The following is a 57,292-nucleotide window of genomic DNA, read 5'->3' as shown; positions in this document are numbered from 1 at the left end:
AGTAGATTATAACATATTTGTAACAAAAATAACATGCTTTGTTACGTTTTTGTAATATTACTAGATTTTTATGGAATGAAAAATTGAGCTTGTTAGTATATAATCAGGTTTGTTTTATGGTAGGATAGGATTGTTGACAATATTAGATAAGGAAAGAGGGAATTCCGTTGTCTGAAGAACTTTATGATATAACGATTATCGGCGCTGGACCGGCAGGTTTATTTACTGCTTTCTATGGAGGTATGCGCCAGGCTAAAGTAAAGATTATTGAAAGTTTACCCCAAACTGGTGGGCAACTCGCTGCCCTTTATCCAGAGAAGTACATATATGATGTTGCTGGCTTTCCAAAAATTAAAGCTGTAGACCTTGTTAAAAACTTAGAAAAGCAAGTAGAGTTTTTTAATCCTACCATTATTTTAGATGAAGCGATTGAAAAGGTTGAAAAACAAGAAGACGGCAGCTTCAAACTTATCGGAGAGAATGGTCAAGTTCATCTTTCTAAGACAATCATCATTACAGCTGGTAATGGAGCTTTCACTCCAAGGCGATTAAACATCGATAATAGTGAAGATTTCGAAGGTATTAATTTACATTACCATGTAACAGATTTAAAACAATTTACAGATAAAAATGTTGTACTTCTTGGAGGTGGAGATTCTGCAGTAGATTGGGCTTTAATGCTTAAGGATATTGCTAAAAGCGTAACCTTAGTGCATAGAAGAGATCAATTCCGTGCTCATGAATCAAGTGTAGAGCAATTGAAGAATTCTACTGTTGAATTGATTACCCCATACGCTGCTGAATCAATTACGACTTCAGACAAAATTGACAGTATTACACTGCAAGAAGTAAGAGGAGAAAATAAAATCACATTAGAAGTCGACGACATCATCTGTAATTATGGTTTCATCTCTTCACTAGGACCAATTAAAGACTGGGGTATTAAAATAGAGAAAAACAGTATTGTCGTCAACTCAAAAATGGAGACAAACATCCCTGGCATCTATGCAGCAGGAGATGTGACCACCTATGATGGCAAGGTGAAATTAATTGTCACCGGCTTCGGGGAAGGGCCTACAGCGGTTAATAATGCTATGCGTTATATGAATCCGAAAGCTCGCGTCCAACCGAGACACTCTACGGACATGGAGATGTTTTAATCAGGATGTAGCTCCGTTATTACTCTTGTGTTGGAAATGGCGATTCCTGTCCAGGCCCAACACAATATAAAAAAAGACAATCCCTACACTTAGTGGATTGTCTTTTTGTTATTCACCCTACAGCACTAGGCTTATCCAATAATTCGATATCAATTAATACTATCTAACGATGACTTTCTTGTTTGAGCCACCCGTTCGTTCCAATAGGAGGACTAACATTTTTCAATTGGACCCTCATATTCCTTTGGACGGAAAGAAGAACCGCAACCACAGGATACAATAGCATTAGGATTATCTATGGAGAAGCCGCCACCCATCAAGTTCTCTTTGAAGTCAATTTTTGTTCCTTCAATGATTGGGACATCTTGACTAAAAAGAACAACTGGTATTTCATTGATTTCTTCCACTATATCCAATTCCTCATTCACGTGCTCATCGAAACTTAAGGAGTACGAAAGGCCACTGCAGCCCCCACCTTGAATACCAAAACGAAGACGTGCTCCCTCTGGTTCATCCTTCATCATTTCCTTGATCTGATCTCTTGCAGAATCTGTCAACGTAATGACCATATCATTACCTCCCTAACTAATCTTGAATATCTTTTATTATACAAAGCCTTCGCAACCAATTCAATCCATCTGCTTCATTATCTGGCCGATGCTTTTCACTAAGATTTCTGATACAATAGTTTCTTTCATTTTACAAAATCAATGAGCAAAGGTACAATATAATTAACTCATATAAAGAATAAAATTACCATAGATTTTTTAATCCAATCGTTTTATACTAGGGATACGAAAGGGGAAATGGTTTATGCACGAGCAAGTTCAAGAAGTATTAAACAAATTGCGCCCATTTTTATTACGTGACGGTGGCGATGTTGAATTAATAGATGTGGATGAGGATGGCATTGTTATGCTCCGATTGATGGGTGCTTGCGGTAACTGTCCAAGTTCAACCATTACATTAAAAGCAGGAATAGAACGAGCATTAATGGCAGAAGTTCCTGGCGTCAAAGAAATAGAACAAGTATTTTAAAGGCAGTTGACATACTGCCTTTTTTCTTTTTGCCTTTAAAGCCATTCCACCTCAGTGAGACCAGCTTCACCTTTGTCAATGCCAACCTTCATGAAGAAATCACGCAGCCTTTCTTCATACTTACCTTGTCGATCAATCATATGAAGATATTCTTCTTCCTTTCCAGATGGATGCTCCGATATCAACAGAGGTTCCATTGCATCAAATAAATGTATTGGAAATAGCAAACGGGCATAAACTAAACGCCAACTGAATAAAGTTAATGGCCTAATTATTTGGTAATCTCTTATAAATTCAAGCAGTGCTTCTTCTGATTGTCCAGTAAGCAATAACAATCGAATGTATTCGGCCAAGTCTCGAGCTGGATGATCATATCCAAGCTGATCTGGCCAAAGCACTTCCCGATTAAACTGATCTTGAAAGCGCAGGAAAGTCACAGTACCTTGATCCATTTCAGAAAATCTGCTTTCGGTTTCTTCTGTTTCACGAAGGTATTGAATCGCATTTTCACTCATACCAATAATATATGGGAGAGTATCTAATAAAATTTTGCTGATGGCATTTCGGTCCTCCACTTGTTGGTGGATCCCCTCTTCAAATAATGTAAGTTTATCGATCCAGAGCCTTTTCCACTCACCGTAGCTCGATATTGTCTGAGGCTCAAATCCATAGGTGGAACCAATCTGATGAAATAAGGCTAAACTTCTGCCTGGGCTTTCTCTTTTCATATTGCGTTCAGTAACTTGGTATATTAAAAACTTACTATTACGATACTCAGTGAACCACTCCTCCTTCATATTTTTGATTGGCAAGGCCATTTGTCGAATACCATTTTCTCGTAAATAATAAGCAAGTACCGTCTGTTCCATTTGGATAGTTTCAAGGTTCCTGGATTCCATGTTAAAATAAAAATATCCATCCGATAGAAAGCCCGCCCTATCATCAATCATCACTTTTTCTTCCGGATGTATTTGGTAATAATCAGATAATAGTTCCCTAAAAGACAAAATTAGTTCCTCCTCACCATATAGGGGTATACTAGAACTATATGATGTTAATCCAATCTTCATTCAGCAACACTAAAGTTACGTCGTTCAAGGTTACAAAATGCATGAATCATTAAAAAAGTATTTCTACCGTCTGTTCCCCTATGGCTGAACAGTTGTGCCGAATAAACAGAACCCTGACGGTGATTTAACTACATTTGAAAAGGTGATGAGAATGGAAAAGCGTGTAAAATTAAGTGACTTGGAAAAAAAAGCCCGTCAACTTCTTGAAGAACGCGGTGTAAAAATTGATGATATAGCTGAACTCGTTTATTACTTACAGTCCAGCTACCATAATGAATTGACGATGGATGAATGCAGGTATAATGTCAACAGAGTATTATCAAAGCGTGAAGTACAGAATGCTGTCATTACAGGGATTCAACTCGATGTCCTTGCCGAAAAAAAACTTCTCGAAGAACCATTGCTTGAAACCATTGTTACAGATGAGAGTTTATATGGAGTAGATGAAATTATCGCTTTATCAATTGTAAACGTTTATGGCTCAATCGGATTTACCAATTACGGTTATATCGACAAACAGAAGCCGGGAATTTTGAAAAGATTGAATGATAAATCCAGCGGTAGTGTAAATACATTTCTTGATGATATAGTCGGTGCCATTGCCGCCGCAGCATCAAGCCGTCTAGCGCATTCATCTGTCGATCAAGAAAACATTGTCGATTGAACAATAAAACACGAAAAAAAGCCGCGTATGCGGCTTTTTAACTATGCTGTCCACTATCCACTGCAGGATTTTTTATTAACCATCTACAAACATGGGCACCACCCGTAATCAATGCTTCCGGCTTTACCTGACTATGTTCAAAGATATGATTATACATTATTTTTTCATTCTTACAAACTTGACGGTAATGTCTGGCAATATTGGCTATCGGACAGTTATAATTTATTAAAAAGTAGTCACCTTCAGGAGTCCTTTCCACTTCCAACATATAACCCGCTTGATTTTGCACTTCGACCAATGTATTTACTTTTTCATCAAAGTCCTTGCCATCCAACTCTGCCAGCAGTTTGGCTTCCTCACGTTCCATTCGTTTAAATAATAGCTGCTTTACAGTTTCCGGTCCGTGAAGCTCTTCAAGATCCTCCAGTAATTCAACCGGTAATTGTTCATATTGATTTGGGAATATTCCATGTCCCTTATCCGTTAACTCATATGTATAGTACGGCCGGCCAATTTCCTGCTTATGGGCTTTCCTCTTAATTAACTTTTGCTTTTCAAGTTCGTGTAAATGCTTGCGAATCGCCGGCTCTGATATAGTGAAGAAATCCATCAAGCCATCGATGGTGATTGCTTTATTTTTTTTCAAAATCATTAAGAGCTTCTCTTTCGTGGTTTTCTTTTTCATGATTATCACCTTTTTACTCTTTTAAGAAAGCATTTGCCACTCCAAGCTCATTCTTTAAGTATGTTCTAATATATGTACTAAATTCCTTTAACGCCGGGGTACTCTTCAGTAATGTATTTGCGATTTTCTGTTGGTCCACATTTACATAATCCGTTACGATATCTTTCCTTAATTCTATGAATGATTTATAAATTGCTTCCTCTTCTTCCGGTATCACTTTCTCATCAATAAGGATATCGATAATGTCTTCATAACTTCCCGGATCACGCATAATAAATCCATCAATCATCATATTTCCTACATCGAGGGTTGATTCAATTAAGATGTGAACGATTCTTTCCCGAGCAAGATACTCAACCGGTGTAGAAAAATTGTTTTCATCCAACAATACAAGTAATTCATCCATATATGTTAAAATCTCTTCAATTTTATTACGATCAACAAAATACATGACATGCCCCTCCCATAGTTGTGCTCCCTCTTATCATATCACATAAAGTATGAATTTACAGGAAAAAATGCTATAGTTAAAGTAGATAGAGACACTTGTTAAAGGGGGGCTCAAAAATAAATACATCGATATTAGATATGGATGCTACTGCTCTTGCTGAAAAGTTAAGAAATGGGAAGTTGACTAGTATAGAAGCCGTGACCACCTACATCGAACACATCCAAAAAACAAACCCTCAGATTAATGCACTAGTAGAAGATCGGTTTGAAGAAGCAACTGCCGAAGCTTTACAATTTGACGAAAATCAAAGGAATGGAAAAAAGCAAAACGGTAAACTTGCAGGAGTACCGATCAGTGTAAAAGAAGCCTTTAACGTTGCAAATATGAAAACAACCGGTGGATTGGAACATCGACAAGATTTAATTGCTAGGGACCATGCGGAAGTCATTCAAAAGCTTCGTGATGAAGGCGCTATTATTTTAGGTAAGACGAACACCCCTGCTCTCTCCTATTGTCAGGAAACAGATAATAAGCTATATGGGCGAACGAACAATCCATGGAATCTCAACAAGTCTGCAGGAGGATCAAGCGGAGGTGAAGGTGCCTTACTAGCCGTTGGAGGAGCATCGGTTGGTATCGCTTCTGATATCGGTGGTTCCATTCGTATCCCTTCCCACTTTAATGGCGTTGTAGGCTTTAAACCAGGAATGTACAAAGTTTCTTCCGTTGGACATTATCCGGAAATTACACAACCACTTCAAGAAAGAATGTTAGGAATCGGACCAATGGGGAAATCAGTACGAGATATGGAGTTGGTTTATCGGATCATTTCAGATTCCAGTCCGAAGACAGTCTTCTTAAAAGAATATAAAATCGAACTAATATCAGAACAAGTAAACTATCCATTAGCTGATAGCACAAAAAATATGATGCGGGCAATTGAAGACTTTTTAGATCAACTCATTTATACGAAACGTGGAGTTCCACCATTATTTGACGAGACTGCTCTACTTTGGCAGGAGATCATGTCCATTGACGGAAGTGCAAAAATTGAACAAGAAGCATTCAGTCATGACCGGTCCCCTGTGTTCCGTTCGTATATGCGAGAACGAATTACAAAAAATAGTAAAGTTCATCCATATCTTTCTTGGGCAATATTAGGTTCCAAAATGTTTAAGCCGTCAAGACGACGAATAAATGAAATTAAAGAAACCATTAATCGTGGCGATGAATGGTTGGATGACTATTTAAGTAACCGTTTGCTTATTTTACCTGTATACCATACGACCGCTCCTGCTCACGGTCAGGTTTTCAAAGAGATATTCTCAATCCGCAAGACGTTTTTACAATTTATGCCTTATGTCGCCTATGCAAATGTTTGGGGGTTGCCGGCATTGACTTTACCAGTCGGCAGAGATGAAAATGGGATGCCGATCAGTATCCAAATCATCAGCTCAACAGGAAATGAAAATGCCATTTTCCGCCTCGGCTCGATTATCGAGAGGAAATTCCACGGCTACAATCGCTGTAAAAGATTAGATTAACCTTAAACTTCCAAATTAATTTTGACATGAGAAACTCCTTTCTGACAAAAGCTACAGTCAGAAAGGAGCTTTTTCTATGAGAGAAGAAAAGAGAAAATATTACGATATGATAAGCAGCAGAAGAATGAAAAATCAACTCATTCCAGAGGAATTTCCTGAAGGGGCATATGGCTCAGCCATTAATGAAGCAGTACCAGTGGAGGGGAAATCCACCCCTTGGGAAGAAGGTCAATATCGGGAAAGCGCATATGTTTTTCCTCATAAGTCGCAGCATGACGATCTCCCTAGACAGGCCGACGGTGCCCATCCTATTCATGATGAAAAAAATAAAACGTAGCCGTTTAATTTTATGAACGGCTATGTTTTATTTTGTGATTTTCTTCAAGACAAAATAAGCGCACCCAAAGTTACAATGCTCTAAAATATAATCTTGAACTGTGCTTATTTTAGAATCGATAGGTGCCTTGGAGTTTCTGTCATGATAAAAACCTTTCATCCGTAGTTGGTCATAACCCCAATCACCAACAATATAATCGTACTTCGCAAGAATATCCGCATATCTTTCTTTAATTGCTTCTTCTTGAAAACCGTCCTTGACGTTTTCAATCAGTTCATAATGTTTTCCGTTCAATTCGAACAAGTCGCCACCCCCATTGCCTTCCATTAGTTTACCATATGAATGAAAGAAGTGAAATATTTCTATGTATGATTTCTTTCCATTAACCCACACTAAAGCACAAAAGGGGTTGAAGGAGGAAAAATATGAAGAAGTTCATATATTCAGTTGTATCGGTATGTTTATTAATGTTAAGTATTGGTTGCCAACAATTACAAAGTACAGACGATGAGCAACTGGAAATACTGAATCCAAATGATCATAATGGGTCGCAAGATGAAGGACGAAGCACGAAGCTTGGCTATGTAAGGTATACAAAGGAAGAATACAGTGTAGATCAAAATAATGAAGAATATACCATCGACCGTGAAGAAACAGCCAATATGATAACAAAGACAATACTTCAAACAGGTGATTTTAATGAAGTAGCCACACTTGTCACCGATGAGGAAGTTATCATCGCCTTTGATAAAAACCCTGACTTGAATGAAAATGAAGCAGCAGATATCGCGAAAAAAACCGCTCGTTCCATTTTGCCAAGTTTCTATGAAGTATATACAACATCAAATCCTTACCATATGGATGAAATCCATAGTTTACATTTAGAAACTACAAATGATAAGGAGAACCACAAAGTTATCGAGCGATTAATAAACGGAATTGCAGAGGAAAACCATGATCCAAAACGGAGGTGATCTTCTTGCTCCCCAAGCAAATATCCTTGTTTAGTTTCGCATTCCTTTTATTTTGGTTAAGTTCCTCTTATGTCTTCGCTGAGAATGAAGATTCTGTTTATAAGGAGCGAAAAGCATTATTTCAAAAGATGGAAGCACTCTCGCAGATTCCTTGGTACTATTTTGCAGCAATTGATAACTATGAACGTAACAAAAAACCTTCGAGCGAGGAAGAACAAGTAATCTCCGTTGAATTTGATGAAGACAGTTGGTATGGTATCGGTAACTATACACAGAATGCCGATATTCATATCATCAAACTTTTCGATGGAATAGGACAAGATGGAAATGGAGACGGAATTGCAAGCCTTGACGAAGATGAAGATATTATGTACACACTAGCCATGCTACTGCTCGATGAAGGACCTACAAGTGATGATATTAAAGTGGCACTCTGGAAGCATTATAAACGGGACTTAACAGTAAAATCAATTATGAATACTGCACGAGTATTTGAGAAGTTCAATGAGATAAATTTGACTAATCGAGATTTCCCTGTGGATATCAACTACAACTACAGTTACCGGAATACTTGGGGAGATAGAAGAGGCTACGGCGGACTGAGAATCCATGAAGGTACGGATATTTTTGCGGACTATGGGACACCAATCAAATCAACCACCTATGGTGTTGTGGAAATGATGGGTTGGAATCGGTTTGGAGGCTGGCGTATCGGGATCCGTGATATCTACAATATTTATCATTATTACGCCCATATGAGTGGTTTTAATGAAGACATCAAGGTCGGAACCATCGTACAACCAGGCGATATACTCGGTAGTGTCGGTTCAAGCGGTTACGGTCCTCCAGGTACGTCCGGCAAATTCCCTCCACATCTCCATTATGGAATGTACAAAGATGATGGATATAAGGAATGGTCTTTTGATCCTTACCCATATCTAAGGAAATGGGAAAGGATGGCAAGAAATAATCGTTAAAGAACCAGCGGGAGTGATCCCACTGGTTTTTTATTAATTTGTATCCTTTTGTTTTCTGAACGCATTCCAAATACTTGCTGCTAAACCACCCCAAAGAATGACCATTCCAATAATCATGACTACAATCGATGAAGCACTCATTATTTAGCCTCCCTCTCGTCTAGGTAATCTACGTTTTCATCTACATTTGCTTTCCATTTTGTCATGGACATGAGAATACCTATAAGTAAAGCTAATCCAGCCACGGTCCAACCACCAAATAGAATAAACGTGTCAGAGTATCCTTCATAGTTTTCTGTAAGATTTTGTTTAAATAAACCAATCATCATATATCCCATTACAATAGGTGTAATCAAACCTAAACTAATGGTCCACCATGATCCAAGTCGTATGTCGGAGATTGGATTTGCATGATCTTTAAGCCCTTTAAGTTCGCGTAAAATCCAAGCAATTAATATAACTTCAACCAATCCAATGAAAGCGACTCCAAATTGATTAATGAAATAATCCACTACATCAAGGAAAAATAGTCCTCCCTGTGTCGCAAACAATAAGGAGATAATTGCGGCAACTCCTCCTCCAAATAGTACCGATTTTCCTCGTGACAAATTAAACTTATCAACCATTCCTGCCACATATGTCTCGGTAATGGATATTAATGAAGTTAGACCTGCTAAAGTTAGGGACAAGAAGAATAACAATCCAAATAGCTCCTTCATGGCCGGGAACTCGTTGATGATTGCAGGGAATGCTACAAATGCAAGACCAACTCCCCCACTAACCACTTCATCAATCGGCACATTAGCTTGTGTGGCCATGAAACCTAAAATTCCAAATACTCCAATACCAGCCAGTAGTTCAAATCCTGAGTTTCCAAAGCCGACGATAAAGGCGTTATTCGTAATATCTGATTTTCGTGACAAATAACTGGAATACGTAATCATAATGGCAAATGCTATGGAAAGACTGAAGAAAATTTGACCGTAAGCTGCAATCCAAACTTCAGGTGACAATATTTGACTAAAATCTGGCTTGAAGAATGCATCCAAACCACTTAACGCTCCTGGTAGAGTAACTGCACGTACTACAATTATGAGAAAGATGATCACTAATGCAGGGATGAAAATACGGTTTGCCAATTCAATTCCTTTACTAACCCCACGATATAGAATAAATAATACAATTGCCCAAACTAGAATTAGCGGGAATAAAACTCCTGGAACCATACTTCCTACTTGGCCCGGAACTTCAGCCAATTTCAAATAATCGCCAAACAAAAATCCTTCTGTGTCTGAACCCCATGCAAGCGATAAAGAGAAATAAGCATAAGAAATTGCCCAGGCGATAATGACGGAATAGTAGGTGGAAATGACGAAAGCTACTAGAACTCCCCACCAACCGATGAATTCAGTTTTCTTATTCATCCTTCTAAAAGTTAATGGTGCAGACCCGCGATACTTATGTCCCATCGTAAACTCCATGATAAGTATTGGTATTCCGGCGGTCAATAGTGCAAATAAATACGGGATAAAAAATGCTCCTCCACCATTCTCATAAGCCACTGCAGGGAATCGCCATATATTCCCCAGACCTATTGCTGAACCGACAGCTGCTAAAATAAACCCCGCCCTTGTTCCCCATTGAGAACGTGTTTCCATAGTAATACCTCCCTTTTCGGCCCCTTCATACAAAATACACGAAGGAATCTTTTAATTATTATATCTTTTCAGATATTTATGCTTGTATTATATAATTTATCATCGATATAGTCAAAGAATATTTAATATCTATAAATTATTCTGAAATATTATGTAAGTTTCTAACAAAGTTAAACAGTATTATGACTGCTAAAAATGCAAAAAAACGTACTTTTCTTAGTTAAAGAAAAGTACGTTTTGTATTAAGCATTTTTTGTATTTCTGCTATGAATCACAAACCCAATTACTAAAACGATAACGAGTGTAATTATCAATGGTAAGATTGTCATTTCAAGTAATCCCATGAGTAAGTACCCAACAATGGACACAACAGCTGCAATTATTGCATAAGGAAGCTGTGTCAATACGTGATCGATGTGATTTGCACCTGCTCCGGTCGCTGAAAGAATGGTGGTATCTGAAATTGGTGAACAATGATCCCCAAACACAGCTCCAGCCAATACAGCAGCCAAAGTAGGTAATAGTAAGTTAATATCAATCACTGCAGAAACTTCAGCCCCGATTGCAAGCATAATTGTAAATGTACCCCACGATGTTCCAGTTGCAAGAGCCATAATTCCCGAAATAACAAAGAATAATACTGGTAGAAATACACCGCTGATATTTGCATTATTAAGTAACTGGGCTAAATAAGTCCCCGTTTCCAATGATGAGATAATTGATCCAATCATCCATGCCAAGATGAGTATATAAATTGCCGGAAGCATGGATTTCATACCTTGGATAAAAATATTCATTACACTTGCTTTAGGAGCACTATGAATCATATGGAGAATGAGTGCAAACAGAACAGATATTGCTCCACCTATGAATAAGGACAAGTTGACATCCGTGTTTGCAAACATAGAAAGGATTGTCACTTCACCCTCCGAAGCTCGAGCTCCTGTAACTAGCATAGCAGTTACAGTTGCTAAGACAAGAACAAGGATCGGCAAAATTAAATGGTATACTTTTCCTTTAGGATGAGCTTCAATAGTGTCACCTAAATCACCAGGAACTTTACTGTTTTCCGGATCAATCAATTCCCCAGTTTTCTGAGCACGCTCTTCATGAATTCGCATCGGTCCGATATCAACTTTTAAATATGCTACAAGAAACACAAGCAGGATTGCAGATATTGCATATAGATTCATTGGAATCATCCGAATAAATCCTTCAATTGGTTGGATGTCTGTAATTCCATTCGCTACAAAAATCGAACCCAATAAACCAATAATAAATGCTCCCCAGCTTGAGATTGGTGAAAGGACTGTGATAGGTGCTGCCGTCGAGTCGATTATATATGCCAGTTTAGCGCGAGAGATTTTTTGACGATCAGTAACAGGTCTAGCTATTTGACCTACCGCCAAACTCGCAAAGTAATCATCGATAAAAATAATAATACCTAGTATGGCTGTCATGATTTTTGCACCAGCACGGGTTTTCACCCTTTTAAGCATCCAGTTTCCAAAAGCTCTGCTTCCACCAGATCCTTGGAGAAACGCTGTCATAACCCCTAACAATAGCAGGAAGGAAATTAACAAAATGTTTCCTAGATTGAGCTCTCCTTCAGATACAAATATTTCGTAAAAAACTCCCCAAACTTCTTGTATAGATCCTAGAATGTTAAAGTTATGAATAAATAATGCACCAAGTACAATTCCGACTCCAAGTGAAAGTAAAACCCTTTTTGTAACTATTACTAATACAAGCATTACCAGTGCAGGTATTATAGAAAAAAATGTACCTACCATTTCGATTTCCCCCATTTATTTTTTTTAGAAGCATAGAGTACTTTTGAACGAACGGAAGGTACATAGTCAAATAAAAAACAATGACAGAAAATAACCATCATTGTTTATATGTAACAATATACGTTATCTCCATTTCGATCAGTAGTTCTCCATGCCAAGTTTCAGCATGACAGTAAGCCTCTTATTCAAAGACATACCAGCAAATAATAAGATGACGCTTATTACGCTTCGGCAAATAATCCTTTTACTAACCATCATCGTTGTCATTCTCCTGTTAGTTACTCATATTACCTGCACCTCTACCTCACCGATCGGATAAGGCTGCTATTAAGTTCTGAAACCACTATACTAGATTATTGCTCATTCTGCAAGTCCGTCTGAATATCCTCTTTCGGAACAGCAATGGATGGAGGTGTTCCACCACCATAAAAATCAGGTACTTCGCCCATCAATGCAGCCCCATCTATATAGATTTGGGAAGTCACCGTCGTTAAATCGGAAGAAAATGGAACAATCACTTGCACATCAGCTTCAACATTTAAATAAAAAGAAATCCAAAGACCGTTAATACCAAATTCCATTTGCTCCCAAGTAATATTTGTCCGAACGGTACCAATTATTTCTAAATTGATTGGAATTCTAGGACCGAGGTTTGCCAGCACCGTGTTCCCTGTCACTTGACCAAGTGGAATTTCGACTAAAGTAGGGTCTTCATAAAGTCGTTCCTCTATCCCATTCGTGTAATCATACCTGTCTTCTTCGTCATGTAAAATCGGATCACCATGATTTAATCGATTAAAATACTCCTCAATTCGTTGGGTTGCATGCCGATTAATTTCACTAAGTGCATCTGACTTTGGTGAATAGGTGGCAACTTTCCCATTATTATCATATTCAATCGTTGCTATGTCCGTAAAATCATAGTCTTCAGTAAAGCTGACCGCACGATTGATGGCTCGAGTGGCAAATTCGTTCGTTTTTTCTTTGGCAATGTCCATTAACGTGGGCTTTATTCCCCTATCGATCAATGCGATACTGCCAAGAACCGCGATTGTAAATATAACGATTGTCAACAATAGAATCAATTGCGTTGGAGGTGAACTAAATTTCTTTGGGTATCTTCTTTTACGCATGCTACAACCCCCTTATGTCATATTTATGCACATATTTAGGGAGATAGACTAGCACAAAAATAGATGTGTTCCGCCAGCTCAGGTTTACGACTTCAGCTCTCTTCATCCAGTACGTAATCTCACACGGACTATGTCTTTTGGTATTGGGTGTTCTTCATCGATAGAAACTAAAAAAGTCTATTCCCTGAAGTGAAATCCTTCAGGGAATAGACTTAAGAAATGAGTAGAAGTGCTTCCCTTCCTGTTATTCCTTCTTTCCAACCATACTCTCTTGAAGCATCTGTAACTTTCTCTAATGGAGCATCAAGTAACTGTTCAATCGTCCGTACACCTACAGCTCTTCCTGCAACCACTTTTCTTTCTTGCAATTTAGGGATTTCGTTGAAAATATCTACGTCCAAAGCTGCACACATAATGTAACCAACTTCATTTGATACCGTCAGAAGAGTAGTTTTTGGCAGTTCTACACTTACTGCAGTGAACTGCATCCCTTCAATCTCGATTGGATTAACAGTAATCATCTAAGAAGGCCTCCTTTATATACATAATTAAGTTATGCAATAATGGACCTTCTTGTCACTGATACATCTTTCTTAAACGATTACTATTACCAGAAGCAATAAGACACAAATTCAATGAGTTATTACCGCTGCAACGCTTTTCTTTTCAATGTTTCCAACAATAGATCTCTCAAGAACTCTGGCAGGAAATAATCTTTCTTCTCTGATTTCGCTATCTCTGGTAGCAGGCGTCCGAATGTAAAAGTATCTGCTGTCGCGATTCGATATGTTTTTTGTTTATCCACAGGGGTCCCATCTGAAAAAGTCACTTCCGTTACCGCCTCTGTGCCGTCAGGATTAGTCCTTATATTAATGGAAAGTCCGGAGAATAGCATTCTCCCTATCACTTCTCCTCTGAATCCAAATCCCTTCAGCTCAAACTCCATAAAATCTCTTTTTAGCGAGGCACGAATAACTTCAATCAATTCGTCACCTTTTAGTTGGACAACGACAGGATTAATTGGGTGAGGACATATCCGGTGAACATCCCCATACGTAATGGGACCCTTTGGCAATGCACCAAGCAGTAAGCCAGCATTTAATAAAGCAGCGTCAGCATCTGTCCACATTCTGATTGTATCTGTCAATTCTTGCATAATCGGGGTATCTTTATACCATTCCACATCTAGTGGCTCCTCGAGTACGACTACTTCTTTCTCTAATAATAAGTCCGCTTTCTCTTGAAGCTCCTCCAGCAAAACTGCCGTTCCCTGATCAACTGGATGATCAGATACATTCGTAGCGTACGCCTCTTTCGTCGATATTTGTTCAGATTCATGATCATAGGTTAAAATTACTTCTCCTACATATACACAGTGCTTTCCCGCTGCAGTAATCAGGCAATTATTTACATATTCTCCTGTTCGTAGCAGATGATGTGTATGTCCTCCGATAATAACATCTATTTCCGAAAACCTCCTGGCAATCTCTTGATCTTCACTAAGTCCTAAATGAGATAGCAGGATAATAATATCGGTTTTCTCGCTTAATTCAAGCAAATTCGTTTCCAGTTCATCATAAGGTGAGGTTACAGTCCAACCCAACGGGTCATAAAAAGCTGTAAACGGCGCTGTCAATCCAATGAAACCGAGACGAACTCCCGAATCTGTCTCAAATATGTTCGTATCAACCAACCATTTTGGAGGTTGGCCTGATTTTGGCTGTAGATTAGCACAAACCACTGGATAATCAGCTTCATCATAAAGATGGTATAAATCATCATGAGCAAGAGTGATACCTTCATTATTGCCGATTGTCACGACATCATAGCCGACTTCGTTCATTAATTCCACATTCGCTTTTCCCATTGTAGCCTCTGAAATGGGATCGACCCGGTCCATATGATCACCAGCATCAACTATATAATGGACCTCCCCTTTAGAGCTGCGGATTCTTTTCTTTTCCTTCAAATAACCAGCTGTACGGGGCCATTGTGTAAAATTACTGTGTAAATCATTCGTATAGTATATATAAATATTTTCTTTCATGAATCTTGCTCCTTAGCCTAATCCTTGAATGATCATACGAATTCCAATAAATATCAATAACAGTCGAAGTATCCATTCCAATGTTTTGCTGGACAGCATTTGATTCACTTTAGCACCAAGCTTTCCACCTACCCAAGCTCCAGGAATGAAGAACAATACGTATTCCCAAACGATATGTCCAAGAGCGATATGTGTCACTGAGCTAAAAATACTAACGAAGAAAATCATAAACATGGATGTTGCTGTAGCGATATGAACTGGAAAACCAAATAAGAGGATCATTGCTGGTACCATAATGGAACCACCACCAATACCAAATAAACCAGATAGAACCCCAACGATCAGGGCCAGAAATATTGCTCCTACTGCATGGACCTTATATTGATATCTTTCACCATTAACCTCAAAAGTCCGAACACCTTTCCCAGTCAGATCCACTGTTCTAGGCTCTTTCTTTTTAAAAAATAATATCATTGCAATCAATATCATTAATATACCGAAGTAAAGCTGAAATGTCTCTGCTTCGACATATTGGTTCAGCCACGCCCCAATGATTCCTCCTGGTATGCTCCCTATCATGAAAAGAAAACCGGTGCGATAATCCACCCGCTTCACCTTTAGATAAGATAAGGTGGAAGCTAATCCCGTAAATATCATGACAATTAGAGAGATACCGACGATTGCTTGAGGAGTTGCCCAAGCAAAAGCATCGGATATAGAGGCAAACAATATAAGAGTCGGAACGAGTATAACTCCTCCACCTAGACCCATTATTGAACCTACAAACGCTGTAACGAGTCCAATGATCAAACAAATAATAAATACCACTTCCATCACTTCCATCCAACGATAAATAATACGTACAGATACACTTATAATGAAACTATATCAGCGATTCTAAGGAATGAAAACCATTTCGCATATTTTTAGTGGAATTTTTATCTTCCATCGAAAATATGTACATCACTCAAAAATATAAAAACACCCTAGGAAGTTTATTCCTAGGGTGGTGGTAACCATATTATTAAAAGTCCATATTTAGTGCTTTTGTTGCAATGTTGATATCATTTCTTAATAATTTATGGAGGTCGTATGACGGATAAAGCCCTCTTTCGTACATATAAGCATATACCATTTCATGTGTTTCGATTGCACGTTGCAATTGTTTATTTAACGTTTCCCTTAATATCGGCGTTGCAGTTTCCGTTATTGCAATTGAATAATTCCTTACAGCAGTTTTTGCAAAAGCCAACAAATCTCCAGAGAAAAAACCACTATCCAAGTTTCTTTCCAATTCCTCTTCTTCTCTAGGAGCCAATTGATAAAATGCAAGTAGTTCCCTAAGGTTTGTTTCTAATCCTCTTATTGTTTCGGCATAAAGTCTACGCAATGCAGGATCTTTCACTTCACCGATAAACTTTTTTAGCTTCATTAATCCAATTGCCTGAAAAACTACTAATTCATGCAATTCCATTGTTTCATGCCAAGCTAAATGATTTGGTCTTCTTACTTCCTTCTCTTCCATTGTACTCCCCCTTCACACTAACAATCTTATCCTATTCAATATATGGGCAATTGGAAGCTTGCCATTAGCATATTAACCAGATATTTCGTGAGAGATAAAAATAAACCCTCATCACAAAGAGGGTTCTGTCCTTTATTGGACGAGTCCTGCATATATTTTATTAAAATACATATTGCAGGGGGAAATACCATGTTTGCTCTTTTTGAAACAGCCATACTTTTTATGGCTCTTTTCCGAATTCTTTCCGGTTCCATCGAAATATTTGCAGCACTCCTCATGTTGAAATTTAATGAAGTTGAAAAAGCATTAATCATTAATAGCTCATTAGCATTTGTCGGACCATTAATACTTCTTACCACTACAGCTATCGGTATCGCTGGCATGTCTTCTAAAATATCGATAAGTAAGTTTTTTTGGATTTTTCTTGGAGCGACCCTAATTATTTACGGAATCAAGAAGGGATAAAGACAATTCAGGAAGCAATACCGGATATTCCTTATCTTCATTCCGATTCATGATTTGTGACAAGATATCGTCCACATACAAAGCAAATGCCGGGTTTGTTCGTTTTCGGGGTCGCGGTAGAGAGATCGTTTGATCTAAGCTGATTTTCCCTTGATCTATCAATAAAACCCGGTCAGAAATGGCAACTGCCTCCTCCGCATCATGGGTAACGAGCACAGCGGTAAACTTCTTTTGTCTCCACAATGATTCGATTAGTTCCTGCATTTCCAATCGGGTTAGTGCATCCAATGCACCTAAAGGTTCATCCAGTAATAGCAGATCCGGATTATGCACCAATGCCCGTGCCAAAGCAACTCGCTGTTTTTGGCCTCCAGATAGCTTAGATGGATAATCATCCTTTCTTTCTTCCAGCCCTACTTGGGCTAATGCTTCCAATGCCTTGTTCCTTTTTTCTGTAGAAAGTCCTATACAGACATTATCAATAATCCGTTTCCATGGTAATAGTCTTCCATCTTGAAACATGATCCGTGCCTTTTTATTAAGCCCTTCCAATTTCTCACCATCCAGTATAATGGAGCCTCCTTCTGCATCTTCAAGACCAGCAACAAGGCGTAAAAGGGTACTTTTACCACACCCGCTTTTTCCGACAACGGAAACAAATTCACCTTTCTTAATCTCAACATCCAATCCATTTAATACATTACGATTATCATATACTTTTTCCAATTTATTGATTTGTATATTTATCCCGTTCCTATTTTCCAACCCTAACACTCCTCAGTATTCATGCATTCCATTTCAATAATCTACCCTCAAAATATCTGGCAATGACATCAGACAACTTTCCAAACAATGCATAAATTAAAATACTTAATACGATAATGTCCATCTGCATAAATTCTCTAGCGTTCATTGCCATATACCCAATGCCTGATTGAGCGGAGATGGTTTCAGCCACAATTAAAGTTAGCCACATTACACCAAGTGAAAATCTTATTCCTACCAGTATGGATGATAATGCACCTGGTAATATGACATGGAAAAACAACTTATAACCTTTTAACCCATACGATTTCCCCATTTCAATCAATCCCTTATCGACTGATTTAATTCCATGATAGGTGTTAATATAGACTGGAAATAAAACTCCTAATGCAACCAGGAAAATTTTTGACGTTTCTCCAATTCCAAACCATAGGATCACCAAAGGAATCAATGCCAAATGAGGAATATTTCGCAGCATTTGAACGGATGTATCAAACAGTAATTCAGAAAAACGAAATACGCCATTTAACAAACCTAATACAAAGCCAATAACTCCTCCAATAACAAAACCAATGAAAGCCCGCACTAAGCTGATAGACATATGTTCATACAATTCCCCATTAGATATGAGTTGGATTGCTGCCTGAATGATTTCTGTTGGAGCTGGTAAGATTCTTTCTGAAATGATACCAAGAGAAGATACAATCTGCCAGCAGATAAGGAATATGCACGGAATGAACCACGGTAAAAATCTCTGAAATGACTTTTTGATGATGCTTTTGTTCATGTTCATTCTCCTATCTTAAATTAACATTCGATAAGATGAGGCAAAACTGGCGTTAATCAATGATAACTTCTTTTATTTCAAGTTCCTTTGGAATGATATCCAAATCGTAAAAAATATCAGCAATTTCCTGCTGTTCCTTAATGATTTCCTCACTTATCGCCTCGACTCCATACGTGCGGCGTTCCACTGACATTCGGATTGAATCTTCATCAATCCCTAATAGTGGTGCCAACTTTTCAACAAGTTCATCATGATTACTATTCGCCCATTTCGATGATGCATCGATTTCTTCAATGATTACATCGACGATTTCCGGGTGAGCGTCATAAAAATTTTCAGTTGCAACAAAAAAATCACGGTCTGTTGTTAATCCTTCCCCATCGACAAGTAACCTACCGTTTGAATGAAGCTCTGTCGATGCAACAAACGGATCCCAGACAACCATCGCATCAATTGTTCCTTGTTCAAATGCGACGCGGGCATCTCCAGGAGTAAGATATGCTGGTGTTATATCATCTAGTGTTAAACCAGCCTTTTCCAGTGCCTTAATTAATAAATAATGGGAACTTGAGCCTTTCGCAAATCCAATAGTTTTTCCTTCTAATTGCTCCAATTCTGTGATTTCGGATTCATCTGGAACAAGAATCCCGCTTCCTTTAAATTTGGAAAAACCTGCAGCGACATATACAAAAGGCGTATCTGCAGCTTGCGCAAAAATGACAGGTGTATTACCCGTTCTCCCAAAATCTATACTATCCGCATTTAACGCTTCGACAAGAAGAGGACCTGCCTGAAATTCCTTCCACTCTACGGTAAACCCATATTGTTCTAACCGTTCATCTAGTGTTCCCAGTGATTGCAACAAAACAAGCGGGCCATTTTTCTGATATCCGATACGAACAATTTTTTCACTATTATCTTCAGAAGTAGAACCCTCTATTTGATTACATCCGGCAAATAAAACGAGGAGATACATGAAACTAAACATCAGTATTTTTCTCACAACTTTGACCATCCTTCATAAATAATATCCTGATGTTAGCCTATGAATAAAACATATCTAGGTTCCTGTCTCATGCATTTTCCAAATTTTGTTTTGGGATAATACCAATCGTTATGAGAGAAACTAAGCAAGATAAAAAGGAGGATTATCATGGTTAAAAACAAACAAGAGGATCCTTTTCATACAGGTGAAGTCTACCACCTTTGGAATTACCTTTATAGGACAAAAAACTTACTCGTAACCATGCAAGTACTTATTAATCATGCGGGAGACAATGATTTAAAGACATATGCAGAAGAACTCGTGGAAAGTTGTCTCATCCAAGAGGAACAAGCTGTGGAGGGAATCCTTAAGGAAGCTGGAATACGACTGCCTCCAGCACCTCCGGATCGTCCGAATGTAGAAGTAGAGGATATTCCTGCTGGGGCAAGATTCCATGACCCTGAAATCGCCACCATCATCCAAAAGGAGTTAATGAGTACAAGGGCTGAAAGCAGTTATGTTACTGGGATTGCACTAAGAGAAGACCTTCGTACGATGTTCGGCGAATTCCACGATCAGCAGGAAGAATACGAGCAAAAATTGGTAAATATCGCTAAAGAAAAAGGTTGGTTGGTACTTCCACCAATTAATATTAAATAACTTCCCGCAATGGTCCATTGCATCATATGGACACCTACAAACAGATTGTAATTGAATTGAAGGAGTGCACGACGTTGAAAAAAAATAAAGGAATGATAATACTAGCTGTTGGTTCCGTTCCTTTTATGATGACTTTAGGTAATTCCATGCTTATACCTGTTCTTCCTAAAATGAAGTCATCGATGGATCTATCTCAGCTACAGGTCAGTTTAACCATCACAGTATTTTCAATAGCGGCTGCAGTAATGATACCGATTGTAGGCTATTTGTCTGACCGTTATTCCCGGAAGATCATTATGCTTCCCTCACTTATTCTTTTTGCTCTCGGTGCATTTCTTGCCGGTCTTGGTGCAGCCTTCTTTGATTCATATTTATGGATTATTATTGGTCGAACGATACAAGGAATCGGGGCTGCAGGAAGCGCACCGATTGCGATGGCACTAATCGGGGATCTATTCAAGGGTGGGGAACGGAGTAGAGTGCTTGGAATTTTTGAAGCGTCGAATGGTTTAGGGAAGGTGTTATCACCTATTATCGGATCACTTCTGGCACTGATTGTCTGGCATTCCGTCTTTTTTGCCTTCCCCATTTTCAGTCTTGTCGCAGCAATAATGGTATGGATATTTGTTAAGGAAAAAAGCAATCGACAAGCACCACCTCCCTTCCGCAAATATGCTCGGGGGCTTTTAAGTGTCTTTAAACATGAAGGCAGATGGTTGTTTACAGCATATTTAGCTGGAGGAACTTGCTTGTTTACATTGTTCGGAATTCTTTTTTATTTATCTGATGTATTAGAATCGACATATAAAATTGACGGGGTATTGAAAGGTTTAATTTTAGCAATCCCATTACTCGTAATGGTGACTACCTCTTATATTACTGGAAGTAAAATAGGCAGCAATTTAGTTCGCATGAAACGCTTCTCAATTATTGGATTACTATTTATGACCATTTCATATGGCTTACTCGTTTGGGTGGAGAGTCTATTTCCTTTCTTACTTGTTCTAGCCCTAAGTAGTATTGGTGTAGGTTTGACACTGCCGTGTATTAACAGTTTAATAACAGGGGCTGTTGGAAAAGAGCGTCGAGGGTTTGTTTCTTCTTTGTACGGTTCAGTGCGGTTTATAGGTGTAGCCTTAGGACCTCCAATTTTCACAAGACTGATGGACTGGTCGAGAACAGGAATGTTCACAAGTATCGCTGCCTTTACTCTGCTTGTAGGTTTACTCGTTCTTTTTCTCATTCACGTAAAAGGGAAAGACGGAAAGCATCGAAAGAAAATCATCCGCTATAAATACGTGTAGGAGGACTTTTCATTTCTTCCGCCAACCTAGTGTATATGACTTATCGAATGATAATTGGAATATCATATTTACAACTTGGGTCGCAATCCATTGACTTAATAATGCAAGAATAATGATTTTCCAATCAATGATAATTGCAGCGAATATAAAAATAAAGCTGTTGATCCAAAATAACGAGCGACCTGGCAACACATTATATTTTTTAGATATAATCAATGCTAGTACGCCAGTTCCTCCATTTGAAACATTTTGTCGCATGAGGATACCAATTCCAATACCGAGAAATATTGAACCGAATACAAGATCTATCATTAAATTTCTGTTATGAACCGGAATCTGTTCAAAAAAAGTTACTGACAGAGAAGTCATCGTAATAGCTATAACAGTCCAAACCGCAAATCGTTTTCCTAAAACATATAGTCCTGCTAAGAGTAAGGTAAAGTTTACTATCCAAAGGGCAGTACCCATGCTTAAGCCAAACCAATAATTCAACAGTACGGTTATCCCGCCTGCACCACCTGAAGGAATGTATTGAGGAAATAAAAAAAGTCCCATTCCAAAGCCTTGGATTATTCCTCCCGCGATAACTAGTCCATATTTTATAATAACTGGTTTCATTATGCTCCTCCTTTAGCAAGCTTTAGATGGACATGTATCCTATTTTATTCATTCCTTCCTCTTATCATGAAAAAGATGGAGTAAAATAACGGATTTCCAGCTGTTATTTTACTCCACTTTTTTAATCGGCCAGAATAAAACCCGCTTCGTACTAGCGTAATGAAAGAGAGGATTTCCTATTATTGTGTCATCTGGGAAGTAAGAAAGTATTTGTTGTTGTGAAATATACACTTCAACATTGCTGACTTTCCATTGCTTATGATGTATATCGCCTTGATACAAAGAATCATTTCGATAAGACCATAAATGATACCTTTCTAAAAGCCAATAATCTAAACTGGATTCATCCGTATAAAATGCTTCATCAGAAGTTCGATAAGACACGTCTAAGCACGCACTCGTTTTCCCTTTCCTTCTAGATTTGAATTCAATTTTTCGCTTCTTTTTCATCCTCATCTGTGCAAAATAATAGGGCAACGACAATATTCGAGCACCAATTACCGCTAGTAAGTTATTTGCATCCAGGCTAAAGAAGTAAACACCAGTTTTTCCGCGGCGTTTTACATAAGTCCTCACATTCAATTCCAAATAGGAGTTTATAAAAGGTAACGGAGGCAAGTTTCTAATTCGCATACTTGTAACTCTAAATGGAATAATCGTTATCCAGGCTTTCCCATCAAATGTGTCCAGTTCTAAACCTTTAGGAAGAAGTTCGCTAATAATATTTGAGGGAACAGGAAGATGGATAAAAAGCAAGTCGTTCCATTTTTGAGTCATTATCCACGAACCTTCTGGCAATAGAGATTTCCGATGAGCGGTCGATTGAAGGATATCCCTGTACATAAGTTATCCCCTTACATATTTTATTCAACAGTATAAAGCAATCTTCTATACGGTTATGTTTTCCTTGATGGACCTAGAATAAACACCGTAGCTTCTCGATATCTAATCCAATGTTACTATTAAAATGTAGCCTGTATCATATGATTGGATCGAGACAAGTAAGTCAACTCCTAAAAGTAACCAAAAAACCCTTATCACATTGTGATAAGGGTTTTTCTGATAATTAACCAATGGATCCTTCCATTTCGAAGTTGATTAATCTGTTCATTTCAACAGCATATTCCATTGGAAGTTCCTTCGTAAATGGCTCGATGAAGCCCATTACGATCATTTCAGTTGCTTCAATTTCATTTAATCCACGACTCATGAGGTAGAATAATTGCTCCTCAGATACTTTAGATACTTTTGCTTCGTGCTCAAGTGAGATGTTATCATTTAAGATTTCATTGTATGGAATCGTGTCTGATGTAGACTGGTTATCCATAATCAACGTATCACACTCAATATTTGCACGTGCTCCATCAGCTTTACGTCCGAAGTGCACTAGGCCAAGGTAAGAAACTTTACCACCATTACGTGAGATAGATTTAGACACGATGGTAGATGAAGTGTTTGGTGCCAAGTGATACATTTTCGCACCAGCATGCTGTAATTGTCCTTTACCAGCTAACGCGATAGACATAGTGTTACCTCTTGCGCCTTCACCTTTCAATAGAATAGCTGGATATTTCATTGTAAGTAATGAACCAAGGTTACCGTCAATCCATTCCATCGTTCCATTCGCATCTACTGTAGCACGTTTAGTAACTAAGTTATATACGTTGCTCGACCAGTTTTGGATCGTTGTATAACGGCAATATGCATCTTTTTTAACAATAATCTCAACAACTGCACTGTGAAGTGAAGCTGAAGAATAAGTTGGTGCGGTACAACCTTCTACATAATGCACAGATGCATCTTCGTCAACAATGATCAACGTACGCTCGAATTGCCCCATGTTTTCCGTATTGATACGGAAGTATGCTTGTAATGGAGTGGAGCTCTTAACACCTTTAGGTACATAGATGAAAGAACCACCTGACCATACAGCTGAATTTAACGCTGCGAATTTATTGTCAGAGTAAGGAACAACTGTACCGAAGTATTCCTTGAATAACTCTTCATGTTCTTGTAATGCAGTATCTGTATCTGTAAAGATGATTCCTAATTCCTTAAGATCTTCTTTCAAACTTTGGTATACAACTTCTGACTCATACTGAGCAGAAACACCAGCAAGATATTTCTGTTCTGCTTCAGGAATTCCAAGACGGTCAAATGTATCTTTAATCTCTTCTGGAACTTCATCCCATGTTCTACCTTGCTTTTCAGAAGGTTTAACATAATAAACAATTTCATCAAAATCTAAACCGGATAAGTCCCCACCCCATTGTGGCATTGGACGGGAATAGAAATGTTCCAATGCTTTCAGGCGGTAGTCCAACATCCACTCTGGTTCATTTTTCATTTTGGAGATTTCCTCAACGACAGTTCGAGTCAATCCTCTTTCAGTACGGAAAACCGAAACATCCTTGTCACGGAAACCATATTGATAATCTCCTACTTCAGGCATATTCTTAGCCATAAATCGTAACCTCCTTTAGGTATTTCAAAACCTTAATCCTCTTCTTGGACACCTTTTTCCAATGCTTTCCATGCTAAGGTCGCGCATTTGATCCGGGCAGGAAACTTGGAAACACCTTGAAGTGCAATAATATCTCCCAAATCAAAGCCTTCTGTATCCACTTCCTTACCAAGCATCATATCAGAGAATAGCTCCGACATAGCCAAGGCATCATCAATCGGTTTACCTTTTATCGCTTGGGTCATCATGGAAGCCGATGACATACTGATGGAACAACCTTCCCCATCAAATCGTGCAGATTTCACTACACCATCTTCAATCTGCAGCTGTAGCTGAATCCGGTCTCCACAAGTAGGATTATTCATATCGACAGTTAGGGATCCACCATCTGCTAGTCCTTTATTTTTAGGATTTTTATAATGATCCATAATTACTTGTCTATAAAGCGAATCTAAATTATTAAAAGACATCACCAAAATACTCCTTCGCTCGCAACAGCCCTTGAACGAGACGATCAACATCTTCCTCTGTATTATACAGATAGAAACTTGCCCTCGCCGTTGCAGTAACATCCAACCACTTCATCAGTGGTTGTGCACAGTGGTGCCCAGCGCGTACTGCAATTCCTTCCGCATCCAAAACAGTTGCAGTATCATGTGGATGAACTTCTTCGAGGTTGAAGGTGACAAGAGCAGCGCGTTCTTCAGGACCATATATGGTAATTCCATCTATTTCACGCATTTTCTCCATTGCGTAGGCTGCAAGTTTTTTCTCATGTTCCAAGATATTATCTTGACCAACTTCTTTAAGAAAATCAATCGCCGCACCAAGGCCGATTGCACCAGCAATGATTGGAGTCCCACCTTCAAATTTCCAAGGAAGCTCTTTCCAAGTAGAATCATAGAGGTTCACAAAATCAATCATTTCTCCCCCGAATTCCACAGGTTCCATATTTTCCAATAGTTCACGTTTACCATATAATACGCCAATCCCAGTTGGAGCGCACATTTTGTGTCCTGAAAAAGCATAGAAGTCCACATTTAAATCTTGTACATCAACTTCCATATGAGGGGCACCTTGTGCGCCATCTACTACAATAACTGCACCATTTTCATGGGCAATTGCAGCAATCTCCTTAATTGGGTTGACCGTACCGAGTACATTAGATACATGAGTAATAGCGACAACCTTAGTCTGTGGAGTGACAATTTCCTTGACGTCGTCCAATGATATGGTGCCATCCTCTTGTAACGGAATATATTTTAACGTTGCACCAGTAGCCTTTGCAGCCTGTTGCCAAGGAATGATGTTACTGTGATGCTCCATCGGCGTGATGACGATCTCATCGCCTTCTTTCAAGTTGGCTCTTGCATAACTCCAGGCTACTGTATTGATTGATGTCGTAGTTCCACGGGTAAAAATAATTTCAGCAGTGCTTTTTGCATGAATGAAAGCCCGAACTTTTTCTCGTGCACCTTCATATAGGTCGGTTGCACGATTACCTAGAATATGCACGCCGCGGTGAACGTTTGAATTTGATTCCCTATAGTACTTATCCAAAGCTTCAATCACAGAAATTGGCTTCTGTGATGTTGCTGAGGAATCTAAGTACACAAGCGGATGTCCATTCACTTCCTGATTGAGAATCGGAAACTGTTCTCTAATGGCTTTTACGTCCATTAATTGATTTTCCTTTCAATCACATGTTTCAACTGTTGTTTCACAGAGTCAATCGGCAGTTGGGAAACAACTGGATCTAAGAATCCATGAATTAACAGGCGTTGTGCTTCATCATCAGTCAATCCACGACTTTTCAGATAATACATCTGTATTGGATCTACACGTCCCACGGATGCAGCGTGACCAGCTGTAACATCATCTTCATCAATTAGAAGAATTGGGTTCGCATCTCCACGAGCTTTTTCACTTAACATGAGAACACGAGACTCTTGTTCAGAGTTTGCTTTCGTTCCACCATGTTCAATTTTACCGATAGCATTGAATATTGCTGTCGATGCTTCTCTCATCACACCACGTTGTAGAATGAATCCATCAGAAGCTTTTCCATCATGATGCATGACAGATGTGAAGTTTTGTGTTTGGTTTCCACGTCCAACAGAAACAGCTTTTGCCTGAGATGTAGAGTTATCCCCTACTAAACGAGTTACGTTTTCAGAGATTGTATTTCCATCATTCATTTGTCCCAAAGCCCAATCAATAGTAGCATCTCTACCAGCAATACCACGACGGTTAACATAAGTTGTAGTTGCAGCTGCAAAGTTATCTACTGCACCATAAGCAACTTTCGCACCATCAAGAGCGTGTACTTCTGTAATGATATTAGCTACAGTCTCAGTTTCTGCATTATGAGAAAGATTGTTTTCTACATATGTGATTGAACTGTTTTTATCAACAACAACCAATACGTGGTTGATTAAAGTAATATCAGGATCTTCCTGCCAGAAGATTGTTTGGATTGGTGTTTCAATTTGTACGTTTTGTGGTACATATAGGAAAACACCACCATTAACAAGTGCAGCGTGAAGAGCTGTCAGTTTGTGTTCATTCACACTAACTCCATCTTCAGTCATGAAATATTTCTGCACTAAATCTCCATGCTCTCGAATAGCTGTGAGCAAATCAACGAAGATTACTCCTTTTTCTTTTAAATCCTCACTTAGAGAAGCATAAGCAACAGAATGGTTACGTTGGATAATTAGGTTTTCTGGAGCTTTATCTTCATCAAAGAATACTCTTAATTCTTCAGGTAAATCTTTAACGGAAGAAACTGCTTCACCTGTTTTGAACTCATGGTTGAAATCAGTGAAATTCCAATTTCTGATCGTTGTTTTATCAGGCTTTGGCATTTCCAGCTTTTCAGCCTGTTCAATTGCATCCAGACGGAAATTAAGCATCCATTCTGGTTCATTTCTATCTTTAGAAAACTGTTCAATATATGCCTTATCAAATGACAGTTTTGTTTCCACAGTCATGTTACTCCTCCTAACGTTTATGCATTTTCTACTGTTTCGTCTTCAATTCCTAACTCTTCTTTGATCCACTCATAGCCTTCAGCTTCTAGACGCTGCGCCAGCTCTGGACCACCAGATTTAACAACGCGGCCTTGCATCATAACATGTACATAGTCTGGTGTAATGTAGTTCAATAAACGTTGGTAGTGAGTAATGATCAATGTTCCAAAGTTTTCATCACGTAGTTTGTTGATACCTTTTGAAACTACTTTTAACGCGTCGATGTCAAGTCCTGAGTCGATTTCGTCTAAGATAGCAATCTCTGGTCTCAATAACATTAATTGAAGAATCTCGTTACGTTTTTTCTCTCCACCAGAGAAACCTTCGTTCAGATAACGAGTAGCCATACCTTTATCAATTTCTAAGTAATCTAGTGCCTCATCAAGTTCTTTAATGAATTGCATCAATGGAATTTCATCGCCCTCTTCACGACGAGCATTGATTGCACTGCGCAAGAAGTCAGATGTAGTTACACCACTAATTTCACTAGGATATTGCATTGCTAGAAACAGACCAGCACGTGCGCGCTCATCTACTTCCATTTCTAGTACATCTTCACCATTGAACGTAATGCTTCCTTCTGTTATTTCATAAAGTGGATGTCCCATGATTGCAGATGCTAAAGTAGATTTACCAGTTCCGTTCGGTCCCATGACTGCATGGAATTCTCCACCTTTAATTGTAAGGTCAACACCTTTTAATATCTCTTTATCTTCAATAGATACATGAAGATTTTTAATTTCCAATACTGAACCTGCCATAATTAATACCTCCAAATGCTATATTCTAGTTTTTCCGAGATGAATGTGAAATTCATTCTCAATCTATACTCATTACAATCTTAAAGGATTTCAAATTAATAATCAACCCATTCGGGCTTATGTCTATTAGATTGTATATTATCTGTCGAAAACCAAATAATCAAAGGATATTCAGCTCTCATACATTATAAATAAATGAATAAACAACTGTCCCCCTTTATTCGTTTTCTACTATAAAATGAAAAAAACAGTATGAGAATCTATCATCCTGTTTCTTCTATATTATATAATTATTATACACTATTTCACATTCTCATTTAAATTATAAGCCTGAAAATGGAATCTCCAGTTATAGCATATCATTCTCATTTAATCTCTAAAAATAAAATAAGCACAGCGATTCAACAAGTATGATCGAATCACTGTGCTTTTACTAGTTTAACTAGATTATTTTTCGAGTTGATTAGTTATTATTGTTGTTGTCACGTGAACGGGATCTTGCTTTGCCACCTTTTTCTCCAATTTCTTCATAGAACTCTTGGTCATGATTTCTGGAAGTGGCTTCCCCACCTTTACGCCCAATCTCTTCATAGAAGTCTTGATCATGGTTTTGTGAAGTTGTTTCTCCGCCTTTACGACCAATTTCTTCATAAAACTCTTGATCATGATTCTTTGAAGTTTGTTCTCCACCTTTTTGACCTATCTCTTGATAGAATTCTTGGTCATGGTTTCTGGAAGTGGCTTCTCCACCTTTTTGACCGATTTCTTCAAAGAATTCTTGATCGTGATTTCTTGCAGTAGCTTTGCCACCTTTTTCTCCTGCTTGCTGACGAGACATCTTACCATTATTGTTGTTTTTAGCCATTTGTAAAAACTCCTTTCATGATGTGATTATCTTGCCTTTCATTTATTGCTTTCCACATATAATAGAATTTCAAACATAAAACGAAAATAAATTTTCTAGATTTAATATTTTTAATAATACTTAAACTTGAATTTAAGGTCCTTATTGGCTATCTTTTTCCTTAAGTCTATCAAATACTTTCTCTGTAATGATTTCTTTCTCTTCTTTTTCTTGATTTTCCAATTCAAATTCCAATCGATCCTCGGGTGCTAAATGAAAATATCCTTCTTTTGTTGAATTTTTTTCCTTAGGAAACATATTCTTCTCCCCTTTCAAACTCTATAATCGCGAGTTGATTTGTGGATCAATATAACTTTTCCGCTTCTTCCAGACAAAGCCGTCTCCCTTAGTAATAACTGCGACATCAATAGGGGGACCGACGGATTCAGTTGCTCTTGTCACTCTTCTTTTAAACGTAGTTAATGACACGAGGGCTTCTGCCATATCTGCCAATTCTTCCTTAGGCAGGGAGCGTACTACCCCAAGCAGCGGCTCAACATAATTCTTTTCTTGATATTCCTTTACAGCAATTTCCATCGAATCATACACTTCTTTACCCATTTTCTGTAATTTAGTAACCTCTTCTTCGGTAAATTCAATTCGAAGATTTTTTTGAATCTGATCATGATAGTTTTTTATTACGCTAGAAATGATTCGGAACATCACATCTTCCATATTCGGCTCGATTCCTTTGATGAAGGAATCTACCATATCTCTTTGGGCAAAAGCTGTAATCGAGGCTGTCCCATCATCCTTGTCTGTCGTATAACTTATTTTTTTATCCTTTAATTTTTTATATTTCAACTGCCCAAACACAAATCCTTCCAGTCTATAGTTTAATAGCTGGGGGAATATTTCTTCATCACCGTATCCTCCAATAACAAATCCGGTACTTCCCACACTGAAATAATCCTTCACCGTTGCCTCATAAGCCAGTTCGTGAAGCTTTTCAATTAATTCATCAGGGATGTCATAACGAATCAACTCATCGATAACTTCATTTACAACAGAACTAAATCTTTCTTTAAAAGCTGCTTCTTCAAGTTCAATAAACCATTTCCTTTGCTTTCTATAGGATTGAATCATCCGACCTGCGCATGCATCTAGCCAGTTCGTTACACGTTCTGATGTTACGCCCTCTTCCATATGTTCTTTACTAGCCATTTTTTCTTCTACTTCTTTGACTAGACGTTTCAGATTATCCGAGAATATGCGATAAACAATTATTTCTTCAACTTCTTCATTTTTAAATCGAGCATCTTCATTCAAAAATCTTAAAAAGTCTTCCATATAATCATGGAGATGATTAAAAGTACGATCACATATCACTTCTCTATAGGATTTGATGATTACTTCCCATGGAACCTCCATGAAAGAAGCCGCTCCATATACCATAATTCCTATAGAATGCTTTTCCGATAGGGCGAATAACTTATTTGCTGTATTATAAACTTTTTGGATACCTTCTCTTCCACTTGTAATTGCACTATCAGCTGCCATGGCAATCCCATGTTTATTCAAGACTGCTACTTCTGCCGTCAATTCAACCCCTCCTTCATTGATATATCTATCACTTACCCTCGCTATTCAACATAAAAACTGCACATCTCAGCCAATTACTTAGTCTGTTAGATTAGATTCTTTTAAAAGGGGTACAGATTCTAGACAGAATACATTCTAGAGGTGAAGCAACTATGGAAACTTCAATAACAGTTAAAATTATTTGTGGTCTGCTCGCATTATTAGCCATTATCCGATTACTTGGTAAGAAAGAACTCTCACAGATTACTCCATTCGATTTTGTTTATCTTTTGATACTTGGGGGATTAGTGGAGGAATCGGTATATGATGATAAAGTTACAGTCTGGCAGGTTCTTTATTCTGTAACATTATGGGCTGTACTGATTTATAGTATCGAGAAGATTGTACAGCGTTTCGATAAGACCAGACCCGTCATTAAAGGAGAACCAACTATCATTATTAATGAGGGAGAGCTTGATATAGATGCTCTGCAAAAAAACGATTTGGAATCAGAACAACTGAGAACGATGTTAAGACAACAGGGTATATTTACAATCAGCGAAGTAAAATATGCCATATTAGAAACTAGTGGGCAATTAAGCGTCCTAAAGCATGAACAATCATCCCCGGTTACCGCTGATATGTTATCAATTAACCCTAAAGAAACATCGATTGCTCATTTAGTCATTGATGAAGGCAAAGTACAACACAAAGTTCTTGACATGATTGAAAAAGATGAGAACTGGCTGCGTACCCAATTAGGGAAATTAGGTTATGACGATATTAGTAAAATATATTACGCCGAATGGTCGGAAACGGATGGCTTTACGATTCACGGAGTTAAAAATGATTAATTTCGAAAATGAACAAAAAACACGGAACCCACTTTGGGACTCCGTGTTTTTCATTTGAAGATAACTTCCACTTCATCTATGCAGCTGACTATCCACTTCAGCGATAATCTGCTTCGATTCTTGATATTCTTTCTCACGTTTTAGTTCTACTTCCATCCGTTTAGACAGATTAGACTCATATTCAGCGATGCTCATCCTGTGATTTTTACTCATCGCTTTTTCCATATCTTCTGTGTAATTCATGTTATTATCGGAATTGATAATAAACCACTCCTTTAATGTGATAAACAAAATGTTAACACAGAACAATTCCCTGCACAAAGGTCGAATAAACCTGTATAGAGTGATTTTTACACGTACTTTACAATTCCCGTCAAAAAATAAAAGGAAGCATAAACATTTAAGCTCATGCTTCCTTATTCTTCGTAATACAGTGTTTTTAGTTATTTCCACCTACAGGAACTACTGCACCTTCATAAGTTTCAAGAATGAAGTTCTGAATTTCTTCAGATTGCAGGACATCCACTAACGTTTGAAGAGCAGGATCATCTTTGTCTTCTCCACGAACTGCAATGATGTTGACATATTCAGAGTTTTCATCTTCAATGAACAATGCATCATTCAATGGATTTAGACCAGCATCAATTGCATAGTTTGTGTTGATTGCAACCAATGCATCCGGCTCAGATTGATACATTTCTGGTAATAGCAATGGATCTACATCTGGTGAAAATGTGATGTTTTTAGGATTTTCTACGATATCTTCAATTGTTGCAGCTGATTTCTCAACATTTTCATCCAATTTGATAAGTCCTTGTTGTTCAAATAAGGATAAGATACGTCCATGGTCTGGAATCGAACGGCTGATGATCACTTCTTGTCCATCTTCAATATCATCAATGTTGGTGATGTTCTGAGAATATACACCCATTGGTTCGATATGAATACCATCAATATACTCTAGATCATACCCTGTATCTGCAACAGTCTGCTCTAGGAACGGGATATGCTGGAAGAAGTTTGCATCCAGTGCACCTGATTCCAAGTCTTCATTCGGCAAAACATAATCTTGGTATGTTTCAATAGTAATGTTAATGCCCTCTTCTTCTAACAAAGGTTTTGCTTCCTCTAGAATCTCAGCGTGTGGCGTACTTGATGCACCAATCACAAGTTCAACTGATTCTGATGAATCTTCTGTTGCGTTGTCTGCATCTTCCGCATCATTTGCAGTGTTTTCTTCATTTCCACCATTCCCGCAAGCTGCGAGTAGCAATACAAATAACAATACAAGTAAACCAAAAAGCTTTCTCATCGTTGTTTCTCTCCTTTATTTATCTTTTATCTATTTTATTGGTGATTAAATCTCCAATAAATTGGATAATAAATACAATGATCAGGATTAATACGGTACAAACAAATACAACATCGAAATCACGACGTTGGAAACCATAGAAATAAGCATAGTCTCCAAGACCGCCTGCTCCAATTACACCAGCCATTGCAGTATAACCAATCAAGGCTATCGCTGTAACAGTTAGTCCAGACACAAGTGCCGGTAAAGACTCAGGTATAATAACCTTGAAAATAATGGTCCTTGTTTTTGCACCGATTGATTTTGCGGCTTCAATTACACCCTTATCCACTTCACGAAAAGCTATCTCAACAAGACGAGCATAAAATGGTGCCGTACCGATAATCAAAGCAGGCAATGCAGCGCTCGGCCCTCGAATCGTTCCAATCAAGAAATTCGTAAAAGGGAAAAGTAATAAAATCAAAATAATGAATGGGATGGCACGGAATATATTAACAATTGCCGCGGTTATTATATGAATGAATTTATTTTCCCAAATTCCATCTTTTGACGTCAAAAACAATAATAATCCTAATAAAATTCCCAAAATCAGAGTACCGATCAATGCGATACCTGTCATATATAGTGTTTCATTAGTTGCTGTAATCAATTCATCTGTTTTTAAGTTACCAAACATTTAGATGACCTCCACTTCTACGGAGGTTTCACTCTGAATATATTTAATGGCACTTTCGATTTCCGAATCATTACCTGTCACTTGAACGAATAGTGTTCCGTAACTTCCTGTTTTCGTATTCGTAATCTTACCTTGTAATATATTGATATCAACCTCGTATCGCTTAGCGATCTGGCTGATCAATGCTTGGTTTGCTGATTCACCAATGAATTGCAGTTTGAGCAGTGTACCCTCCGAATTTGTTTCCATGATACTTGAAATATTTTCATCCTCATCATTGCCCATTGCCTGATGAACAAATTTTTTCGTAATCGGCTGTTGTGGATGAAGGAATACATCGAGAACATCACCAAGCTCGACAATTTTCCCGTTCTCCATTACAGCAACTCGATGACAAATTTTTCGGATTACTTGCATCTCATGGGTAATTAATATAATGGTCAGTCCCATTTTCTCATTAATATCTACAAGTAAATCCAAAATAGAATTTGTAGTTTCCGGATCAAGTGCAGATGTAGCTTCATCACAAAGTAAGAGTTTTGGTTTATTCGCTAATGCCCTCGCAATACCGACCCGTTGTTTTTGTCCACCACTTAACTGGGAAGGATAAGCATTTTCACGTCCGGTCAACCCGACGAGGTCGATAAGTTCCTGCACCCTTTTTTTCCGCTTTTCTTTACTTACTCCTGCGATTTCAAGAGGAAATGCAATGTTTTCTGCAACGGTCCTTGACCACAATAAGTTAAAGTGCTGAAAAATCATCCCGATATCCTGACGGGCGATTCGAAGTTCATTTTGATTAAGATTTGTTATTTCATTATCTTCAATGGTTATTGTGCCCGCTGACGGTTCTTCTAGTCGATTGATCAGACGGATAAAGGTACTCTTTCCCGCACCACTATAACCGATGACTCCAAAAATCTCACCATTATTGATGTCTATATCCACATGATCAACGGCAGTTATTTGCCGGTCTTTTGTAATAAATTCTTTCTTTAATCCCTTAATGGAAATCAATAGATTGTCTCCTTCCATACAGCTTACCACTTAAATACCGTCCCATTATTAAAAATGGAATACATCTATTTAGTATAAACATAATTACTCAATAAATTAAAAACGTCTTTCTGCTCGGAGAACAGAAAGACGCATAGTTGATTATCATCTCTTGTTCTCTCATCTATCAAAAAAATTTGCAGGAATTGGCACCTTTCAAATCCTTGAAGGTTGCCGCGGTTTCATAGGGCCAGTCCCTCCGCCGCTCGCGATAAGAGTAAAACTATTAAATTAGTATAAACGAATAATAGCATGAGGGGTCTTAAACTGTCAACAAAATGATTTATTTAAACATTTCTGGGCGATACTCATATAAATACCGATAAATATTTCCGGTTGAATAGAAGGTATAAATTTTTTCTTTCACTTCATTATTTTCTACAATCAATAAACACGGAACACTTTCGATTTTGTATTCATGCAAAAATGGCTCCTCGAAATTTGCGTTCATTTCAAGAAAAATTGTTTGGTTATGGATTTCTTCAATTTTCTCTAACATTGCTCGTGCAACCGTGCATGTCCCACAGAATGTTGAATAGATAAATAAAATATATGAATCATTTAATTGCTTTGATGTGATTTTTTGCATATTTTCACCTGTTAATATAAAGATTCATCACTTCACTTGAAGGGATAATCAGCCCTCCAAGTGAAACGATAGTTGAATTTATATCTTATCTTACAGTCAATTGTACTGCAAATAAAACGGTCTTACTGTAAAGTGTTTTGCCACAAGTAATGAAGCAAGTATTTTATATGGGGTGGTAGCCACTTCCCGATAATCTTTACTGATATAAATATGCTCGGCATGTGGCAGTTCCTTAGCTAGTTGTTTTCTAAGCCTCAGTCCTGATTTATCTTCATCAACAAAAATATATACATCATTTTCATCTAAATTATACATATCCAAAAGCTCATCAAACCGATTAATGCTTAAAGTGCCGTTCGTACAAATAATCGTTACATCTTCATTTAAAATTTCTTCAATTTTACGTTTATCCGACAACCCCTCCACAATAATCACTTTTTCGGTTTCGTGTGCAATCATCTCAAGACACTCCTTATCCCATCGAGTCATCTGCTGATTGTTATAGTATATGAAAAAGAGGAGGTCAACTATACTCTTCACCGCATAGTTAGGCCCCCTCTTTATTCCTAATCAGAAAGCATACAGGTTGAAGAGGCTTTATCGATAAAAAAATTAATCCTCTTCAATAATAGCTTTATATTCATCTGCTGTAAGCAGGTTGTCCCACTCACTTTCGTCATCCAATTCAACAACGATCATCCATGCGTTTTCGTATGGAGATTCATTAACGAGTTCTGGACTATCCTCCAGTTCTTCGTTCACTTCTACAACTTTACCACTTACCGGTGCATAAAGTTCAGAAACAGTTTTTACTGACTCGACACTTCCGAATGAATCGTCTGTTTGAACTTCATCATCCACTTCGGGCAATTCAACGAAGACAATATCTCCTAATTCGTCTTGTGCAAAATCTGTAATTCCAATACGTACTTTATTGTCGCCTTCTTTTTTAATCCACTCATGTTCTTTCGTATAGCGTAAATCGTTTGGCAAATTCATTGACCCTTCATCCTTTCAAGTTTCTATTGTCATACCTTAACTATACAATGGAATATTAATAAAATCTACTGCATCCAGCAATTTTTATAACGGATAAACGGTCTGGAACTCCTCAACTCCCAAATATTAGGAGAATTCAATATATTAATGTGAGGGATGAACAGACCGTAAATCCTTGATTCTATTCAACTGACATTCAGACGGGGTGGAAAAGAACCCCGCTGAATGAAGCTTGACATGATCAGTTACTTAGTTTTGCCAATGTTCTTCGTATAAGTCTTCTTTGAATCCCACAGTAACCGTTTCGCCGTCTACCGCTATTGGCCGTTTGATCAACATTCCATCAGAAGCCAGGAATTCAGCCATTTCTTCCGTTGATGCATCTTTAATTTTTTCCTTCATATTTAATTCACGATATTTCTTTCCACTCGTATTAAAGAATTTCTTCGCCGGAAGACCACTTTTCTCGATAATTTGCAAGATTTCTTCCTTCGATGGAGTATCCTCAACAATATGTATAGGTGTAAAATCAACGTTCTTTTCTTCTAACCATTTCTTTGCTTTTTTACATGTTCCACAATTTGGATACCAGTAAAATTTCATTGACATCTAAACCCAACTCCTTTCATAATCAACATCATTCTATCATAGAAGAAGTTGCAGAGACATCTATTTAATCCTCTATAATCAAAACCACCAGTGTGAACTGGTGGTTTGCTCTGCGGCTGAAAGCCTCTATTACCGGCCTCGGCCTAAAAGGCCCACTGAATGGGTTTCCCTTCTGCACCACACTTACTCACTGATTCTAAAAGAATCTCTTATCTTTTTTGATTTTTCTCTCCTGTAAATGGATCAAATTCCTCAAATAACGTTAATTGATCGCTCATATAGTCATCTTTAAGCTGATTTCTTATATATTCTTGAATTTGATTTTTATTTCGGCCCACTGTATCTACAAAGTAACCTCGACACCAGAATTTGCGGTTACCATATCTATACTTTAAATTCGCGTGACGATCAAAAATCATTAAACTACTTTTTCCTTTTAGATAACCCATGAATTGAGACACACTTAATTTAGGTGGAATACTTACCAGCATATGAATATGGTCTTTACATGCATTTGCCTCGTGTATCTCAACCCCCTTCCTTTCACAGAGCTCTCTTATAATTTGTCCGATACTTCTTTTATACTTACCGTAGATAATTTGTCTCCTGTATTTTGGTGCAAAAACAATGTGATACTTACATCTCCACTGCGTATGTGCTAAACTATTCTTGTCCTGCATGGGACGCGCCTCCTTCTTTGGTGAGATCTGGTGGTCGGGAAACCAACCATATTTTACCATGAAGGAGGCCTTTTTTGACCCCACGCTAGAAGCTCTACGGAACCCCCGGCGTAGCCGAGGGTTTTCGAAGACCATAAAAAATGTGCCCGGAGTCGATTCTCCGACTCCGAGCAAATATCCATCAAACAATATATTTTTCACTTTCTATGATCGACTTCGCTATCTCACGTTTCTTGGCAATAACATTTGTCGGATTATGTCTTGTTAATTTACGTAGCGCCGATAACATCATCCGCAGTGAGTCTCCTTCTTCCACGGCTATTAAAACTTCTTTTGCAGCCGCTTCAATTCTGTTGAATGCTTCTTGGACATAAACTTGTGTATATAGAAGTTTCTGCTCATTTTTTTCTAAGCCTGATTTACTGATTGCTTTTTCAGTACGGAGTACAGCTGATTCCATATTAAAAATTTCTCCGACCATATTCGCCAAATGAACGAGAACTTCCTGTTCTTTTTCAATCTTTTGCATGTATTTCTGTGCTGCAATTCCTGCTCCAAGTAGTGCAATTTTTTTGGAATTACGAACAAGATGTTTTTCTTGTTCTAATGGTTCGGATCCTACTTCCTCTGGCATCATCATCATGAGCTCTTCTTGTAGTCCTTGTGCTTTTTGCAGAAGCGGTAATTCACCTTTCAACGCCTTTTTCAATAACGTACCAGGAACGAGCAGTCGGTTGATCTCATTAGTTCCTTCAAAAATACGGTTAATCCGGGAATCGCGATAAATCCTTTCCACTTCGTATTCCTGCATAAACCCATATCCACCATGTAGCTGGACCGCTTCATCAGCTGTACGATCAAGCAGTTCTGTCGCCATGTATTTAGTGATGGAGCACTCGATTTGATATTCTGCAATAGCACGTGCAATTTCACGACCATCCTCAAGCTGCTCATCGGTCAATGCCCCCATACGCTGTTCAAACAATCCAACCGTACGATAGACTGCACTTTCGTTTGCATAAATTTCACTTGCCATTGTCGCCAGTTTAGACTGAGTAAGAGAGAAGCTGGAGATTGGCACATTGAATTGTTTACGTTCATTCACATATTTTGCTGATAGTTCCAATGCACGTTTGGAACCTCCAACTCCACCAACTGCCAGTTTATATCGACCTACGTTTAAGATGTTAAAGGCTATAATATGACCACGGCCTTTTTCACCTAATAGATTCTCAACTGGTACTTCAGCATCCTCCAGAATCAATGTACGGGTGGATGAGCTCTTTATCCCCATTTTTTGTTCTTCTACACCCGTCGATACCCCTGGGTAATCGCGTTCAACGATAAATGCCGTAAAATGCTCACCATCGATTTTGGCGTACACGATAAATACATCTGCAAAAGCAGAGTTCGTAATCCACTGTTTTTCTCCATTCAATATATAGTGAGTGCCTGCTTCATTAAGTTTTGCAGTCGTTTTTGCACCTAAAGCATCCGATCCTGAACCTGGTTCCGTCAGGGCATATGCTGCAAGCAAGTCACCTGTAGCAAGCTTCGGTAAGTACTTTTCCTTTTGCTCTTTGTTACCGAAGAATACAATAGGTAAAGAACCGATGCCTACATGTGCCCCATGAGTGACTGAAAAACCACCTGCACGTGACATTTTTTCCGTAATCAGTGATGAACTGATTTTGTCTAAACCAAGACCTCCGTATGCCTCGGGTACGTCTGCACCTAAGAGTCCTAGTTCTCCGGCTTTTTTCAGTAATTCAACGGAATAATCAAATTCGTGGTTTTCCAACTTGTCAACAAGAGGCAGTACTTCGTTAACGACATAGTCCTCTGTCGTTTTAGCAATCATCTTATGTTCGTCAGTAAGATCTTCTGGAGTTATAATGTCTTCTCCAGTTAATTCATCAATTAGGAAGGCACCACCCTTAAAAATTTTATCTTTTGTTTCACTCATGTTCATCTACCCCTTTTTTAGTATTATCATTGTACAAGCTCAAATACTCCTGCAGCTCCCATTCCACCACCAACACACATTGTCACTAATCCAAATTGTACGTTCCTTCTTTTCATTTCATAGGCCAAAGTCAAGGTCAATTTCGTTCCAGTCATTCCTAGAGGATGGCCTAGTGCGATTGCACCTCCATTTACATTGACAATGGAAGTATCCAAGTCCAACGCTTCAATGACACGCAGCGATTGGGAAGCAAATGCTTCATTTAATTCTATTAATCCAATGTCCGATAACTCTAAACCAGCAATTTTTAATGCCTTAGGAATTGCTTCCACCGGACCGACACCCATTATTTCTGGCTCCACCCCTGCCACAGCATAGGAACGGAACTTTAATAATGGTTGTAATCCTTCTGCCTTTGCTTTCTCATGCTCCATCAATAGTACGGTTCCAGCTCCATCACTCATTTGCGAGGAGTTTCCGGCTGTAACGGAACCTTTCACATGGAAAGCTGGTCTCAGTTTAGATAAAACTTCAACATTCGTGTCTTCCCGTACCCCTTCATCCATTTCAAAGCACTTTGTTTTTTCTATAATTTTATTATTTGGCCCAACTACTCGTTCCGTTAATTCTACAGGGACGATTTCATCATCAAATTTTCCTTCTCGAATTGCTTTAGCAGCACGCTCATGGCTTTGAGCTGCAAATGCATCCTGGTCAGCTCGAGATATATTGAAACGATTAGCAACTTCTTCGGCAGTGTGACCCATGCCCATATAATACCCAACCGCATCCTCAACCAGTTTCGGATTTGGCTTGATGACATGGCCACCCATTGGGATAAGACTCATAGATTCCGCCCCACCAGCGATGATTGTATCGCTCGCACCAACCATTATCCGTTCCGCTCCATATGCGATACTTTGCAAACCAGATGAACAGTAGCGATTGATCGTAATCCCTGGAACTTCTTTTGGAAGTCCGGCTAAACCGGCAATATTACGAGCCATATTCATCCCTTGTTCAGCTTCCGGCATGGCACAGCCGATTATCACATCATCAATATTGCCCGAGTAGTCACCCGCCCGTTTTAATGTCTCTTTTATCGTCATAGCAGCCAAGTCATCTGGCCTGGCATTTGCCAGACTACCTTTTTTCGCTTTACCTACAGGGGTTCTAGCTCCTGCAACAATTACTGCTTCTTTCACATTTTCTCCCCCTCTACTATTAATTACGTAACGGTTTACCTTTCATGAGCATATGCTGCATTCTTGCTTGAGTTTTCGGTTCCCCTATTAAACTCAAGAATGCTTCCCGCTCCAAGTCGAGCATCGTCTGCTCATCAATCACGGAACCCTCTTTGATTCTTCCACCTGATAAAACATAGGCTAGCTTCTCCGCTATTTTTACATCATATTCAGAAGCATATCCGCTTAATTGCAAGTTCTTTGCTCCCAATGCCATTGCCGCGTATCCAGCATCTCCGACAACAGGGATCATCTCCCTCGCTGGTGCCCGGTAACCAGCTTCAGCCAAACTTAATACTTTTTGCTTGGCATCGTAGATTAAGTGATCAGGATTTGCGCTGATAGCATCTCCTTGATCCAGGTACCCAAGTTCCATCGCTTCTTTTGCTGATGTGGAAACTTTTGCTGTAGCTACTTTTTCAAACACATCATTAGCAACTTTTGTCAGGTCAAAATCAACATCCTTTGGCATGTTTCTCAGTTGTTTAAGGTAAAGCTCTTTCGTTCCGCCCCCACCAGGTATGAGTCCAACACCAAATTCCACAAGTCCCATATAAGTCTCTGGTGATGCCTGAATTGCAGCAGCTGGTAGAGATACTTCAGCACCTCCACCTAAAGCCATATTGAACGGTGCGACAACAACTGGTTTATTTGCGTATTTAATATTCATCGTCATGTTTTGGAACTGACGGATGACCATATCGAGTTCATAAAAATTATCATCCTGTGCTTCCATCAGCATTAATGCCAGGTTTGCTCCGACACAGAAATTCTTGCCTTGGTTACCGATGACAAGCCCTTCATAATTCTTCTCCGCTTCTTCAATTGCCGTATTTACCATCTGCATAATATCAAGGCCAATTGCATTATTCGGTGAATGGAATTCTAATAAAAGGACGCCATCGCCAATATCTATTAAACTGGCACCAGTATTCTTCTTAATAACATTTTTGTCATTTTTATAGTGTCTTAGGTTTATTTCTTTCTCATTCGTCTTTAGCGGTTGAAAATCTGCGCCATCGTAAAATGTGATCGTATTATTTTCTTTAATGTAAAATGATTCATGGCCTTTCTCTATTAATTCCCACACCCATGCAGGAACTGTTTCTCCTTCATTCTCCATCCGCTTAGCCGCATTCTTTAAACCAATTGCATCCCATGTTTCAAATGGACCTAATTCCCAGCCAAAGCCCCATTTCATCGCTTGATCAATAGCAACAATGTCATCTGCAATCTCTCCAACAAGCTCTGCTGAGTATATTAGTACTGGTTTCAATAAGGACCATACTAGTTCTGCTGCTGGATCGCCTTCCACTGAAAGAAGCGCTTTCATTTTTCCGCGAGAACCTTTCGCTTGCTTCGCCATTTCAATAGCCGGTGTTTTTAATTTCTTACGCTCTCCATATTCCAATGTCTTTGGGTCTAGTTCATAAATAACTCCACCCTTTTTCTGATAGAATCCTTGCCCTGATTTGGAACCAAGCCAACCATTTTCAACCATTCTTATCATAAATTCTGGAGGGTCAAAAACTGCCTTTTCTTGCCCTTCCACTTGATCGTATACATTTTTAGCCACATGAAGGAACGTGTCGAGACCAACAACATCCAACGTTCGGAATGTGGCACTCTTTGGTCTTCCAATCAATGGGCCGGTAACCGAATCGACTTCTCCCACACTAAAGCCTTTTTCCAGCATTTCTCTAACAGTTACAAGTAACCCATACGTGCCGATACGGTTAGCAATAAAGTTTGGTGTATCTTTAGCTTCCACTACACCTTTTCCAAGCACATTCTCACCAAACTCCTTCATAAAGCTAAGAACCGAGCTGTCTGTATGCCTTGTTGGTATAACTTCCAATAGCTTCAAGTAGCGTGGAGGGTTAAAGAAATGAGTACCTAGAAAATGTTTCTTCATATCCTCACCGCAATCCTCAATCATCGCTTCAACCGAGATACCGGATGTATTGGAACTGACAATTGTACCCTCGCGGCGATGTTGATCCACTTTACTTAGTAATTGTTTTTTTATCTCCAAATTTTCAGTGACAACTTCAACTATCCAATCAGCTTCTGATAAACGGTCCATATCATCTTCAAAATTACCAGTTTCAATAAATTCCAGACTGTGCTTTGAAGTGATCGGTGAAGGTTTTTGCTTCAACAATGCTTGTTTTCCGCTATCGGCAAATTTGTTTCTGACGCTCTTGTCTTGTAACGTCAGCCCCTGTTTTTCTTCCTTTTCGCTTAATTTGTTTGGAACAATATCGAGCATTAAAACCGGAATACCGTTGTTCGCCAAGTGTGCTGCTATTCCAGAACCCATGACACCTGACCCTAAAACTGCAGCCCGCTTGATAGTCCGTTTCATGTTTTATCCCCCAATCCACTATTTGAATGAATGTTCATTCATTAATCTGTAAAAAAATAAGGTGACACCTTATTCAGTTATTTTAAGTATAAAATACTTTCAGATATTTCGCAATAAGTATGTCGAAAAAATTCTCCATTCTACACCGTACACAATTATATTTTTTTCTAAATCGTAATGATTATTATTTACAAATCGTAATGATTACGATATGATAGAAATTGATTTTATCATACACTTTGTTTTAATGCTTTATTTTATTAAATTTTATCATTTTATTCAATAGCACTTATCAGGAGGACTTACGTGAAAATTTTAAAAGGATTATTACTTATTTTATCAATTGCTCTCTTATTATCCGGTTGTGGAAATACAACAGGTAACAAAAATAATAAAGATATAATTTATACAACGATATATCCATTACAGTATTTAGTGAAAAATATTGCTGGTGATCTCGTTGATGTTCAATCGGTATACCCACCTGGGGTCGATGAACATACGTATGAACCAACGGCAAAAGATCTCACAGATATTGCGGAAGGAAAGGCATTCTTCTATATCGGTGCCGGCTTAGAAGCGCTGGCGTCTACAGCTGCGAACGCTTTGGAAAATCAGGATGTGAATCTAATTGAGATAGGCTCTCATCAAGAGCTCTTCCTACCTAGCGACCATGACCATGAGTCGGAAGATCATGATCATGAACACAGTGATTTTGATCCTCATATATGGCTTGACCCGATCCGCATGATAGAGATTGCGGAAATTGTGAAGGATGAGCTCGTTGAAATATACCCTGAAGAAGCAGAAAAGTTAAATGAAAATCTTGAAACAGTGCAAGCTGAACTTCAAGAACTTCATGAAGAATATGAACAAGTAATCACTCAAAAACAGAACAAGCAAATCCTTGTAACTCACGCTGCTTTCGGATATTGGGAAGACCGCTATGATTTGGAACAAATAGCGATTCATGGAATTTCCACAGAGAATGAGCCGTCACAAAAAGACTTGATCGCCATTGTTGACACTGCACAGGAGCACGGACTAGAATATATTATTTTTGAACAAAACGTAACAACACGGACATCTGAAGTCATCCAAAAGGAAATCGATGCAGAAGTTTTGATTATCCATAACCTGGCTGTACTTACTGATGAAGATATAGCTGAAAAGGAAGACTACCTCTCAATCATGAGAGAAAACTTACAAGTACTTGATAAGGCAATGGACTAATTTGTTATATGAAGGGAGTGTTTCTATGAGTGAACCAATTGTAACAATGAACAACATAAACTTTACCTATGAAAATAAACCTATTCTTAAAAAAGTTAATTTTGAAATACCAAAAGGAAAGTTTATGGGACTTGTTGGACCAAACGGCGGTGGAAAAACCACATTAATTAAATTGATACTAGGCTTGTTGAAACCAGATGAAGGAGAAATTAAATTATTTAATACTCCTATTGAGAAGTTTCAACATCGTGAAAAAATCGGATTCGTTTCACAAAAAGCAAATAGCTTTAACGCAGGTTTTCCGGCAACGGTATTTGAAGTGGTATCCACTGGGCTCACAGCTAAGCTTGGGTACTTTAAATTTATGAAAAAGTCACATAGAGAACAGGTATTGGCGGCCATAGAAATGGTTGATATGCTTGATTATGCCTTTGAAAATATCGGCAACCTATCAGGTGGCCAACAACAGCGTGTTTTCATTGCAAGAGCATTAGTTAATGAACCAGAATTAATGATTCTTGACGAACCTACCGTCGGAGTGGACCAAGGAAATGTGAAACGTTTTTATGAGCTGCTAGATAAACTTAATAAGGAGCAGCAAATCACGATGCTACTAGTCACCCACGACACCGGGATTATGACTGAATATGCGACAGATATTGTCTGCTTGAATAGAACCTTGCATTTCCATGGAAACCCCGAAGAATATTCCTCCCTATCGGATGAGGACTTATCTTTATTTTATGGGCATCCGGTAACAACAATTGCCCATGAAGCGTAAGGGGGAAAGACAATATGATCGCAGACTTTATACAATATGATTTTTTACGCTATACATTTTTAACTGGAATTTTGATTGGAATAATCGCCCCTTTGCTGGGTACTTTTATTGTTGTAAGACGATTATCACTGATCGCTGATTCATTATCCCACGTAACACTGGCCGGGATTGCATTTGGTCTCATGATGGAAAAATTGCTTCTCATTACATTTTCACCTTTGTATAGCGGGATGGCTTTTTCTGTTATTGGATCTATAGGTATTGAAAAACTACGTTCCGTTTATAAAAATTATCAAGAATTGGCGATTCCAATCATATTATCTACTGGAGTAGGATTGAGTGTTATTTTCATTTCGGTGGCTAATGGGTTTAACACCGATTTATTCGGTTATTTGTTTGGCTCTGTTTCTGCAGTGAGTCAAAATGATTTTCTACTGATTTTCTCTATTTTTATCATTGTTGTAGGTATTATTACTATTTTTTATAAAGAGCTATTCACCCTTTCCTTTGATGAAGAGCATGCAACAATTTCCGGTATTCATACGAAACGGATACATCTATTATTTATTGTACTCACATCGCTTGTAATTGCAGCTTCCATTCGGATCGTCGGAGTACTGCTTGTGTCGGCTTTGATGACCTTACCAGTGGCTGCTGCTATGCGAATTTCAAAAGGGTTTAAGCAAATGATGCTACTCTCTATCCTATTCGGTGAAATTTCTGTTATCATTGGTATTGTATCAGGATATTATTTGAGCATTCCACCTGGTGGAACAATTGTCATGATTGCCGTTACGATTTTATTATTGTCCATTGGTTATAAACGGAGTCGTAAGTCAACAAATGAAATGAGGGAAGCCTAATGGATGTTAAGCAAGCTATAGAAATACTAACCAAAAAAGGATACAAGACAACAGGACGCAGAAAAGACATTTTAGCATTTTTTGAACAAGCGGATGGTTACCGCACAGCAAAAGACCTTTTGCAATTTATGGAAGAAAAATATGAAGGCATTAGTCCCGATACGGTTTATCGTAACCTACATTTATATGCAGAAATGAAAATTCTGGAAAACACGGAGTTAAATGGAGAAAAACATTTTCGGATGAAATGCACAACCCACCATCATCATCATTTTATATGCAGTTCCTGTGGCAAAACAAAAGAGATAAATGTATGTCCTATGGAAGAAGTGGAGAATAAACTTCCCGATTATCGAATTGAAGATCATAAATTTGAAATCTATGGGCTCTGTCCAAGTTGTTAATCAGTTCAAATATAAAGAAGACGTTTAGAGGTACCGACTAGAAAGTCAGTACCTCATTTTTTTGTCGCGTATTCGACAATGAAAGACATTTACTGCGAATTCATGTATACTACTACTAGATATCATAGTTTAGGAGCTTTAAAATGAAAAAACGTCAAACCTTTTTTGCAATTTTACTTACTATTCTTTCTCTCGCATTTATAGCTTTCGTAGTGATTATGCAACAAAATTTCAACAACCCCGAGTTCACTGATATACCAACAGCAGAAACGAACGCAAGTGATAATGACGGAGATAACGACGAGGAAACCGACTCAGTGGCCGGAGCAGCAGGTTCTGTACTTAATGAAAATGACGATACGGAGGAAGCTGAAGAAGATTCAACAGATGCTGAGATCACCCTTTCCACGAGGACTGTGGTCGCAGAAACGCTGAATGCTAGAACCGGTCCTGGAATTGATTATGAAATTGCCGGCCTCCTAGTCCAGGGACAAGAAGTTCAAGTAGAAGATAACGGTGATAAGTGGGTAAAAGTGATTACGGACGAATTTGAAGGTTATGTAAATGAAGAGTATTTATCAGAAGAATGAAGGAAGGTCGAATCGACCTTCCTTCTTATTATTAAGCAAGCACTTCTTCAAGCACTTTTGTTTCCTCATGATCTAACATATTCTTCTGCAATACAGCATCAATCTGCTTGTTCATTGATTTCTCCAATTCTTTTGTGCTGTCCGCCTCACCTATCAAATAGATTCGCTCCCACTGATAATCCTTCGCCAGCTTATCCAACCTAGGAGCTATTTTCTTATACCAACGCTGTTGGTTTGCTGCGAAACGGGATGCAAAGTTATCCTTCTGCATATTAGGTCCACCCGCACCAGTTGTATGAACACGTCGCGTACCTTGTACCTTCCAATCTTCAGTATCCACATCCAATTCAAATACTTTTGTATCTTTAATTCTGTTTGTTTCCGAATCTATCACCTTAACCTGATTTTGCTGAACAAGTATAACACCAATCTTCGGATACCTTTCCCTTAACTCAACAAGCTGATGGATTTCCGGAGTCTCTTGCCAATAAAATTCATCTTTCAAACGCATTTGTACGCACTTAGCAAACCAAACGTCATCATCTGCACTAGCGAAAACAATGACACCTTTTTGGAAACTTTGTTCATGTTCTTTAATGAAATTCGTAACCTTCTTTTTAACTTTTTGAAAGTTAGCCAGTTCCTCTTTATTGCTATCCTGCTTTAAGTATTTTTCGAAATTACGCATACCATTTTTGAAATGAATTTTCCACTCTCCACCCTGCTGCTCCTTATCGGAACGATCTGTATTGAGATACATTGTAAACACCTTGTCGGCCCCGTCTTTGTGCACATTTCGAAGCCAGGCAATCGTTTCCGAAATGGTGAAACTCATTCAACCGCCTCCTATTGAAAAGGTAATTTGGTTCTCCTAGTATTTACCCTTAATATGGTGTGATTAAACATATGATGTAATTAGTTAATTTAGTCCTAGAGAAAGCTAATTTTCAAGCTAGACAAGAATCTATCTGCCTTTGCAGACTAGGAAACGAGTTTCAGACCGATGGTAGCACATAATATCATGCCTATAAAGACCATTCTTCTCCAATCTTTTGACTCACCATAAAAAATCATGCCTAAAATCGCTCCCCCAGTTGCACCAATTCCCGTCCAGATGGCATAAGCGGTACCCATTGGAAGAGTTTCCATGGAGTAGCCAAGCAATATAAAACTTATACTAAATGAAGTAATCAAGTAAAAGAAAGATTGCCACGTACGGTCTTTATGCAGTTTGTTTATCATTAATACTCCCAACATTTCAAACAAACCAGCACAAACTAAAGCTAACCAAGCCATTATGACTCATCCCCTTCCTCAATATCGTTTGGTGTGACCAATTTCAAACCGATAACACCCGACAACAAAATAATAATCAAAATAATCTTCACGACTTCAAATGGCTCATTAAAAAATACAATCTCCGAAAATACCGTACCCGCTGTACCCAACCCTACAAAAATGGCATACACCGTTCCGACCGGCAATTTTCGCCCAGCCATTATCATTAGATAAAAGCTGATGAAAATAGCAACAGCTGTACCAGCCCATGTCCAAAAATCAGATGCGTATTTTAAACCAATCACCCAAAACACCTCAAAAAAAGCTGCAATAAAAACTTTCATCCAATCTTTAGTCATTGAAGCACCTCCAATTTTCTATAATCCCGACATAAAAAAGCCTAGGAGAAACTGTAAAAACAGTATCTCCTAGGCTTTTATCCGTCCGTGTCACAGCAATGCTGTGGGTTTTCCCTTGGACCAGGCCAACGTAAAATTGCGGAACCCTAGAAAACCTTTTACTATGCAATTAAGTTCTATTATATAGAACGTACTTACAATTTTCAATGGATAGTCAAGAGACTGATCATTAAGACAGAAAGAACTTAACATCGTCATTTTATCTACCAATGACTTCCACTCCATCACCAAGGTCTCTTAACCCATATGAATTGCCCGTTGCGTTCAGGTGGTTTTCCTATTAAAAGGACGAGCAATCTGCTCGTCCAGTATATATTATTATGGTTTTATTATTTTCACTTTCTTAATTTGATACCCATCCATTTCTTCAATGACGAAGCGGTGTTCTTCATAATCAATGACGACACCTTCCTGAGCATCAAGGTTCGATGTAAACATCCAACCACCTATTGTATCTACTTCATCATCATCCAATTCAATTCCCAGAATTTGATTCAAATCTTCCAGATGAAGCTTACCAGAAACAATCAATATCTTATCATTTACTTCCTGTACATCAGGTATTTCATCCTCATCAAACTCATCTCGGATATCTCCAACAATTTCTTCCAGTATATCTTCTACAGTGATTAATCCTGCTGTACCACCATATTCATCATTTACAATCGCCATATGAATACGTTCTTTTTGCATTTTAAGAAGAACTTGTTTAATCGGCGTCGCTTCCGATACGTGAAGAATTGGCCGGATAAACTGTTCAATGGAAACATTTTTGTCCTGAAGATGGCCTGTAAAGATTTCTTTTAAGTTAACTAAACCAATAATATTATCCTTATCTTCATCAGCTACAGGGTATCTTGTAAATTGACCGTCCAAGATTACATTAAGATTATCTTCAAAAGTATCATTTTTTAAGAAATATACCATTTCTGTTCGTGGTATCATGATTTCCCTTGCTACTCGCTCATCAAAATCAAAAATGTTGTTGACATACATCATTTCTGCTTGATTAATCTCACCACTTTTATAGCTGTCAGCTAATATTAAGCGAAGTTCCTCTTCGGTATGTGTTTCTTCGTGGCTGCTCATCGGTTTAAACCCTAATGCTTTTACAATTAAACGTGCAGTACCATTCAATAACCAAATGAACGGATAGAGCAGTCGGTAAAACCAAATAAGTGGTCTGGAAACTAATAGTGTAACTTCTTCTGCTTTTTGAATCGCAATTGTTTTCGGTGCTAATTCCCCGATGACAACGTGCAAGAAGGTTGCAAAAAGAAAAGAGATTACGATGGAGAGTGTCGTAACCATTGCATCACCAATATTAAAATAGGCGAGCACTGGATGTAACATTTTCTCGAATGTTGGTTCTGCCAGACGTCCGATTCCTAATGCAGTAAGTGTGATTCCTAGCTGACATGCTGATAAATATTCATCTAAGTGAGTAACTACTTTTTTTCCAGCAACTGCTGATCTTTTACCCTCTTCGATATGTGGTTCAAGTTGCGTGCTCCTGATTTTAACTATAGCAAATTCCGCTGCTACGAAAAATGCTGTCAGTCCAATCAGTGCTGCAACCGCAAGTAAGTTAAATATGGGCAATACGTCCAATTAATGTTCCTATTGCGGGGCAATAGGAACTTCACCTCCTAATTTTAAGCTATTCAAATATATATTCCGTACATTTGTTGATGTCCAATCACTGACGGTAAAACCATCTTGATTGAACAATAAATTCATTACAATTTTAAGTTTTACCTTCCCATTAAAATCACCCACTTATCTTGTAATTATTATAATATATCAGTGGAATTGAGTCTATATTGAAGAACTACTATTTTATAAAATATTAGATTAGATCGTTAACCAAAAACATCATTTATAAAAACAAAAAAATCCATCCAATCAAGGATGGATTTTGTCGTTTTATAAAGGATAATTATCTTACACTACGTACGTGACCAGCAAATTTATCAGCCCAGTATCCAGATGACATGTCTGCAACTGCTAAACCAGTTGAGTTTTGTGCACCGATAAACTTACCGCCACCAAGATAAATACCTACATGACCGTTCGTTTTATAAGTGTTGAAGAACACAATATCTCCCGGTTGCATATCACTAGCAGATACTTTCGTACCAGTTGATGCTAAAGCTGAGGTACTTGATGGAATTGAAATTCCGCCTTGTGCAAATGCCCAAGATACAAAACCAGAACAATCAAATCCGCCTGGTGATTTACCTCCCCACACGTAAGGAGTTCCTAAGTGGTCGAAACCAGCATTTATTGCAGTTTGTACACCACCAGTTGCTGCTGGTCTAGAAGATGAATCGGAAGATTTAGATTTAGACTCTGTTTTTGCAACAGTAGTCAATTTATCGCCTTTATTTGAAGCATCTGTACTTGAGCTTGCAACTTTCACATCAGCTGCCGGCTGAGTCAATACGTCGATATTTTGTCTTACTTCTCTTTCTAATGAAGCAAGTTCACTGTCTTTCATCTCTAAGTCACTTACTTTTGCAACAAGAGTTTCCTCTTTTTGTTTCAATTCAGCTTTCTTTTCTTCATTTTGCTTTTGCTGATCTTTAATAAGCTGTTGCATTCCTTCAAGTTCAACTCTTAATTCTTTCAATTCATCGAGCTTAACAAGAACTTCATCTTGTTTCTCTTCAACTTTTATTTTATCTTTTTCGATTTCCTCCATCAAATTAGCATCAGATTCAGTAATCTTATTGATTGCACTGACGCGGCTAATGAAGTCCATAAAGCTTTGGGATCCGAAAAGTACTTCTATGTATGAAACGTTACCACCATTTTTTTGGTAAGAAACAGCACGTTCTTTCAATATTTCAAAACGTTTCTCAATCATTTCCTCAAGTTCTTTGATTTCTTTTTCGAGCTTTTCTATTTTATTCTCAGTTTTTGTTATGGATTTTTCATTTTTCTCCATTGTTTCTTTATTTTCAGCAAGCGCTTTGTTTACTTTATCAATTTCGTCATTTAATTTTTCCAAATCAATCAACAAATCAGCTATTTCAGCTTCAGCATCGGATAAATTCGCTTTGATATCTTGTCTTTCTTCTTTGATTTGAGTTTGTTTACTTTTCAATTCATCTAAAGTTTCAGCTGCTGCCGGCATAGTGAAAAACACACTGCCAAAACCTACAACGGTAACTGTAGCGAGAGTTACAAATGATTTTTTCAACTTAATTGCTCCCCATTTCCTACACTACTAATGCTTTTTCTCTATGTATGATTGCCAGGTTGTTACATGCAAGTTCGTGGATAATATTTTATGTATGATATTGTTAGTTCAAAGGTAGTATAGCACCGTTAAATTTCAGCCGTGTTATCGTTATATTACAATTATATTTCAATTAATGACAAAATGTTTCTTTATAAACGAAAAAACATGAAGTTTTCCTTGGAAATACTACATGTTTAGACGTTACATTTTCAACTGTAAGTGAAATCAATTTAAGTTTTGAATATTTTTAGTTCTTTTGATACAGTAAAAGTTAAACTAAATCGTGTTGAAATGCATAGATAACAGCTTGGGTCCGATCTTGGACTTCCAACTTAGCGAGAATGTTACTAACGTGTACTTTCACTGTTTTTAACGCAATGAACAATTCATCTGCTATCTCTTGATTCGTTTTTCCAGCAGCAAGCAGAAGAAGTACTTCTTTTTCCCTCTCGGTCAATTGTTCATGAAGCTTTTCTTCCTTTGGTTTTCTCATGCGATTCATCAACTTACCTGTCACTTCCGGTTCTAAAACCGTTTGCCCGTCATAAGTCGCACGAATGGCTTCTGCAATTTCATCTGCCTTGGATGTTTTCAATAAATAGCTTGTTGCACCTGCTTCCAACGCCGGGTATACCTTCTCATCATCAAGAAAGCTCGTAACAATGATGATTTTAGCCTCTGGCCACTCTTTCAGAATACGCTTAGTCGCTTCAATACCGTCCATTTTCTTCATAACCAAATCCATTAATATAATATTAGGCTTAAGTTCGAGCGCCAATTTGACTGCTGGTTCCCCATCATCAGCTTCTGCGATGACTTCAATATCCGGTTGTGCTGATAAATAAGAAGCAACACCAATACGAACCATTTCATGATCATCAGCAAATAGAACTCTAATCATTTACTTTCCTACCTTTCGTTTCAGTTGGTATCGGGACTTTTACTTCAAGTTTTGTACCTTGATTCGGCAGACTGACAACTTTGAATGTACCACCTATCTCATAAGCACGTTCACGCATATTCTGCATTCCGTAGGATCCTGTCTTCATTCTTTCCATATCAAAACCAATACCATCATCTGAAATGCGCAATATCACCGTGTCTTCTCTTTTGATCAGTAATACATGAAAGCTTGTTGCCATGGCATGACGTAGTGTATTTGACATTGCTTCTTGCATGATACGGAATAGTTGATCCTCAATCCCTTTATCTACTGATAATTCTTCTACGGTCCAAGTAATATCCATGGAGACTTTTTGTTTCATTTCACGAAGAAGTTCTTCTATTCCTTCAACAAGTGATTTACCTTTTAATGCAACAGGACGCAGATGTAATAATAAAGCCCTCATCTCCAGTTGGGACTGTTGAAGCATTTTTTCAACAAGCTGCATTTTTTTCTTTATCTCATGGTCTCCAGGTAAATCATGCAGATTTATTGCAGCCATCATCATGGATGCCGCAAAAAGTTGCTGGCTGACGGAATCATGAAGCTCACGAGCCAATCGATTCCTTTCTTGCACAACAATTTCCTGGAGACTTTTTTCCCTTTCTTCTGCCCGTTCTGTTGCAATCTTTTGTGCGAATTCTGTTTGTTGATCGATACGTGTTTGTATTAGTTCTAGGCGTTTTTCAATACTTTTCAATTCATGATATGGTTCCTTTTCATCATCAATCCTTTGACCTTTACTAAGCTTATCAAGTTTGCGTTCGATTCGATAAAGTCTTTGCTTCCAATACCAGCCTGTGGAGATTCCAAATATCGTCCCACCAGCCAACACAAATCCTAATAACCAGATAATAAATGCTACATTGCCAATTTCCTTCTCCCATAAAACAGCATATGATTCAGGAGGAAATAGATGAAATACAAGAGTCAATATAGCTATAGTAAGCAAAAAACTAAACAATATTCCAGATAAAATATGACGAATCACCGTACTCATATACGTTTCACCTCAATATCCCCAGAAAATAAAGAGGTGATGATTTTAACCCTTGTTGCTGCTGTATCATATTGTGCTGTTTGATAAAATATAGATTTATTGAATATTTTCTCATGGTTTTCATGAAAAACTCTCACATTTCCAAACACCGTACTATGATGGAAGCTAATCTCCACTTCATACGGTACTAGGATTTCAATATTGCCAAGTCCATGGCGAATGGAAATGACTGCTGTATCATTAGGGATCACCGTATTGCTTAAATCAATCATCCGATCCCCCATCAGCCCATGGATATTCACATCGCGCCACTGGTAAGGTGTTTCCTCTGTAAACTGATCATCAAAGAAAGTATGGTCGAATAAAGGCTCCATTCTACTGAGTGGTTCATGGTTAGAAGTACCAGGGAGCACCGGGGCAATTTTTACTGCTTTCTTCGTCGACTCGTAAAACTTCATTACAAAAATGACGATTGCTGCAAAGATGATAAATCTGACAGCCATAAGACTCAAAATGGAAAAGATCATACTAATTAAAGAAATCCAGAAAACTATCTTCCCCCAGAGTTGGTTAAAGCTTTTCCAACCGACGTAGACGAAAAATCCAGATATAATCGTAGGGATGATTGCTCCTCCAAAAGAAAACACAAACTCAATCAAAAGAAGGATGACACCAATGATTAATATCCAGTTATAATTTTTTGTAGTAAAATGTTTAAACATTGCTGGCCTCCTTCTTTTCTTAATAATTCAAGGCGCAGATGGAATCTACGCCTTATTAGTATATCACGTTTATTTGGTGTTTTCTTTTTCTAGCAATTCCTTTTCAAGCTTAGCAATTTTACTGTCGAATGTGCTTTTATAGTATGCACTGTTCACTTGATATTCAAGGTTCTCAATATATTGTTCCAGTTCAGCAAATTTTGCAAAAGGTTTGTCTGATACATCTTCAATCACTTGATTGATCCGTTGATTAGCCCGTGCGATATTTTCCCGGCCCATTAATTCCATACGACGCATATGCATATCCTTTAATCGATGCTTCATTTCTTCATACTTTTGCTCCAATGAAATCAGTTGCTCAATTGCTTCTTCACGACTGACTTTTAAGCGGTTTGCACGACTTTGGTACTCCTCATGTTCTTTCATCGCAAACTCGTGCATTGAAGTTTCCCCTGCTTTTTCAGCTATTTCCGCTTGTTTTAAGCGTTTATCCGCCAAATCTTGCGCTTTTAGATATTCACTTGAAAACTCATCTTTCAGTTTATATTGACGTTCAATTAGTTTTCTTACCTTTTCCTTCTCCTGCTCGCTCTGACGCAAATAGTGATTTAATGCTGCAATCGGGTTTTTCTCTTCCTTTTTATCCATTAGATGATGTAAATCTGAAGAAATACTGTCCATCATTCTCGTGAAAATATTTGTTGTCATATTTTATTCTCTCCTTTTATCGATTTAATTCAGCCCACTCATTCTCGAAATTGGTAAATGGGTCGTAATCCTTATTCGTGTAAATCTCCGGCTCTTCTTTCCAGCTCTTCCAAATTAAATACAGTGTGTAAATCGCCACAACACCTATCAATGCATAGATATTGGCCAGACTGATGCTTAAAATAAACAACCCAAGGATGATCCATCCTATTTTTGCGCCAGTCGAATCGGCCTGCATAAACTTTTTAAACACAATATAGAGGAGCCAAATACTTAAACCAAATATCACCATTGGTCCTAAATTCGCAAGTAACACGAAAAATGCGATTAATCCTCCAACAAAAAGTAGAAATTTCTTCATTGCATTGCCTCCTTTCTTGATCTTGACTTCATCTTATCGTGATTTTACATTCAAGATAATGAGCCACAGATATATTTTGCAGTAGGCCTAGAGGCGTATTTGAACTAAGACTGTTTGATATTGTAAGAGCAACAAAAATAGAATGGCACTTCTGCCATTCTATTTTTGTTTTCTTCGTTTTTTTATATACCAGTAAATGAATAGTACCAACCCAACAAACAACAAGACATAAACGATGGTTGAATATACATCCATAAAACTTAATATATCCTGCCAATTCTCCCCTAGTACAACTCCGATGGATACCAGGATAACGTTCCAGATTAACGTCCCTATCGTTGTCAGCAGTATAAATACCGTGAATTTCATGTTCGACATTCCGGCTGGAATCGAGATGAGACTGCGGATAAGCGGCACCATCCGGCAGAAAAACACCGTCCAATAACCGTATTTATCAAACCATGCATCCGCTTTATGAATATCTTCTCTTTTCAATCGAAGAATATGTCCATAACGATCGACTATTTTCTCCAATCGTTCCACATCAACCAGGAGGCCAATACTGTATAAAATCATTGCTCCAATAACTGAACCCAAGGTCGCTGCCGTAATGACGCCAACTACTGTGAGATTTGTATACGTAGTGAGAAATCCCCCAAATGGAAGGACAATTTCAGATGGTATAGGTGGAAATAGGTTCTCCAATGTCATCATGAGAAAAATCCCAAGATAGCCGAACTGTTCCATCACATCCGTAACCCAAGTTTGCATAATAACCTCCCTGATCATCCAGAGTAAAATGCTTTATTAATGATAAAGCCTGTCCTCTATTAAATATAGTTCATTACTGATGAATTATGTATTTGTGAATGTAAATTACGACTTTCTTAAATTAAATTCACGGGCAATCAGTTCATAAGAAGCCTTTCTTGCATCAGTATCATGAGTGATTGTTAGGACCATAAACTCATCAGTACCATATAATTCTCGTAATTCCTCTAGTGACTCGCGTACTTCTCTCGGGTTACCGATTATTTGCCGGTGATTGGACGTTCGAAGGGAATCAAG

Annotated in this window: 66 protein-coding genes and 3 riboswitches (1 of these 69 only partly in view); of the genes, 16 read left to right on the top strand and 50 right to left on the bottom strand. The window is 38.2% G+C overall.

Annotated elements, in window-relative coordinates; translation table 11 throughout:
- Positions 1–167: 167 nt before the first annotated feature.
- Entirely contained in the window at positions 168–1,160 is a 993-nt protein-coding gene (locus M3210_RS03630; protein WP_251511591.1) for an NAD(P)/FAD-dependent oxidoreductase, read from the top strand.
- A 212-nt stretch (positions 1,161–1,372) separates the two neighbouring features.
- Here M3210_RS03630 and M3210_RS03625 read toward each other — a convergent pair whose 3' ends face one another.
- Positions 1,373–1,729 carry a HesB/IscA family protein gene (locus M3210_RS03625; RefSeq protein WP_251511588.1) on the bottom strand — a complete coding sequence of 119 codons (357 nt, stop codon included), beginning with the start codon at positions 1,727–1,729 and terminating at the stop codon, positions 1,373–1,375.
- A gap of 244 nt (positions 1,730–1,973) precedes the next feature.
- On the opposite strand from M3210_RS03625, the gene M3210_RS03620 reads away from it, so the two are divergent.
- Positions 1,974–2,198: a NifU family protein gene (locus M3210_RS03620; protein ID WP_251511583.1), complete on the top strand. Its 225-nt coding sequence runs from the start codon at positions 1,974–1,976 to the stop codon at positions 2,196–2,198.
- 35 nt (positions 2,199–2,233) lie between these two features.
- Here M3210_RS03620 and M3210_RS03615 read toward each other — a convergent pair whose 3' ends face one another.
- Positions 2,234–3,205, bottom strand: coding sequence for a protein kinase family protein (locus M3210_RS03615; RefSeq protein ID WP_251511579.1), 972 nt, complete (start codon positions 3,203–3,205; stop codon positions 2,234–2,236).
- Positions 3,206–3,419: 214 nt separating this feature from the next.
- Between M3210_RS03615 and M3210_RS03610 the strand changes: the two genes are divergently transcribed.
- Positions 3,420–3,932, top strand: coding sequence for a phosphatidylglycerophosphatase A family protein (locus M3210_RS03610; RefSeq protein ID WP_251511720.1), 513 nt, complete (start codon positions 3,420–3,422; stop codon positions 3,930–3,932).
- A gap of 37 nt (positions 3,933–3,969) precedes the next feature.
- On the opposite strand, the gene M3210_RS03605 is transcribed toward M3210_RS03610, so the two are convergent.
- Both M3210_RS03605 and M3210_RS03600 read right to left on the bottom strand, forming a co-directional pair.
- Complete coding sequence (locus tag M3210_RS03605; protein ID WP_251511576.1) at positions 3,970–4,617, bottom strand: helix-turn-helix transcriptional regulator; 648 nt, start codon at positions 4,615–4,617, stop codon at positions 3,970–3,972.
- A 13-nt stretch (positions 4,618–4,630) separates the two neighbouring features.
- A complete protein-coding gene (locus M3210_RS03600; RefSeq protein WP_251511574.1) occupies positions 4,631–5,068 on the bottom strand; it encodes a DUF86 domain-containing protein in 438 nt (145 codons plus the stop codon).
- A gap of 95 nt (positions 5,069–5,163) precedes the next feature.
- Here M3210_RS03600 and M3210_RS03595 point away from each other — a divergent pair, with 95 nt between their 5' ends.
- Together M3210_RS03595 and M3210_RS03590 are read left to right on the top strand one after the other, a co-directional pair.
- Positions 5,164–6,612, top strand: a complete 1,449-nt coding sequence (locus M3210_RS03595; RefSeq protein WP_251511572.1) for an amidase — start codon at positions 5,164–5,166, stop codon at positions 6,610–6,612.
- Positions 6,613–6,688: 76 nt separating this feature from the next.
- Entirely contained in the window at positions 6,689–6,949 is a 261-nt protein-coding gene (locus M3210_RS03590; RefSeq protein WP_251511569.1) for a hypothetical protein, read from the top strand.
- 27 nt (positions 6,950–6,976) lie between these two features.
- Here the strand turns inward: M3210_RS03590 and M3210_RS03585 are convergent, their stop codons facing one another.
- Complete coding sequence (locus M3210_RS03585) at positions 6,977–7,252, bottom strand: YutD family protein (RefSeq protein WP_251511566.1); 276 nt, start codon at positions 7,250–7,252, stop codon at positions 6,977–6,979.
- Positions 7,253–7,374: 122 nt separating this feature from the next.
- Between M3210_RS03585 and M3210_RS03580 the strand changes: the two genes are divergently transcribed.
- Together M3210_RS03580 and M3210_RS03575 are read left to right on the top strand one after the other, a co-directional pair.
- Complete coding sequence (locus tag M3210_RS03580) at positions 7,375–7,923, top strand: YhcN/YlaJ family sporulation lipoprotein (protein ID WP_251511563.1); 549 nt, start codon at positions 7,375–7,377, stop codon at positions 7,921–7,923.
- 5 nt (positions 7,924–7,928) lie between these two features.
- Positions 7,929–8,900, top strand: coding sequence for a M23 family metallopeptidase (locus M3210_RS03575; RefSeq protein WP_251511560.1), 972 nt, complete (start codon positions 7,929–7,931; stop codon positions 8,898–8,900).
- A gap of 33 nt (positions 8,901–8,933) precedes the next feature.
- Here M3210_RS03575 and M3210_RS03570 read toward each other — a convergent pair whose 3' ends face one another.
- From M3210_RS03570 to M3210_RS03535, 8 genes are all read right to left on the bottom strand, one after another.
- On the bottom strand, positions 8,934–9,041 hold the full coding sequence (locus M3210_RS03570) for a methionine/alanine import family NSS transporter small subunit (RefSeq protein WP_251511557.1): 108 nt from the start codon (positions 9,039–9,041) through the stop codon (positions 8,934–8,936).
- Positions 9,041–10,558, bottom strand: coding sequence for a sodium-dependent transporter (locus tag M3210_RS03565; RefSeq protein ID WP_251511554.1), 1,518 nt, complete (start codon positions 10,556–10,558; stop codon positions 9,041–9,043). Before M3210_RS03565 ends, M3210_RS03570 begins: the two co-directional genes overlap by 1 nt.
- Before the next feature lie 242 nt (positions 10,559–10,800).
- The gene (locus tag M3210_RS03560) at positions 10,801–12,351 is read right to left on the bottom strand and encodes a Na+/H+ antiporter NhaC family protein (protein ID WP_251511551.1); all 1,551 of its coding nucleotides are present in this window, start codon (positions 12,349–12,351) and stop codon (positions 10,801–10,803) included.
- A 134-nt stretch (positions 12,352–12,485) separates the two neighbouring features.
- Positions 12,486–12,661, bottom strand: a riboswitch (Lysine riboswitch).
- Between the two features lie 43 nt (positions 12,662–12,704).
- Positions 12,705–13,484, bottom strand: coding sequence for a sporulation protein YunB (gene yunB, locus M3210_RS03555; RefSeq protein ID WP_251511549.1), 780 nt, complete (start codon positions 13,482–13,484; stop codon positions 12,705–12,707).
- Between the two features lie 212 nt (positions 13,485–13,696).
- Positions 13,697–14,005, bottom strand: a complete 309-nt coding sequence (locus tag M3210_RS03550; RefSeq protein WP_251511548.1) for a YunC family protein — start codon at positions 14,003–14,005, stop codon at positions 13,697–13,699.
- Between the two features lie 122 nt (positions 14,006–14,127).
- Positions 14,128–15,531 carry a bifunctional metallophosphatase/5'-nucleotidase gene (locus tag M3210_RS03545; protein WP_251511547.1) on the bottom strand — a complete coding sequence of 468 codons (1,404 nt, stop codon included), beginning with the start codon at positions 15,529–15,531 and terminating at the stop codon, positions 14,128–14,130.
- Between the two features lie 12 nt (positions 15,532–15,543).
- A complete protein-coding gene (locus M3210_RS03540; RefSeq protein WP_251511546.1) occupies positions 15,544–16,365 on the bottom strand; it encodes a sulfite exporter TauE/SafE family protein in 822 nt (273 codons plus the stop codon).
- 190 nt (positions 16,366–16,555) lie between these two features.
- Positions 16,556–17,056, bottom strand: coding sequence for a spore coat protein (locus tag M3210_RS03535; protein ID WP_251511545.1), 501 nt, complete (start codon positions 17,054–17,056; stop codon positions 16,556–16,558).
- 189 nt (positions 17,057–17,245) lie between these two features.
- On the opposite strand from M3210_RS03535, the gene M3210_RS03530 reads away from it, so the two are divergent.
- Positions 17,246–17,521 (top strand): YqhV family protein, encoded by a 276-nt coding sequence (locus M3210_RS03530; RefSeq protein WP_251511544.1) that lies wholly within the window; start codon positions 17,246–17,248, stop codon positions 17,519–17,521.
- Here the strand turns inward: M3210_RS03530 and M3210_RS03525 are convergent.
- The 3 genes from M3210_RS03525 to M3210_RS03515 are packed head-to-tail and all read right to left on the bottom strand — an operon-like array spanning position 17,492 to position 20,076.
- Positions 17,492–18,286, bottom strand: a complete 795-nt coding sequence (locus tag M3210_RS03525; protein ID WP_251511543.1) for an ATP-binding cassette domain-containing protein — start codon at positions 18,284–18,286, stop codon at positions 17,492–17,494. The two genes, M3210_RS03530 and M3210_RS03525, sit on opposite strands and share 30 nt — an antisense overlap.
- Positions 18,287–18,305: 19 nt before the next feature.
- Positions 18,306–19,073 carry an aliphatic sulfonate ABC transporter permease SsuC gene (gene ssuC, locus M3210_RS03520; RefSeq protein ID WP_432806973.1) on the bottom strand — a complete coding sequence of 256 codons (768 nt, stop codon included), beginning with the start codon at positions 19,071–19,073 and terminating at the stop codon, positions 18,306–18,308.
- Between the two features lie 52 nt (positions 19,074–19,125).
- A complete protein-coding gene (locus tag M3210_RS03515; RefSeq protein ID WP_251511539.1) occupies positions 19,126–20,076 on the bottom strand; it encodes a sulfonate ABC transporter substrate-binding protein in 951 nt (316 codons plus the stop codon).
- Between the two features lie 150 nt (positions 20,077–20,226).
- On the opposite strand from M3210_RS03515, the gene M3210_RS03510 reads away from it, so the two are divergent.
- Positions 20,227–20,718, top strand: coding sequence for a DUF3231 family protein (locus tag M3210_RS03510; RefSeq protein WP_251511538.1), 492 nt, complete (start codon positions 20,227–20,229; stop codon positions 20,716–20,718).
- Between the two features lie 26 nt (positions 20,719–20,744).
- Positions 20,745–22,022: an MFS transporter gene (locus tag M3210_RS03505; protein ID WP_251511537.1), complete on the top strand. Its 1,278-nt coding sequence runs from the start codon at positions 20,745–20,747 to the stop codon at positions 22,020–22,022.
- 9 nt (positions 22,023–22,031) lie between these two features.
- On the opposite strand, the gene M3210_RS03500 is transcribed toward M3210_RS03505, so the two are convergent.
- The 10 genes from M3210_RS03500 to M3210_RS03455 form a co-directional block, all read right to left on the bottom strand.
- Positions 22,032–22,640 carry a YitT family protein gene (locus M3210_RS03500; protein WP_251511536.1) on the bottom strand — a complete coding sequence of 203 codons (609 nt, stop codon included), beginning with the start codon at positions 22,638–22,640 and terminating at the stop codon, positions 22,032–22,034.
- Positions 22,641–22,748: 108 nt separating this feature from the next.
- Entirely contained in the window at positions 22,749–23,483 is a 735-nt protein-coding gene (locus M3210_RS03495; protein ID WP_251511535.1) for a YqjF family protein, read from the bottom strand.
- 223 nt (positions 23,484–23,706) lie between these two features.
- Positions 23,707–25,104 (bottom strand): Fe-S cluster assembly protein SufB, encoded by a 1,398-nt coding sequence (sufB, locus tag M3210_RS03490; RefSeq protein ID WP_251511534.1) that lies wholly within the window; start codon positions 25,102–25,104, stop codon positions 23,707–23,709.
- 32 nt (positions 25,105–25,136) lie between these two features.
- Positions 25,137–25,574, bottom strand: coding sequence for a Fe-S cluster assembly sulfur transfer protein SufU (gene sufU / locus M3210_RS03485; RefSeq protein WP_251511533.1), 438 nt, complete (start codon positions 25,572–25,574; stop codon positions 25,137–25,139).
- A complete protein-coding gene (locus tag M3210_RS03480) occupies positions 25,564–26,784 on the bottom strand; it encodes a cysteine desulfurase (protein WP_251511532.1) in 1,221 nt (406 codons plus the stop codon). Before M3210_RS03480 ends, sufU begins: the two co-directional genes overlap by 11 nt.
- Positions 26,784–28,097, bottom strand: a complete 1,314-nt coding sequence (gene sufD, locus M3210_RS03475) for a Fe-S cluster assembly protein SufD (RefSeq protein WP_251511531.1) — start codon at positions 28,095–28,097, stop codon at positions 26,784–26,786. The genes M3210_RS03480 and sufD overlap by 1 nt, the downstream gene beginning before the upstream one ends.
- A 17-nt stretch (positions 28,098–28,114) precedes the next feature.
- Positions 28,115–28,897, bottom strand: coding sequence for a Fe-S cluster assembly ATPase SufC (sufC, locus tag M3210_RS03470; protein ID WP_251511530.1), 783 nt, complete (start codon positions 28,895–28,897; stop codon positions 28,115–28,117).
- Between the two features lie 463 nt (positions 28,898–29,360).
- Complete coding sequence (locus M3210_RS03465) at positions 29,361–29,762, bottom strand: KGG domain-containing protein (RefSeq protein ID WP_251511529.1); 402 nt, start codon at positions 29,760–29,762, stop codon at positions 29,361–29,363.
- Positions 29,763–29,903: 141 nt separating this feature from the next.
- Positions 29,904–30,059, bottom strand: a complete 156-nt coding sequence (locus M3210_RS03460; RefSeq protein ID WP_251511528.1) for a hypothetical protein — start codon at positions 30,057–30,059, stop codon at positions 29,904–29,906.
- Positions 30,060–30,080: 21 nt separating this feature from the next.
- Complete coding sequence (locus M3210_RS03455; RefSeq protein WP_251511527.1) at positions 30,081–31,343, bottom strand: hypothetical protein; 1,263 nt, start codon at positions 31,341–31,343, stop codon at positions 30,081–30,083.
- A 152-nt stretch (positions 31,344–31,495) separates the two neighbouring features.
- Between M3210_RS03455 and M3210_RS03450 the strand changes: the two genes are divergently transcribed.
- Positions 31,496–32,176, top strand: coding sequence for a DUF421 domain-containing protein (locus tag M3210_RS03450; protein ID WP_251511526.1), 681 nt, complete (start codon positions 31,496–31,498; stop codon positions 32,174–32,176).
- 72 nt (positions 32,177–32,248) lie between these two features.
- Here M3210_RS03450 and M3210_RS03445 read toward each other — a convergent pair whose 3' ends face one another.
- The 12 genes from M3210_RS03445 to M3210_RS03390 all read right to left on the bottom strand — a co-directional run bounded on the left by M3210_RS03445 (position 32,249) and on the right by M3210_RS03390 (position 43,675).
- Positions 32,249–32,467 (bottom strand): YuzK family famiily protein, encoded by a 219-nt coding sequence (locus M3210_RS03445; RefSeq protein ID WP_251511520.1) that lies wholly within the window; start codon positions 32,465–32,467, stop codon positions 32,249–32,251.
- A 148-nt stretch (positions 32,468–32,615) separates the two neighbouring features.
- Complete coding sequence (locus tag M3210_RS03440) at positions 32,616–33,488, bottom strand: MetQ/NlpA family ABC transporter substrate-binding protein (protein WP_251511517.1); 873 nt, start codon at positions 33,486–33,488, stop codon at positions 32,616–32,618.
- 19 nt (positions 33,489–33,507) lie between these two features.
- On the bottom strand, positions 33,508–34,164 hold the full coding sequence (locus M3210_RS03435) for a methionine ABC transporter permease (RefSeq protein WP_251511508.1): 657 nt from the start codon (positions 34,162–34,164) through the stop codon (positions 33,508–33,510).
- A complete protein-coding gene (locus M3210_RS03430) occupies positions 34,165–35,181 on the bottom strand; it encodes a methionine ABC transporter ATP-binding protein (RefSeq protein WP_251511505.1) in 1,017 nt (338 codons plus the stop codon).
- A 156-nt stretch (positions 35,182–35,337) separates the two neighbouring features.
- A riboswitch (SAM riboswitch) is annotated at positions 35,338–35,438 on the bottom strand.
- A gap of 65 nt (positions 35,439–35,503) precedes the next feature.
- Positions 35,504–35,827 (bottom strand): thioredoxin family protein, encoded by a 324-nt coding sequence (locus tag M3210_RS03425; protein ID WP_349774308.1) that lies wholly within the window; start codon positions 35,825–35,827, stop codon positions 35,504–35,506.
- A gap of 78 nt (positions 35,828–35,905) precedes the next feature.
- The gene (locus M3210_RS03420; RefSeq protein WP_251511499.1) at positions 35,906–36,268 is read right to left on the bottom strand and encodes a toprim domain-containing protein; all 363 of its coding nucleotides are present in this window, start codon (positions 36,266–36,268) and stop codon (positions 35,906–35,908) included.
- 153 nt (positions 36,269–36,421) lie between these two features.
- Positions 36,422–36,808, bottom strand: a complete 387-nt coding sequence (gene gcvH, locus M3210_RS03415) for a glycine cleavage system protein GcvH (RefSeq protein WP_251511496.1) — start codon at positions 36,806–36,808, stop codon at positions 36,422–36,424.
- 249 nt (positions 36,809–37,057) lie between these two features.
- Entirely contained in the window at positions 37,058–37,417 is a 360-nt protein-coding gene (locus M3210_RS03410; RefSeq protein ID WP_251511494.1) for an arsenate reductase family protein, read from the bottom strand.
- A 209-nt stretch (positions 37,418–37,626) separates the two neighbouring features.
- Positions 37,627–38,097 (bottom strand): IS200/IS605 family transposase, encoded by a 471-nt coding sequence (gene tnpA, locus M3210_RS03405; protein ID WP_251511490.1) that lies wholly within the window; start codon positions 38,095–38,097, stop codon positions 37,627–37,629.
- A gap of 181 nt (positions 38,098–38,278) precedes the next feature.
- Positions 38,279–40,063, bottom strand: coding sequence for an acyl-CoA dehydrogenase FadE (locus tag M3210_RS03400; protein ID WP_251511487.1), 1,785 nt, complete (start codon positions 40,061–40,063; stop codon positions 38,279–38,281).
- Between the two features lie 26 nt (positions 40,064–40,089).
- On the bottom strand, positions 40,090–41,268 hold the full coding sequence (locus tag M3210_RS03395) for an acetyl-CoA C-acetyltransferase (RefSeq protein WP_251511484.1): 1,179 nt from the start codon (positions 41,266–41,268) through the stop codon (positions 40,090–40,092).
- A 19-nt stretch (positions 41,269–41,287) separates the two neighbouring features.
- Positions 41,288–43,675: a 3-hydroxyacyl-CoA dehydrogenase/enoyl-CoA hydratase family protein gene (locus tag M3210_RS03390; RefSeq protein WP_251511481.1), complete on the bottom strand. Its 2,388-nt coding sequence runs from the start codon at positions 43,673–43,675 to the stop codon at positions 41,288–41,290.
- A gap of 306 nt (positions 43,676–43,981) precedes the next feature.
- On the opposite strand from M3210_RS03390, the gene M3210_RS03385 reads away from it, so the two are divergent.
- From M3210_RS03385 to M3210_RS03365, 5 genes are all read left to right on the top strand, one after another.
- Positions 43,982–44,908 (top strand): metal ABC transporter solute-binding protein, Zn/Mn family, encoded by a 927-nt coding sequence (locus M3210_RS03385; protein WP_251511478.1) that lies wholly within the window; start codon positions 43,982–43,984, stop codon positions 44,906–44,908.
- A 25-nt stretch (positions 44,909–44,933) separates the two neighbouring features.
- Entirely contained in the window at positions 44,934–45,689 is a 756-nt protein-coding gene (locus tag M3210_RS03380; protein ID WP_251511464.1) for a metal ABC transporter ATP-binding protein, read from the top strand.
- Positions 45,690–45,703: 14 nt separating this feature from the next.
- Positions 45,704–46,552 (top strand): metal ABC transporter permease, encoded by an 849-nt coding sequence (locus tag M3210_RS03375; RefSeq protein ID WP_251511460.1) that lies wholly within the window; start codon positions 45,704–45,706, stop codon positions 46,550–46,552.
- On the top strand, positions 46,552–46,956 hold the full coding sequence (locus tag M3210_RS03370) for a Fur family transcriptional regulator (protein WP_251511458.1): 405 nt from the start codon (positions 46,552–46,554) through the stop codon (positions 46,954–46,956). Before M3210_RS03375 ends, M3210_RS03370 begins: the two co-directional genes overlap by 1 nt.
- Before the next feature lie 143 nt (positions 46,957–47,099).
- Complete coding sequence (locus tag M3210_RS03365; protein ID WP_251511455.1) at positions 47,100–47,546, top strand: SH3 domain-containing protein; 447 nt, start codon at positions 47,100–47,102, stop codon at positions 47,544–47,546.
- 31 nt (positions 47,547–47,577) lie between these two features.
- Here M3210_RS03365 and M3210_RS03360 read toward each other — a convergent pair whose 3' ends face one another.
- The 12 genes from M3210_RS03360 to M3210_RS03305 all read right to left on the bottom strand — a co-directional run.
- Positions 47,578–48,381 carry a VLRF1 family aeRF1-type release factor gene (locus M3210_RS03360; protein ID WP_251511452.1) on the bottom strand — a complete coding sequence of 268 codons (804 nt, stop codon included), beginning with the start codon at positions 48,379–48,381 and terminating at the stop codon, positions 47,578–47,580.
- Between the two features lie 146 nt (positions 48,382–48,527).
- Complete coding sequence (locus M3210_RS03355) at positions 48,528–48,842, bottom strand: DMT family transporter (protein WP_251511434.1); 315 nt, start codon at positions 48,840–48,842, stop codon at positions 48,528–48,530.
- Complete coding sequence (locus tag M3210_RS03350) at positions 48,842–49,183, bottom strand: DMT family transporter (protein ID WP_251511432.1); 342 nt, start codon at positions 49,181–49,183, stop codon at positions 48,842–48,844. Before M3210_RS03350 ends, M3210_RS03355 begins: the two co-directional genes overlap by 1 nt.
- Before the next feature lie 64 nt (positions 49,184–49,247).
- A riboswitch (guanidine-I (ykkC/yxkD leader) is annotated at positions 49,248–49,344 on the bottom strand.
- A gap of 217 nt (positions 49,345–49,561) precedes the next feature.
- A complete protein-coding gene (locus tag M3210_RS03345; protein WP_379597248.1) occupies positions 49,562–50,845 on the bottom strand; it encodes a hemolysin family protein in 1,284 nt (427 codons plus the stop codon).
- Positions 50,846–51,182: 337 nt separating this feature from the next.
- Complete coding sequence (locus M3210_RS03340; RefSeq protein WP_251511427.1) at positions 51,183–52,448, bottom strand: C40 family peptidase; 1,266 nt, start codon at positions 52,446–52,448, stop codon at positions 51,183–51,185.
- A gap of 313 nt (positions 52,449–52,761) precedes the next feature.
- Complete coding sequence (locus M3210_RS03335) at positions 52,762–53,391, bottom strand: response regulator (RefSeq protein ID WP_251511425.1); 630 nt, start codon at positions 53,389–53,391, stop codon at positions 52,762–52,764.
- Positions 53,384–54,433, bottom strand: coding sequence for a sensor histidine kinase (locus tag M3210_RS03330; protein ID WP_251511424.1), 1,050 nt, complete (start codon positions 54,431–54,433; stop codon positions 53,384–53,386). The genes M3210_RS03335 and M3210_RS03330 overlap by 8 nt, the downstream gene beginning before the upstream one ends.
- Positions 54,430–55,155 carry a cell wall-active antibiotics response protein LiaF gene (gene liaF, locus M3210_RS03325; protein ID WP_251511420.1) on the bottom strand — a complete coding sequence of 242 codons (726 nt, stop codon included), beginning with the start codon at positions 55,153–55,155 and terminating at the stop codon, positions 54,430–54,432. The genes M3210_RS03330 and liaF overlap by 4 nt, the downstream gene beginning before the upstream one ends.
- Before the next feature lie 69 nt (positions 55,156–55,224).
- Complete coding sequence (locus tag M3210_RS03320; protein WP_251511417.1) at positions 55,225–55,863, bottom strand: PspA/IM30 family protein; 639 nt, start codon at positions 55,861–55,863, stop codon at positions 55,225–55,227.
- 16 nt (positions 55,864–55,879) lie between these two features.
- Positions 55,880–56,224, bottom strand: a complete 345-nt coding sequence (locus tag M3210_RS03315; protein ID WP_251511414.1) for a lmo0954 family membrane protein — start codon at positions 56,222–56,224, stop codon at positions 55,880–55,882.
- Positions 56,225–56,383: 159 nt separating this feature from the next.
- The gene (locus M3210_RS03310) at positions 56,384–56,995 is read right to left on the bottom strand and encodes a DedA family protein (RefSeq protein WP_251511410.1); all 612 of its coding nucleotides are present in this window, start codon (positions 56,993–56,995) and stop codon (positions 56,384–56,386) included.
- A 105-nt stretch (positions 56,996–57,100) separates the two neighbouring features.
- Positions 57,101–57,292: the final stretch of an LLM class flavin-dependent oxidoreductase gene (locus M3210_RS03305; protein WP_251511407.1), read on the bottom strand. It continues 804 nt past the right edge of the window; 192 of the gene's 996 nt are visible here — the last part of the coding sequence; its start codon lies off the right edge, out of view — the gene reads right to left on this strand; its stop codon occupies positions 57,101–57,103.

The sequence above is a fragment of the Oceanobacillus luteolus genome, assembly GCF_023715655.1.
GTDB lineage: Bacteria > Bacillota > Bacilli > Bacillales > Amphibacillaceae > Oceanobacillus > Oceanobacillus luteolus.
This window is presented reverse-complemented; position numbering and strand designations above follow the sequence as displayed.

Bases quoted from the DNA above. Each gene is read 5' to 3' on its own strand.
- M3210_RS03610 (WP_251511720.1), top strand. From the start codon at position 3,420: ATGGAAAAGCGTGTAAAATTAAGTGACTTGGAAAAAAAAGCCCGTCAA.
- M3210_RS03590 (WP_251511569.1), top strand. From the start codon at position 6,689: ATGAGAGAAGAAAAGAGAAAATATTACGATATGATAAGCAGCAGAAGA.
- sufD (WP_251511531.1), bottom strand. From the start codon at position 28,097: ATGACTGTGGAAACAAAACTGTCATTTGATAAGGCATATATTGAACAG.
- M3210_RS03390 (WP_251511481.1), bottom strand. From the start codon at position 43,675: ATGAAACGGACTATCAAGCGGGCTGCAGTTTTAGGGTCAGGTGTCATG.
- M3210_RS03535 (WP_251511545.1), bottom strand. From the start codon at position 17,056: ATGGAAGAGAAGGAAGTAAGAAGACCAAATCATTTAGCTTGGCATGAA.
- M3210_RS03500 (WP_251511536.1), bottom strand. From the start codon at position 22,640: ATGAAACCAGTTATTATAAAATATGGACTAGTTATCGCGGGAGGAATA.
- M3210_RS03420 (WP_251511499.1), bottom strand. From the start codon at position 36,268: ATGATTGCACACGAAACCGAAAAAGTGATTATTGTGGAGGGGTTGTCG.
- M3210_RS03350 (WP_251511432.1), bottom strand. From the start codon at position 49,183: ATGACTAAAGATTGGATGAAAGTTTTTATTGCAGCTTTTTTTGAGGTG.
- M3210_RS03540 (WP_251511546.1), bottom strand. From the start codon at position 16,365: ATGGAAGTGGTATTTATTATTTGTTTGATCATTGGACTCGTTACAGCG.
- M3210_RS03400 (WP_251511487.1), bottom strand. From the start codon at position 40,063: ATGAGTGAAACAAAAGATAAAATTTTTAAGGGTGGTGCCTTCCTAATT.
- M3210_RS03450 (WP_251511526.1), top strand. From the start codon at position 31,496: ATGGAAACTTCAATAACAGTTAAAATTATTTGTGGTCTGCTCGCATTA.
- M3210_RS03570 (WP_251511557.1), bottom strand. From the start codon at position 9,041: ATGAGTGCTTCATCGATTGTAGTCATGATTATTGGAATGGTCATTCTT.
- M3210_RS03380 (WP_251511464.1), top strand. From the start codon at position 44,934: ATGAGTGAACCAATTGTAACAATGAACAACATAAACTTTACCTATGAA.
- M3210_RS03600 (WP_251511574.1), bottom strand. From the start codon at position 5,068: ATGTATTTTGTTGATCGTAATAAAATTGAAGAGATTTTAACATATATG.
- sufC (WP_251511530.1), bottom strand. From the start codon at position 28,897: ATGGCAGGTTCAGTATTGGAAATTAAAAATCTTCATGTATCTATTGAA.
- M3210_RS03625 (WP_251511588.1), bottom strand. From the start codon at position 1,729: ATGGTCATTACGTTGACAGATTCTGCAAGAGATCAGATCAAGGAAATG.
- M3210_RS03565 (WP_251511554.1), bottom strand. From the start codon at position 10,558: ATGGAAACACGTTCTCAATGGGGAACAAGGGCGGGGTTTATTTTAGCA.
- M3210_RS03460 (WP_251511528.1), bottom strand. From the start codon at position 30,059: ATGTTTCCTAAGGAAAAAAATTCAACAAAAGAAGGATATTTTCATTTA.
- M3210_RS03510 (WP_251511538.1), top strand. From the start codon at position 20,227: ATGGTTAAAAACAAACAAGAGGATCCTTTTCATACAGGTGAAGTCTAC.
- M3210_RS03360 (WP_251511452.1), bottom strand. From the start codon at position 48,381: ATGAGTTTCACCATTTCGGAAACGATTGCCTGGCTTCGAAATGTGCAC.
- sufU (WP_251511533.1), bottom strand. From the start codon at position 25,574: ATGTCTTTTAATAATTTAGATTCGCTTTATAGACAAGTAATTATGGAT.
- M3210_RS03545 (WP_251511547.1), bottom strand. From the start codon at position 15,531: ATGAAAGAAAATATTTATATATACTATACGAATGATTTACACAGTAAT.
- tnpA (WP_251511490.1), bottom strand. From the start codon at position 38,097: ATGCAGGACAAGAATAGTTTAGCACATACGCAGTGGAGATGTAAGTAT.
- M3210_RS03315 (WP_251511414.1), bottom strand. From the start codon at position 56,224: ATGAAGAAATTTCTACTTTTTGTTGGAGGATTAATCGCATTTTTCGTG.
- liaF (WP_251511420.1), bottom strand. From the start codon at position 55,155: ATGTTTAAACATTTTACTACAAAAAATTATAACTGGATATTAATCATT.
- M3210_RS03465 (WP_251511529.1), bottom strand. From the start codon at position 29,762: ATGGCTAAAAACAACAATAATGGTAAGATGTCTCGTCAGCAAGCAGGA.
- M3210_RS03355 (WP_251511434.1), bottom strand. From the start codon at position 48,842: ATGGCTTGGTTAGCTTTAGTTTGTGCTGGTTTGTTTGAAATGTTGGGA.
- M3210_RS03530 (WP_251511544.1), top strand. From the start codon at position 17,246: ATGTTTGCTCTTTTTGAAACAGCCATACTTTTTATGGCTCTTTTCCGA.
- M3210_RS03480 (WP_251511532.1), bottom strand. From the start codon at position 26,784: ATGGACGTAAAAGCCATTAGAGAACAGTTTCCGATTCTCAATCAGGAA.
- M3210_RS03310 (WP_251511410.1), bottom strand. From the start codon at position 56,995: ATGCAAACTTGGGTTACGGATGTGATGGAACAGTTCGGCTATCTTGGG.
- M3210_RS03435 (WP_251511508.1), bottom strand. From the start codon at position 34,164: ATGTTTGGTAACTTAAAAACAGATGAATTGATTACAGCAACTAATGAA.
- M3210_RS03375 (WP_251511460.1), top strand. From the start codon at position 45,704: ATGATCGCAGACTTTATACAATATGATTTTTTACGCTATACATTTTTA.
- M3210_RS03330 (WP_251511424.1), bottom strand. From the start codon at position 54,433: ATGAGTACGGTGATTCGTCATATTTTATCTGGAATATTGTTTAGTTTT.
- M3210_RS03335 (WP_251511425.1), bottom strand. From the start codon at position 53,391: ATGATTAGAGTTCTATTTGCTGATGATCATGAAATGGTTCGTATTGGT.
- M3210_RS03550 (WP_251511548.1), bottom strand. From the start codon at position 14,005: ATGATTACTGTTAATCCAATCGAGATTGAAGGGATGCAGTTCACTGCA.
- M3210_RS03495 (WP_251511535.1), bottom strand. From the start codon at position 23,483: ATGTACAGGGATATCCTTCAATCGACCGCTCATCGGAAATCTCTATTG.
- M3210_RS03320 (WP_251511417.1), bottom strand. From the start codon at position 55,863: ATGACAACAAATATTTTCACGAGAATGATGGACAGTATTTCTTCAGAT.
- M3210_RS03370 (WP_251511458.1), top strand. From the start codon at position 46,552: ATGGATGTTAAGCAAGCTATAGAAATACTAACCAAAAAAGGATACAAG.
- yunB (WP_251511549.1), bottom strand. From the start codon at position 13,484: ATGCGTAAAAGAAGATACCCAAAGAAATTTAGTTCACCTCCAACGCAA.
- M3210_RS03620 (WP_251511583.1), top strand. From the start codon at position 1,974: ATGCACGAGCAAGTTCAAGAAGTATTAAACAAATTGCGCCCATTTTTA.
- gcvH (WP_251511496.1), bottom strand. From the start codon at position 36,808: ATGAATTTGCCAAACGATTTACGCTATACGAAAGAACATGAGTGGATT.
- M3210_RS03410 (WP_251511494.1), bottom strand. From the start codon at position 37,417: ATGTCAATGAAATTTTACTGGTATCCAAATTGTGGAACATGTAAAAAA.
- M3210_RS03580 (WP_251511563.1), top strand. From the start codon at position 7,375: ATGAAGAAGTTCATATATTCAGTTGTATCGGTATGTTTATTAATGTTA.
- M3210_RS03560 (WP_251511551.1), bottom strand. From the start codon at position 12,351: ATGGTAGGTACATTTTTTTCTATAATACCTGCACTGGTAATGCTTGTA.
- M3210_RS03365 (WP_251511455.1), top strand. From the start codon at position 47,100: ATGAAAAAACGTCAAACCTTTTTTGCAATTTTACTTACTATTCTTTCT.
- M3210_RS03440 (WP_251511517.1), bottom strand. From the start codon at position 33,488: ATGAGAAAGCTTTTTGGTTTACTTGTATTGTTATTTGTATTGCTACTC.
- sufB (WP_251511534.1), bottom strand. From the start codon at position 25,104: ATGGCTAAGAATATGCCTGAAGTAGGAGATTATCAATATGGTTTCCGT.
- M3210_RS03605 (WP_251511576.1), bottom strand. From the start codon at position 4,617: ATGAAAAAGAAAACCACGAAAGAGAAGCTCTTAATGATTTTGAAAAAA.
- M3210_RS03505 (WP_251511537.1), top strand. From the start codon at position 20,745: ATGGACACCTACAAACAGATTGTAATTGAATTGAAGGAGTGCACGACG.
- ssuC (WP_432806973.1), bottom strand. From the start codon at position 19,073: ATGAACAAAAGCATCATCAAAAAGTCATTTCAGAGATTTTTACCGTGG.